This window comes from Rubrivirga litoralis, from assembly GCF_031846415.1.
GTDB lineage: Bacteria > Bacteroidota > Rhodothermia > Rhodothermales > Rubricoccaceae > Rubrivirga > Rubrivirga litoralis.
Genome location: NZ_JAVRHT010000029.1, coordinates 1 through 41,789 on the forward strand (window position 1 = coordinate 1; position 41,789 = coordinate 41,789).

Sequence of the window (41,789 nt, forward strand, 5' to 3'; positions counted from 1 at the left end):
TCATGCGCCTGCTCGTCGTCGGCGGCGGCCACGCCAGCCTCCCGCTGCTCGCCCACGCCCGTGAGCTTTGCGCCGAGGTCACGCTCCTTTCCGACCGGCCTGATCTGTGGTACTCGGGGATGACGCCCGAGTGGCTGGGCGGCGTCTACAGCCGCGCCGACGTGACGGTCCCGCTGGACCGGATCTGCGCCGACCAAGGCGTCCGGTTCGTCGAGGGCGCGGCCGTCGGCCTCGACCGCTCGGCGCGCGAGGTGACGACGGGCGGCGGCGAGCGCGTCCCGTACGACCTCGTCGCGTTCGACGTGGGCGCCGTGAACCCGGGCGACGCGGACGGCGCCATCCACACGAAGCCGCTCCACCGGGTCGAGGCGCTCGGCCGGTTCCTCGACGCCGCGGCGCAGGACCCGAGCGGCCCGCGGCGGCTGGTCGTCGTCGGGGGCGGGGCGGCGGGCGTCGAGACGGCCCTCAACGTGACGGCGCGGCCCGACCTCCCCGCCCTCCGCGTGGTCGTTCTGGAGCCGGGCGAGCGCCTGGTGTCGTCGCTGCCCGAGCGCGTGGGAGCGTGGGCGGCCTGCGTGCTCCGCGAGCGGGGCGCGGACGTCCGGCTCGGCGCGCGCGTCGAGCAATCGGACGCCGGCGGCGTGCGTCTGGCGAGAGGAGAGCGGATCGGCGCCGACGCCGTGCTGTGGGCGACGGGATCGGTCGGGCCGGACTGGCTGGGCGCCGCCGGGCTATCGGTGACGGACAAAGGCCTCGTGCGCGTCGGCCCGGGGCTCCGGTCGGTCGACGACGCCCGCGTGTTCGTGGCCGGCGACGCGGCGGCGGTCGCGGGGCACGAGGGGCTGGCGCGGATCGGGGTCCACGCCGTCAAGCAGGGGCCGACGCTCCGCGAGAACGTGGGCCGCGTGGCGCGGGCGCTCGGGCGGGGCGGGGCGCCCGACGCCGTCGACCTGGAGCCGTGGCGGCCGTACCCCGCCGCCCCGCTCGTGCTCTCGACCGGCGGCCGCGCGGCGTGGTACGCCGTCGGCCCGCTCGCCCTGAAGGGCGGCGCGTTCCTCCGCCTCAAGCACGGCGTCGACCGCCGGTGGATCGACCAGTACCGCGCGCCGGACACGTACCGCCACCGCTGGGACGACCGGGCGGCGATCGACGGACCCGTGGACTCGCTGCGGGGGGCGGGGCGGGGCTAGACTGCGGCATGGGCCGTCTGCCTCTCGCCGTCTTCTTGTTGGTCGCCGGGTGCGGCGTCGAGCCGCCCGAGCCGCCGGCCACCGCCCCGCCCCACGACGTCCGCCCCGCCCTGCGCGAGGGCCGGGCGGCGCCCGTCGTGTTCGACACGACCGAGCCGCCCGAGGTCGTGGTTCGCATCCCCGAGGTGCCGGACGCGCCGACGCCGCGGGGGCCGCAGCCGTCGCCCCGCCCGGAGCCGCCGCCGCCCGCCCCGCCCGGGGGCGGCCCGTCGGGGAGCTGCGACGTGCGGGCGACCGAGGGCTACTGCTTCGCCTACACCGGGGCGGGGTGGACGCCCCGCGCGGCGCGCGCCAACTGCGCCGGCGCGCCGGCCGCAGCGTTCGAGCCCGGCGCGTGCCCGCTCGCCGAGCGCATCGCGACGTGCGCCTTCCGGCGGCCGTCGGAGCCCGACCGCGAGATCCTCTACACGTACTACGCCCCGGCCGACCTCGTCCTCGTCGAGATCGCCTGCCCGGGCACGTTCACCGTCGTTGGGAGGGATTGAGGAATGGGCAGAGGGAAGCCGCCGCCCCGCCCGACGCGGCATGGGCGGGGTGGCGCCACTCCACGCATCCCTCCGTCGCTTATCCCTCTCCTCACAGCCCGACCACCAGCGCCACCCCGCCCGGCCCGGCCGTGATCGACGCCCCGTTGGCGAGGTCCACGAGCGCGCCGAGGCGGGCGCGCGTGCCCAGGTACGCGATCCCGTCGAGCACGAAGAGGCCGGCGCCCTGGATCACGAGCGCGATCCCGTGCCCACGCCACGCCGCCGGGTCCGCGACGCCGCGGCCCGAAACCGCCCACAGCGTCGCGCCGACGGCCGCGTAGCCCACGTTGAGGCCGAGGTTGACGAGGAGCACGTCGGCGTAGCCGTTCTCGGCCCCGAGCGCCGCCGCCCAGTCCGCCGCCGGGTCGCCCGCCCCGCCCGCGAGGCCGAAGGCGGCGATGCCCGTGTTGACGGCGCCCCACGCCGCCGACTGGAGCCCGAACGCGCGCCACCCCGCCGACGTCTCGGGGCTGGAGGCGAGCCAGAGCGCCGCCCCGCCCACGGCGTTCGCCACGCCCCACGCGCCGACGCGCCACAGGTGCGCCCGCTGCGCATCGCCCAGGTCGACCGAGAGCGCGCGGACCGCCGGTCCGTCTTGCGCGAGGGCGGGGTGGGCGGCGAGGCCCGTGAGCAGAACGGCGGCGAGGCCGAGAGCGAAACGGGCGGGGCGGGTAGACATGGCGCAGGTCGGGGGCGGGCGGGTTCAAAAGGCAGGGCGGCGGACCCGCAAGGTCGCGCCGGGGTTCACCGTTCCCCCTGTCCCGCCCCTGCCCTCTGGGGTCCGCCCTCCGGGTCTGCCCCGCGCCCTGCCGTGTTTGGACGCCTGTTCCTCCTGTTCCTCGTCGTCCCGATCCTCGACCTCGCGCTGCTCATCGCGGTCGGCGGGCGGATCGGCTTCTGGCCCACGTTCGGGATCGCGGTCGCGAGCGCGCTCCTGGGCTCGTGGCTGGCGCGGCGCGAGGGGGTCGCTGCGTGGCAGCGCGTCCAGCGGAAGATGACGGCGGGCGGGGTGCCGGGGCCGGAGCTCATCGACGGCCTCCTCATCCTGATCGCCGGCACGCTCCTCATCACGCCCGGCTTCCTGACCGACCTCGTCGGGCTCCTCGGCCTGTTCCCGCCCACGCGCGCCGTCCTCCGCCGCACCCTGCGGCGCCGGTTTGAGGCGGCCGTGCAACAGGGGGCGGTCCGCGTGGTGAGCGGCTCCTTTGGGAGCGCCTCGTTCGGGGGCGGGGCGGGCGCGCCGCCGTTCGGTCCGCACGCCGCCCCGCCCTTCGGACCGCACATCGGGCGGGGCGGCCCCGGCATCGAGGACGCCGAGGTCATCGACGATGGAGCCCCGCCGCAGGGGCAGTGAAGACGACCGGAAGCGGCTGGACCGCGTGAACGGGCGCGCGGCGCGTCCGTTGGGCCAGAGTGACCGCTCCCCCCTCTGCTCCCGCCCCGCCCGACGCCGCTCCGCTGGAGGTCGCTCCATCGGAGGCCGCCGCGCCGCCGGACTCGCTCCCCGCTGAGGACGCGTACGACGTCGACGCCGAGGGCCGCGACCGCCTGCGCGGCGTGCTCTGGATGCTGGCGAGCGCGCTCGGGTTCAGCATCATGAGCCTGTGCGTGAAGCTGGTCTCGGACAGCCTGCCCACGATGGAGCTCGTGTTCGCGCGCTCGGCGTTCATGGCCGTCCTCACGTTCACCGTCATCCGGCGCACCGGCGGGAAGGCGCTGGGCCGGGACCGGCGGACGCTGTTCCTCCGCGGCGCCGTCGGAGCGACGGCCCTCAGCCTGTTCTACTTCGGGATCGGCCGGCTCCCTCTCGGCGACGCCGTCACCATCCAGTACACGGCGCCCGTGTGGACGGCGCTGACGGCGGCGGTCCTGATCGGCGAGCGGCTCCGGCCCGTCGTGCTCCTCGGCGCGGTGCTGTCGCTGTGCGGCGTGGTCCTCGTGTCGCGGCCGTTGATCCTGTTCGGGAACGCCGCCGCCCCGCTCGACGGGCTGGGCGTGGCGGCCGTCGCGGGCGCCTCCGTGCTCTCGGGGCTGGCCTACACGTTCGTCCGCAAGCTCCGGCAGACGGACCAGCCGATGACCATCATCTTCTACCTCTCGTGGATCGGCATGGTCGGGTCGGCCCCGTTCGCGCTCGGCGGCTGGCCCATGCCGACGGGCTGGCAGTGGCCCCTGCTCCTGGCGATCGGGCTGGCCACGCACGTCGGCCAGGTCGGGCTGACGAAGGGGATGCAGCTCTTGGAGGCGGGGACGGCCTCGGCCATCGGCTACGTCCAGGTCGTGCTCGCGTTCGTCTGGGGCGTTGTCTTCCTGGGCGACAGCCTCGACCTGCTGAGCGTGGGCGGCGCGGCGCTCGTGGTGTCGAGCGTGTTCCTCGTCGTCGTCCTCGGCCGCCCGCGGCGGGCGGCCTGAGCGGGGCGGTTGACCGGGCGGGGCGGGACCGCCCCCGAAGGGCGCCGTCGCGTGCCTTGACCGCCGGGCGGGGCGGCGCGTAGGGTGGGCCGTCTCCCACCCCGCCCCATGCGCCTCGTTCTCCTCGCCGCCGCGCTCTCGTTCGTCACGCCGGCCCGTTCCCAAGAGGCCGTTCCCGATTCGGCGTGCACCTACGCGACCTGCGCGCTCCAGATCGACCAGAGGCTCCTGAGCTTCCGCCTGGTCCGCTCCGGGGAGCCCCTCCCGAATGGGGGGCCGCTCGGCCTCGGCCCCCCTCCAATCGCGGCGGCCGTGTCTGGTTCTCCGGCGGCCCTCATGCACGCTCGCGCCTACGAGCGGGACCTGCGGACGTCGGGCTGGCTCGTCAACGGCGCGACCGCGCTGTACTTCCTCGGGGCACTCGACCCATTCGACCTCCTCAGCGGCGGCGTGGAGGTGGGCATGGCGGCTGGGGCAGCCGGCCTCGCCGTCGTCTCAGTTCCCATCTCGTTCCGTGCCCGCCGTTCGCTGAACCGAGCGGTCGACACGTACAACGAGGAGCTGCGGAGGTAGCCGGACCGCGCAGAGCCGTCGGGCGGGGCGGTTGACGGGGCGGGGCGGCGGCGGTTTCTTCCCAGACCGTTCACCGACCGCGCCATGCCCGACGTCCTCACCGAGGCGGCCGCCCTCGGCCTCGCCACCGACCCCGAGCCTCGCGCCTTCGGCCCCCGCCCCGCCCCCGCGCTCTGTCCCAACTGCGGCGAGGCGCGGGCGGGGCGGTTCTGCGCCGGGTGCGGGCAGCGTGAGCTCGGCGGGCGGCTCACGCTGCGCGGCCTGTGGCGCGAGTTCTCGAGCCGCGTGTTCAACCTCGATCGTGGGCTGCTGCACACGGTCACGTCGCTGGCGCGCAGCCCGGGCTCGGTGCCGCGCGACTACGTCGAGGGGCGGCGGCGGACGTACACGAACCCGCTCAGCTTCTTCCTGCTCGCCACCGCTCTCAGCCTGCTCATGTACGGGCTGTACGACGACGCCCTACTAGACGTCTCGGCTTCCAGTTCGTTTGCCCAAGGCTACTCCGACGGTCACACCGCAGCGGGAGCGCCGGAGGACATCACCCCGCCCCGCGAGCCCGGCCACGAGATGACGCCGGAGGAAGCGGAGCGCGAGGCCCGCTTCGACGCGGCCTACGAGGAGCTCTTCGACGACGGAGGCCAGACTGCGGTCCGGGTCATGTACGAGGGGATGGTCCGGTTCAACACTCCACTCACGTTCCTCCTGGCCCTGTTCCTGGTGCCCCCACTTCGCCTCCTGTTTGGCTCCGAGAGGAACGTGGCGGAGGTCAGCGTCTTCGCTCTCTACGCCGTCGGGGCCGTGATCGCCCCGTTCTTCGTCCTCGGACTCGGGGCCGTGGGGTCCATCCTGTGGACGTTCGTCGCAGCGGGCATCTACGTCCTCCTCGTAGCGTGGGCGGCGATCTCGTTCTACCCGACCGCCCCGCCCCTGGGCTCCTTCTTCCGGGGCGGGGTGGCGATGACGGTAGCGTACGGGGCGTACTTCGTGGCGGTCTTGCTGTTCGGCGCCCTCTACTTCGCAACGCACTTCGTGCACACCGCCGGCGAGACGTGGGGGAGCCTGCTCGGCAGCATCTTCTCCTAGCCCACCGTCTCACCGGGCGGGGCGGCCTCCACCCCGCCCGCCGGCGGTCCGCCCGCGGCGTTCGTCGCCCGCCGGTCCGCCTCGTGCCGCAGCGCCGCCTCGTGGAAGGCGCCCTGCGTGATCAGGATGAGGACGACGCCCGCGATGATGGCCACGTCAGCGATGTTGCCGATCGGGAACAGGGCCACGTACTTGCCGCCCATGAAGGGGACGGCCTCGGGGATCACCCCGCGCCACACGTCGAGGTGGATAAAGTCCACGACGCACCCGTAGAGCAGCCGGCTCGATCCGGGCGGCGACGGCGCGCACTCGCCCCAGATCGACCCGTAGAACACGCGGTCGATCACGTTCCCGAACGCCCCGCCCAGCACCAGCGCCAGCGCCACGCGGTAGCCCGTCGGCGCCCAGCGGACGTGGCGGAGGTAGACGAAGATGAGGACCGTCGCGACGACCGAAAAGATCGTCAGGAACATCTTGCTCCCGACCGTCAGCCCGAACGCCATGCCGGGGTTCTCGGTGAACGTGAACCGGAACAGCCGGCCAACGACGGGGATCGAGTCGCCGTACGCCATCTGCGTTTTGACCACCACCTTCGTGATCTGGTCGAAGACGACGATCGCAAACGAGATCCAGAGGACGCGCATAGGGGCGGGGGGACTCGGGGCGCCCAACGCGGGCGGGGCGGCGGCGGTGCTCATGTGGGTGACGGGTTATGAGTGACGGGTGACGAGCCGGAAGGGGCCTCGCCCGTCACCCCGCCCCGGCCCGCCCGCGCTCGGGGCGGGATGGATGCGCCCGTCACTCATCACTCGTCACCCTGTACTCGGCGAACGCCGACCGTCAGCGTCTCGCCCCCGATCTCGACGTCGCGGACGAGGTCGCCGGCCGGCGCGTCGACGAGGGCCAGCGACGTGGCCAGCGTCTCGGCCTGGACCGGCCGAGCGAACGCGCCCGCGAGACCGCCTTGCCCCGCGAGACCGCCTTGCCCCACGAGACCGCCCGCCCCGCCCACGTGGGCGAGGAGCGCGGGCGGGGCGGCAAACTCGACGGCGATCCGGTCGGCCACGTCGAACCCGGCCTCTTTGCGGAGCCCCTGGACGCGGTTCACGAACTCGCGCGCGAAGCCCTCAGCGCGGAGCGCGTCGTCGAGCGCCGTGTCGAGCGCGACCGTCACCGCGAGCGTCCCGCCCCGCCCGTCGGCCGCCGTCTCCTGGCGGACGACGCGGCCCTCGACGCCCTCGGACGTCACCTCCAGATCGCCCGGCTCCAACGCGACCGCCCCGCTCGGGAGGTCGAGGGCGAGCGAGCCTGTGGACTCGTACGCGGCGATCTGATCATTTGTGAGGTCGCGGATCGCCGCGTTCGCCTCCTTCATCTGCTTGCCCAGGCGGCGCCCGAGCGCCTTGAAGTTGGGCTTCGCGCTTTTCTGGACCACGCCGCTGTCGCCCGCCGCCGTCTCCAGCCGCTTCACGTTGACCTCGTCGAGCACGACGTCCTCGACCGACCGCAGGACGTCCTCCTCTACCCCGCCCACGCCCGTCACCACGAGGACCGAGCCCAGCGGCTGGCGCACGTTGATGCCGGCCTCGTTCCGCAGGGCGAGCGTGGCCGTCGCGACGGCCCGCGCGAGCGCCATCCGCCCTTCCAGGCCGGCGTCGTGGAGGGCGGGGCGGGGCGCGGGGTAGTCCTGGAGGTGGACCGACGCCTCGTGGCCGAGCATGCCGTACAGCCACTCGGCCGTAAACGGGGCGATGGGTGCCATGAGCCGCGCGACGGACTCCAGGCACTCGAACAAGGTATCAAAAGCAGCCCTTTTTTCTTTGGGGAACTGCAGAATGTAACCCTCCTCTACTCCACCGAGCAAGTGATCAATAGCCGCAAAGGCAGATTGATTTGACTCGACCACTGCAGGATCTTTACCATCCTGCTGCATATGTCTAATCATATTAGCAGAAGTACCCTTTTCCCAGAACCGGCGGCGGCTCCGTCGGAGGTACCAGTTCGATAGGTCGTCGACGAACGCTTCGATGGCACGGGCCGCGCGCGTCGGGTGGTAGGCGTCGAGGGCCTCGACCGCCTCGGCCGCCGTCGACTGGAGGCGGCTGAGGACCCAGCGGTCGAGCTCGGTCCGCTCCGCGGCGGGCACGGTCTGGGCGGGGGGGTAGGCGTAGCCGTCGACGGCGGCGTACGTCTCGAAAAAGCGGTACGTGTTGACGAGCGTCCCGAACAGCTTCCGCCGCGTCTCCTCGACGGCCGCGTCCGAGTACCGGAGGTTCTCCCAGGGCGGGGAGGCCGCCATCATGGACCACCGGATCGGGTCGACGCCGTGGCGATCAATCGCCGCGAACGGCTCGACGGCGTTGCCCTTCGACTTCGACATCTTCTCGCCCTCGGCGTCGAGGACGAGCCCGTTCACGACGACGTTCTTGTACGCGACCCGGTCGTCGACGATCGCCGCGATCGCGTGGAGCGTGTAGAACCACCCCCGCGTCTGGTCGACGCCCTCAGCGATAAAGTCGGCGGGAACGTTGGCCTCGAACCGCTCGACGTTCTCGAACGGGTAATGCCACTGCGCGTAGGGCATGGCGCCCGAGTCGAACCACACGTCGACGAGGTCGGGCACGCGGCGCATGGTCCCGCCCCGCCCGTCGGGCCAGGTGATGGCGTCGACGTAGGGCCGGTGGAGGTCGATCGTGCCCAGGTCCGGGTTGATGGCTTCGGGCGGAAACTCCCCGCCGACCTTCTCGCGGAGCTCCTCGATGGAGCCGACGACCTCCTTCTGCTCCGGGTCGCGGTCGCTGACCCAGATCGGGAGCGGGGTGCCCCAGTAGCGGCTGCGGCTGAGCGCCCAGTCGACGTTGTTTTCGAGCCACCCGCCGAACCGCCCCGCCCCGATCCCCTCGGGCTGCCAGTTGATGGTCTCGTTCAGCGCCACCATCCGGTCCTTGACGGCCGTCGTCTGGACGAACCAGCTTTCGACCGGGTACTGCATGAGCGGCGTCCCCTTGCGCCAGTCGTGCGGGTAGTTGTGGACGTAGGAGTCCTCGCGGAAGAGCAGGCCGCGGTCGCGCAGGTCGCGCAGGATGGGCCGGTCGGCGTCCTTGAACCACATGCCGCCGACGAGCGGGAAGCCCTCCCGGAAGCGGCCGTCGGGCTCGACCGGGTTGAGGACGGGGAGCCCCTCCTTCTGGCCCGTCGCCCAGTCGTCCATGCCGAACGCGGGCGCCGTGTGGACGATGCCCGTTCCGTCGTCCACGGTCACGTAGTCGGCGGCGACGACGCGCCACACGTCGCCGGGCGCGTCGTCGTCCTGGAGCGCGTCGGCGAGGCCGTAGAGGTGGCGGACCTCGGCGTGGTTGTACGGCGGGACGTACTCGAGGCCGACGAGCTCGGCGCCCGTCTTGCGGTCCACGATCTCGGGGTCCTCGACCTTCAGCTTGCCCAGGAGCTTCTCGGCGATCCACACCTTCTCCTCGCCCGGCTGGTCGTCCGGCCCGGCCTCCGCCACGAGGCGCACCTTGACGTACTCCGTCTTGGGGGCCACGGCGAGCGCCGCGTTCGAGGGCAGCGTCCACGGCGTCGTGGTCCACGCCAGCAGCGACGTGTCAGGCTCGTCCACGAGCGGGAAGCGGACTGTGACGCTCACGTCCTGGACCTCTTTGTACCCCAGCGACACCTCGTGCGACGACAGCACGGTCCCGTTCGCCGGGCTGTACCACTGGATCTTGTGGCCCTCGTAGAGCAGCCCCTTGCCCCAGATCCGCTGGAGCAGGTTCCAGACCGACTCGACGTAGTCGTTCTGGAACGTGACGTAGGGGTGCTCCAGGTCCACCCAGTAGCCCATGCGGCGCGTGAGGTCGTCCCAGAGGTCCTTGTACCGGAGGACGCTCCGGCGGCAGGCCGCGTTGTAGGCGGCGATCCCGTAGTCCTCGACCGCGTGGCGGCCCTCCAGCCCCAGCTCCCGCTCGACCTCGATCTCGACCGGGAGCCCGTGCGTGTCCCACCCCGCCTTGCGGTCGACCCGGAAGCCGCGCATGGTCTTGTAGCGGCAGAACAGGTCCTTGATGGTCCGCGCCATCACGTGGTGGATGCCCGGCTTGCCGTTGGCCGTCGGCGGCCCCTCGTAGAACACGAAGTGCGGGGCGCCCTCGCGGGCGGCGAGCGACTGCGCGAACGTGTCGTCGGCCTCCCAGCGGGCGAGCACGTCGCGCTCGACGGAGACCTGGTCGAAGCGCTCGACCTCGGGGTAGCGGGGCATGGGCGGGGTGGGGCAGTGGGTCGGTGGGTCAGTGCGTCAGGCGGCGTCCCGCCCACTGCCCACCGCCTCCCGATGCGAGGCTCAACGGGGCGGGGCGGTCCCGCCGAAGCTAGCCCGCCGCCCCGCCCGCGGCGTTGAAGCGCGGCCGGATTCGCCGCCCCGCCCTCGCGCCGCGCCGCTTGTGGGGGCGGGGTGGCTAGACCTCGACCCCGTGGTACAGGCCGTCCAGCGCGAGGTCGACGCCGAGCGACGGGAGCCGGACCGCCCCGCCCGTGACCGGCGCCGGGACGGCCCACACCCCGTTCGTTTTGGCAGCGACCTCGGCCCAGCGTCGCGTGGAGTCGACCCAGACGACGGTGTGGATGGACGGGACCTCGCGGTAAAGAGCGAACTTTTCTCCCCGATCGTAGACGGCCGTACGGTCGGAGAGCACTTCGACGACGACCGCCGGATTGAGGAGCACGCGCCGGGTCTCGTCGCGCAACGCTGGCGGGCCGAAGACCACGCTCGCGTCGGCGTAGACGTAGCGTGCGTCGTGGATTTGGAGCCGCATCCCACTCGACAGGACGTACCTGCCGCTCCGGTCGACCTCGTTCCCTAAGAATGCGATGCAGTTGGAGACGACGAGGTGGTGGTCGGAGGACTCAGCTGGAAGCCGGTGCACCTTGCCAGCCGCATACTCGTGGCGGACGTCCTGCGTCTCCTCCCAATCGAAGTACTCCTCCGGCGTGAACGTGAGGGCTCGGGCGGTGGAGACGGGCATGGGCCAGTGGGCGGGGTGGTTCAAGAGTAGAGGATCCGCCCCGCCCCCGCCACCCCGCCCGCGCGCCTGGGCGGGGCGGCTACGCCAGCGTCGCGACCACGTCGCCGAGGATCTGCGTCAGCCTCGGTTCGGCCTCGGCGGCGGCGGCCAGGATGTCGGCGAGGACGACGGGCTCCAGGGCGTCGGGGAAGCACTCGTCGGTGACGACCGAGACGGCCAGCACGCGCATCCCGGCGTGGCGGGCTACGATGACCTCGGGCGTCGTGCTCATGCCGACCACGTCGGCGCCGGCCTGCCGCAGGAAGCGGTACTCGGCCCGCGTCTCCAGGTTGGGGCCGAGGACCGACGCGTAGACGCCCTCTCGGAGACGGACGCCCCGCTCCAAGGCGGCGTCGGCGGCAGCCTGCCTGAGCGCGGGGTCGTACGGCTCCGACATGTCCGGGAACCGCGGCCCCCACGCGTCCACGTTCGCGCCCGTGAGCGGGTTCGACCCCTGGAGGTGGATGTGGTCGGTCACCAGCATGAGGTCGCCGCGGCGGTAGAGCGGGTTCATGCCGCCGGCCGCGTTCGAGATCAGGAGCGTCTCGATGCCCAGCGCGGCGAAAACGCGAACGGGCAGCGTGACCTGCCACGGGGTGTACCCCTCGTAGAGGTGGAACCGCCCCTGCATCGCGAGCACGTCGACGCCGCGGAGCCGCCCCGCCAGGAACCGCCCGCTGTGGCTCTCGACCGTCGGCGCAGGCACGTGCGGGACGTCCTCGTAGGGCACCGTCTCGCGGACCTCGATCTCGTCGGCGAGGGCGCCCAGCCCGGTCCCCAGGATGATCCCGACGCGGGCCGCGTCGCCGGCGCGGTCGCGGAGCACGTCGGCGGCCTCCTGGACCTGGGCGCGGGCGGTGTCGGGGTCGGGCGTCATGGGCGGGGTGGGGCTGGGGGAGCGCGAAAGATCGCACCGCCCCGCCCGCCCCGCTCAGTCGAGGTCGTCGAGGATGCGGCGGATCCGCTCGCGCTCGGCGTCCGACGCGGCCGCCCCGCGCTCCTCGCCAGTCACGAGCGAGCGGAGGTCCCACCCGCCGACGACCAGGGGCGGGGCGGCGGGCGCGCTGTCGGGCGCGCTCGGCTCGGCGTCGCCCGCCCCGCCCAGCTCGTCTCCGGCCGCCCCGCCCTCGGCGGCCTCGGCATCGTCCGCCCCGCCCGCAGGCGCGTCGCCAGGTGCGTCCTCGGTGGCCGGCGCGGGAGACGGGTCCTGGGGCTCGTCCGGCATCGCGCGCGCCCACAGCGGGACGTAGCCGCTCTCGTCCGAGACGTCGGCCGGCGCGGGAGACGGCTCGGCGGTCGCCTCAGAGACGTCGGCGGGCGGGGCGGGCGTCTCAGGCAGAGTGGACTCCTCCAGCAGAGGAACGCTCGCGGGCGGGGCGGGAGCCTCCGGCACGGCGACGGCCTCGGGCAGAGCGGGGGCCGCGGAGACGTCGGGCGGGGCGGGGGCTGCGAGCTGGGGGTACCCGGCGGGGGCCTCGCCCTGGAACTGCGCGAGCACGTCGAGCTCGGAGAGCAGGAAGCCGCGGAGCCGGGCGGCCACCTCGGTCTGCCGCGACGAGAGCTGGACGAGGTCCTGGCGGAGCTCGTGCCGCTCGCGCTCGGCGTCCTGCACGATGGCCCGCGCGCGCAGCTCGGCCTGCTCGACGATCAGCGAGGCCCGCTCTTTTGCCGCCGCCTCGGCCCGCCGCGCCGACTCCTTCGCCGACTCCAGCGCCTCCTGGAGCGCGAGCTCGACGCGCTCGTAGTGGGTCAGCTTCGTCTCCATCTGGTCCGTCCGCTCGCGGCTCTGGCGGATCTGGTCGAGGAGCCCCTCGTGGTGCTCCGAGACCTGCTTGAGGAACGCGTCGACCTCGGCGGGCTCGTAGCCCCGGAACGCTTTCGTGAACTGCTGCCGTCGGATGTCGAGGGGCGTGAGGGTCATGGTCGGGCAGGCGCGGCGGAGGCGGGGCGGCGGGGGCAGTCGGCGACCGGGTGGGCCGCGTCGCTCGCGGGCGGGGCGGGGCGCCGTTGCGCGGAGGACGCGGGATCGTCGGTCCACCACGTCGAACGGCCTACAGGGCCGGGCGATCCGGCGGAGCGGGAGACCAAACGGCGCGGCGAGCCCCACGGCGCCAAACTACGGACGCGCCACGCGAGCCCCCAACAGTGGCTAGCGCGGCCCGAACAGCGCCGTCCCCACGCGGACGTGCGTGGCGCCCTCCTCGACGGCCACCTCGAAGTCGCCGCTCATCCCCATCGAGAGGACCGAGAGCGGCCCCGCCCCGCCCGCGGGCGCATACGCCTCGAACAGGTCGCGGAGCCGCCGGAACGCCGGGCGGACAATCCGGTCGAGGTCGCGGTCGTCTTCGGCGATGGCCGCCATGCCCATGAGGCCGACCGGGCGGAGGTGGTCCTGCTCGGCCGCGTACGCCAGCAGGTCGTGGGCCGCGTCGGGCTCGACGCCGCCCTTGGCCTCCTCGTCCGACACGTTGACCTGGACCAAGACCGGGAGCACGCGGCCCGCCTGCTCAGCCCGCCGCTCGAGCGCATCAGCCAGGCGGACCGAGTCGAGCGCGTGGAACAGGTCGGCGCGGGCGGCAGCGTCGCGGGCCTTGTTGCGCTGGAGCGAGCCGATCAGGTGCCACCGGACCGCCCCGCCCTCGGCCTCGCCCGGGACCGCGTCGGACTTCTCGACCAGCTCGCCTACCCGGTTCTCGCCCAGGTCCGTGAGCCCGGCCGCGACGGCGGCGCGGACGGTGTCCAGGCTGCGCGTCTTGGTCACGGCCACGAGCGTGACGTCGGCCGCGTCCCGCCCCGCCCGGTCGGCGGCGGCGGCGATGCGGTCGCGCACGCGGGCGGCGTTCTCGGCGATCGGGGCGGCGGGCGGGGCGGCAGCAGGCATGTCCCGAGTCGTACCCGACCGGCGGGCCAGAGATCCGTGCGCGCCCCGCCGCGGACCGCGTGGGGCGGGGTGGAATCGTCACGACGGCGTTCCTTTTTTCCAGCCTACTCCCAGGCCAATCGGCCTGGGCGGGGCGGCTGAGCGCTCTGCGGGGCCGTGGCCCGGTCTTGGCAGGAGGAGAGGCCTATTCCACCCCGCCCCCCATGATCTCGTCCCCCGCGCTCGCCCAGGCCCGCGCCGCCTGGCTCTCCGGCGACGGCGCCGCCTGGACCCGCTACACCGCCTGCCTCCGCGACCTCGCCGCCCCGCCCGCCGAGACGCCGGCCGCCCCGGGCCGCCTCGCCCGCCGCGAGCGGACCGCCCGCCGCACGCGCCGGCCCGGCCGCGTCGCCCGCGCCTAAGAGAGTCGGCGACCGACAGTCGGGGCCGAATCCGTAGTGTTGAGGACAACCCCCTCCCCTACGCCATGCCCGCCCACGACATCGACTACCGCCTGATCGGCGACGACCTCCAGATCGTCGAGGTCGAGCTCGACCCTGGCGAGACCGTCCGCGCCGAAGCCGGCGCCATGCTCTACATGGAAGCCGGCGTCCAGATGGACACGGGCACGGGCGGCGGGTTTATGAAGGGGCTCAAGCGCCGGATCACGGGCGAGAGCTTCTTTATCACCTCGTTCACGAACGCCGGGCGGGGCGGCTCGCAAACCGACGGGACGGCGCGCGTCGCGTTCAGCGCGCCCTACCCCGGCAAGGTTATCCCGCTCGACCTGGGCGCGCTCGGCGGCCGGTTCCTGTGCCAGAAGGACACGTTCCTCTGCGCGGCGTCGGGGATCGAGATCGAGGTCGCGTTCACGAAGAAGATGGGGGCCGGCTTGTTCGGCGGCGAGGGCTTCATCCTCCAGCGCCTCGAAGGCGACGGCCTCGCGTTCTGCCACGCGGGCGGCACCGTCATCGAGCGCGACCTCGCCCCCGGCGAGACGCTCCGCGTGGACACCGGCTGCCTCGTCGCCTTTGCGCCGTCGGTCGACTACGACATCGAGTTCCAGGGCGGCTTCAAGAACGCGCTCTTCGGCGGCGAGGGCCTGTTCCTGGCCCGCCTCGAAGGGCCGGGCCGCGTCTACCTCCAGAGCCTCCCGTTCTCGCGCCTCGCCGACCGCATCGTGGCGGCCAGCCGCGCCTACGGCCGCCAGGGCGAGACGAGCCGGGGCGGGGCGGGCGCGCTCGGGGCGCTCGGAGGCCTGGCCGCCGGCGGCCTCCTGGGCGGTCTCCTGGGGGAGGACTCGTAGTCGGTGGGCCAGTGGGTCAGTAGGTCGGCGAGTCAGCAAAAGCGCCCGCCCCGCCCGTGCGGCACCGGGGGCGGGGCGGCGCCTTGCTCCGGCACCGCCCGCAGCGCCGCCCGGCCCGGCTCCGGCCGCCCCGCCCCGTCGAGGCCACTGATCCCCTACGGACTCACTGGTCCTCTACTGCCCCACTGATTCCCACCGACCTACTGGCCCGCCACCTCCTCGAACAGCGCGTCGAAGCGGGGCGCCTGGAGCGGCCACGCGAGGTCGGCCGGGATCTCACGCAAGACCGGCGTGGGGAGCCGCTGTGCCTCGCCGCCGAGGACCGCGCGGAGCGTCTCGAACAGGCCCTCCTCGCCCTCGTAGAGGACCGGCGCGTGGAGGAGCGGCCGGTGCAGCCGCTCCGGCACCAGCTCGGGGTACGTCAGGCGGTCGGGCAGGAGCGGGTGGCAGCCGCAGTGGATGGCCTCGAGCGTCGAGAGGTCGAAAAACTCGTGGACCGACGTGGACACGACGACGTCGGAGCGCCAGAGGAGCGCGGCGTAGTCGGCGAACGACTCGGCGTAGCCGTAGTGGAGCACGCGCTCGGCGTAGCGCCGGAAGCCGGCCTCGAACGCCGCCGGCTGCTCGGCGAACGTCTTGCCGGCCAGGACCAGCCGGAACCGCGCGCCCGCGTCGTCGAGCCGGTTCATCACGCGGAAAAAGGCGGCCGGGTCCTTGTCATACTCCCAGCGGTGGTTCCACAGCACGACCGGCAGGCCGGGCTGGCCCTCGCCGACCTGCCGTTCGCGCGCCCGCTGCGCCTCGGCGGCGGGGCGGGCCGCGTCGAGGCCGGCGAGGTCGAGGCCCGGGTGCAGCACGCCGCTCTTGGCCCGGAGCCCGGGGAGCGCGCCGACGTGCGTGTAGTCCGGGAACCGCCGGAGCAGGTCGGGGAGCACGCGGAAAAAGTCGTCGCGGTGGAACGCCGAGTTGAACACGACCCGGTCGGCCGCCAGCGCCGAGAGGTAGTTGACCGACGCGTAGGCGTCGTCGCGGACCTCGCCCTCGTCCAGCGGGTACGTCAGCCGGTCCTCGTGGAGGTAGAGGACGACGGGCGTCGCGGCCAACCGATCGCGCGTGAGCGCGAGGAACGCCGGCAGGTGGACCATGTCGGACGCCACGACGAGGTCGGGCCGCCAGCCCTCGTCCAGGACCTCGCCGGCCTTCTCGGCGAGCGTGACCGCCCCGCCCTGGACCCGCCACGTCCAGTAACGCGGGGCCATCGTGACGGCGCGGACCTCGTGGGCGCTGTGGGCTACGAGGCCGTCGAGGAAGCGCCGGCGCGAGCCGCCGTACCACGGTTCGAGAAACAGGACGTTCACGGGGCGGGGCGGCTCCTGAGGGCGGGGCGGCGGCCCCTGGGGCGGGGCGCGCGCGTCACGCCGGGTCGAGCCCGGCGGCCTCCTCGTCGGTCGACGGGCGCACGATGGCGAGGCGCCGGACCTGCAGGGCCTCGCGGAGCACGGCGTCGCGGACCTCGACGGCCGAGACCACCTTTTCGTCGCCCGCGTCGAGGTGGACGGTCCGCCCTTGGAGCTGGAGGTCGATGGGGTCCTCGGACACGTTCTTGATGATCATCCCGCGGCGTTCGGGCATGGGGTCGGGGTTGTGAGGGGAGAGGGCGGCCAAGATATTCCCCAGACGCCGCCCCGCCCCTCGGGGCCGCCCCGCCCTGCTCCCCGCGCGCCGATGCCCTTTTCCCTCCGCTCCCTGATCGGCGACATCGGGGCCGGCCTCGCCGGGCTCCTCTACCCCGCCCTCTGCCTCGGCTGCGAGCGGCGGCTCGCCGCGGACGGGCCGCCGGCCGCGCTGTGCGCGTCGTGCCTCCGCGGCCTGCCGCGGCCCGAGCCCGACGCGGCGCGCGCCCTTCTCGGCGCGGCGCCGGTCGAGGCGGCCGTCGCGCTGTGGGCGTTCGACGCGGGCGGGGCGGTCCAGCGGGTCCAGCACGCGCTGAAGTACGGCGGGCGGCCGAGCCTGGGCGTCCCGCTCGGCCGCCTCCTCGGCCGTGCCCTCCGAGCCGGCGGGGCAGGCGGGGCGGACCTCGTCGTGCCCGTCCCCCTCTCGCCGACCCGCCTGCTGGAGCGGGGCTACAACCAGGCCGCCGCGCTCGCCGACGGCGTCGCCGACGCGCTCGGCGCCGAGGTGGCGCCGGACCTCCTCGCGCGGACGCGCGCCACGCAGCGGCAGGCGACGCTCGCCCGCCCCGCCCGCGTGGCCAACGTCGAGGGCGCGTTCGCCCTCCGCGCCGGAGCCGACGTGGCCGGCCGCCGCGTCCTCCTCGTCGACGACGTCCTCACGACGGGCGCCACGGCGGCGGCGGCGGCCCGGACGCTCGCCGAGGGCGGGGCGGCGGTGTCGGTCGGCGCGCTCGCGCTGGCGTAGCGGCGGCGAGCGGCGAGCGGAAGATGACCTCCCCGTCCTCGCCACGGGCGGGGCGGTCGCGCCATGGGCGGGGCGGTCGCGCCATGGGCGGGGCGGTCGCGCCAGGGCGGGGCGGAGGGTTCCAGGACCGCCCCGCCCCGCCCGCATCGGACACGGCAAGCCGTGTCCCTACGAATGCCCGCCGCCAGGCAGGGCGGAACTTTTCCCCTCGCCTCTTCCCTCTTCCCTCTTCCCTCTTCCCTCTTCCCTCTTCCCTCTTCCCTCTTCCCTCTTCCCTCTTCCCTCTTCCCTCCCATGCTCCTCCTGCTCAGCAACTCCACCTCCCCCGGCCAGCCGTACCTCGCCCACGCCCGCGACTGGATCGCCGACGCCGTAGGCGGACCGCAAACCGGCGGGGCGGGGCGGATCGCGTTCGTGCCCTACGCCGCCGTCACCTTCAGCTACGACGACTACACGCGGCGCGTGGCGGACGCGCTCGACGGGCTCGGCCTGGAGATCGAGGGCGTCCACACCTCGGACCGCCCCGCCCAGGCCGTCGCGGACGCCGACGCCGTGTTCGTGGGCGGGGGCAACACATTCCACCTGCTCCGCTCGTGCTACGAGCACGGGCTCGTCGACGCCATCCGCGCGCGTGTCGGCGCCGGGGCGCCCTACGTCGGGTGGAGCGCCGGGGCCAACCTCGCGTGCCCGACGATCCGCACGACGAACGACATGCCCGTCGTCGAGCCGCCGTCGTTCGAGGCGCTCGGGCTCGTCCCGGTCCAGATCAACCCGCACTACACGGACGCCCACCCCACGGGCCACCAGGGCGAGACGCGGGCGCAGCGGCTGGCCGAGTTCGTGGCCGCCAACCCCGACGCGCCGGTCGTCGGCCTGCCCGAAGGCACGGCGCTCCGCGTCGACGGCGCCCGCGTCGAGGTCCTGGGCGGACCGCAAACCGGCGGGGCGGACGCGCGCGTGTTCGACGCCGCCTCGCCGGAGGGCCGCCGGGCGGAACCGGGCGAGGTCGCGGCGCTCGTCGCCGGCACCGCCCCGCCCGCCTGACCGCCCCGCCCGCCGCTACCCGCCCGCCGCCCGCTGCGCGAACGCGAGGACGAGCCGCGCGTGGGCCGCCACCATCTCGACCACGCCGAGGTCCGCGAGGCGGGCGTCGGGCGTCGTCGGGAGCTTGGGCGGCGAGACGCGGCCCATCCACAGCGGCAGCTTCTCCCCGAGCACGCTCGGCCCCGGGAACCGGCCCGGCGGGAGGTGCGCGCCGTAGAACGCCGCTTTCCGTTCGAGCCGCGCGTACACGCTCTGGTCCGGCTCGACGTCGCCCTCCGCCCCGCCCGCCACGTACTCGGCGCCCAGGAGGAAGTCGTGGTAGAGGAACGGGAGCTCGGCGAGCGCCGGCCCGGCCGCTTCGAGGGCGGGGCGGTTCTGGCGGAGCCCGACCTCGGCGGCCCGCGCCGTGACGGTCGCCAGGAGCGTGAGCGTCTCCTCGGCCACTAGGCCGGGGTCGGCCTGGTCCGTGAGGGCGGGGAGGGCGCGGCGGACGACGTCCTGCGTGGTCGAGAGCGCGGCGGGCGCCGCGAACGCGACGACCCGGGCGGCGAGGGCGGCGGTCCGCCCGGAATCCGTCGGGGGCTCAGCCATCTACGACAGGTCCTGGCCCGCCCGGCCCTCCGCCCCGCCGATCGTCGTCCGCATCTGGGTGTCGGCCTCGATGTTGCGGAGGTTGTAGTAGTCCATGATGCCGAGGTTGCCGGCCCGGAACGCCTCGGCCATCGCCTGCGGGATCTCGGCCTCGGCGCGGATGAGGTTGGCCCGCTCTTCCTGCTCGGCGGCGACGGCCGCCGCGCGGCGCTCCTCGGCCTTGGCGCGCGCGACGCGGAGGTCGGCCTCGGCCTGGTCGGTCTGGAGCTTGGCCCCGATGTTCTCGCCCACGTCCACGTCGGCGATGTCGATGGAGAGGATCTCGAAGGCGGTCCCCGAGTCGAGCCCCTTCGCGAGCACGGTCTTCGAGATGTTGTCGGGGTTCTCGAGCACCACGAGGTGCGTGTTCGACGAGCCGATCGTGGACACGATGCCCTCGCCGACGCGCGCGATGATGGTCTCCTCGCCCGCCCCGCCCACGAGCCGCTCGATGTTGGCGCGGACGGTCACGCGGGCCAGCGCCCGCACCTGGATGCCGTCCTTGGCGATCGCCGCGATCGACGGCGTCTCGATGACCTTGGGGTTGACCGACACCTGGACGGCCTCGAACACGTCGCGGCCGGCGAGGTCGATGGCCGTCGCGCGCTCGAACGTGAGCGGGATGTTGGCCTTGTCGGCCGAGATCAGCGCCTGGACCACCTTCTGCACGTGCCCGCCGGCGAGGTAGTGGGCCTCCAGCTGCGGCGGCTCGACGGGGATGCCCGCCTTGTGCGCCGTGATGAGCGGGTTCACAATGTGGGACGGCGGCACGTTGCGCAGCCGCATCCCGACGAGGTCGCGGAACAGGCTCAGCTTGACGCCGGAGAACACGGCCGTCAGCCACAGCCGGACCGGGATGAAGTACAGCAGGACGATCGCCAGCAGGACGACGCCCAAGATCACGACGAGGCTGCCGACGCCGAGGAGCTCTTCCATGGTGTTCGCGTGTGGGCGTCCCTGTACGGGGGCGGGGCGGCGGCGTTTCGCCCACCCCGACGCGCTACGTGCTCTGCGAAGCCGCTACTGCCGGGCGGGGCGGCCCAGGCTGAACGAGACGTCCCCCTCCTGGACACGCGAAGCAGAGCCTGCCCCGGACGCCGATCCGGGGGCGCAGGAGGGGCTAGGGGTGGTGGACGAGGCCGAGCACGAACCTGCCGATAGGAGCTTGACGCAGCGCTAAGCCTGCCTCGTAACCGCTGATTCATGCATCGCGCCCCGCCCCGCCCGCGCGCCCTCTGCGGGGGCGGGGTGGTTCGGGTGGGGTACCAACCTTCAAAGCTGGTACCGGGCGACGCTCGCCCCATGCGCGGCCTGACGGCCCTCCGCCTTGTCGCCGACAGGCCCTTGCCGATTCGGCCACCCCGCCCCGGAGTCCGCTACAGGGCTCCCGCTGCGGGAAGAGGGCAGACCGGTCCGATCAGGCGCGGCCGTAGACGGTCGGGAACGCGCGGTGGGCGTCGGCGCGGGCGTGGACCGAGCGGACGTCCTGCTCGCGCCGGGCCTCGGCGTCGGCGGCGTCGACGAGCGCCTCCTGCACGAGCTCCCGGAGCCAGTCCTGGTTTTCGCGGAGGACCTCGGCGAGGGCCGCCTTGAGGTCGTCGTTGCTAGGCGTATCAGTGCAGGTCATCCGTGGTCGTGATGTGGTGGGACGGAGGGCGAGGAAACTACGCGGTGCCGACGGCACGCGGAGGCCACGACCGCGTGCCCCGCCCCGCCCTCGGCAGGCGGGGCGGGCGGGGCGATCTACGCGTCGGGCTGGTCCCGCGAGGGGGCGGCGTCCTCGTCGTCCACGAACTGCTGGTAGTGGGCATAGCGCTCCAGGATGATCGAGACGTAGTGGACCGGCTCCAGGCCGCGCGCATAGCCGTTGCGGACCTCGGGCCGGTTGTACACGGCGGGGTTCGACTTCTGGAGGAGCCAGTACGCCACGTCCTCCCACACAGCGGGGTCGCCGCCCTCGGCCGCGGCCAGGCGCTGCGCGTCGAAGATGTGGCCCGGGCCAGCGTTGTAGCTGGCGAGGATGAACTTGAGCCGCTCCTCGGGGTCGGGCACCCGCTCGACCCAGTACTCGTCTTCGAGCCACTTGAGGTAGCGGGCGGCGGCCTCCACGTTCTGCTCGGGGTCGTACGGGTCGGCCAGGCCGAGGTCGCGGGCGGTCCCGGGCATGATCTGGAGGAGCCCCATGGCGCCGGCCCACGACTGCGCGCGGGGCTTGAACCGGCTCTCCTGGTACATCTGGCTCCCGAGCAGCCGCCAGTCCCACCCGACCGTCGGGGCGTACCGCTTGAGGAGCTCGTCGTAGTCGCTCAGCACGCCGGTCTCGGCCGTGAGGAAGCCGGTCTCGATCCGCTCGCGGTAACCGCGGCGGTCGACGAAGTACTTCCGGTAGAGCGAGTTCCAGCGGCCGGTGTCGCGGTTGGCGAGGATCCACTCGTTGAGCGCCCGCTCCAGCGTCGGGGCGTTGTCGCGGACGGCCCACGCCACGTCGTGCGGGGCGCCGATCTCGGGCGTGACCAGGAGGTTGTCGTAGTACCCCTCCTCGAGCTCGGCCACGTTCTCCTGCGCCACCGTCAGCTCGATGTTCCCGATCGCCACCTGGCGGATCAGGGACTCGGTCGTGGTGTCGACCTCGACGACCTCGATGTCGCCCGAGATTCGGTCCTCGAGCTCGACGAGCCGGTCGGCATAGGGGTGGTCCTCGGGGAGGTACACGTCGCTGCCCGCGAGGTCGGCCGGACGGCGGACGAGCCGGGCGCGGATCGTGAGCGGCTGGAGCGAGGCGTCGCCGGGGTCCATCGCCTCGGCGATCTGCTGGGGCGTCTCCTCGCCCGCGGCCTGCGCCACGCCGGCCGAGTCGAGCGGGGCCTCCTGCTGGACCACGACGGCGCTCGTCTCGTAAAGGGCCGCCGTGAACCCGAACGCCGACGTGTCCTGCTCGACCGGGATGAGCCGCCCCGCCGCGATGTCGCCCCGCCCGGCGTTGAGGTAGTACAAGAGGCTGTCCTGGGGGACCACCTCGATCCGGAACACGACGTCCTGTTCTTCGGCAAAGTCCCGGAGCAGCTCGTACTCGAATCCGAACGGCTGGCCCCGGTACAGGAAGTAGCTCGTCGAGGTGTAGGCCGTGAGAGCCACGAGCGTGTCCCGCTCGATGATGGCCCCGAGGTCGCGCTTGATGGGGTCGGGGACGACGATGCTCGGGTTCGCAGTGACGAGCACGGACGCGGCCACGAGGCCGCCGACGATGAGGAGGGCGAGGACAGCGAACGAACGCTTAAGCTTCATGAGGGAGAGTCCGGGAGTCAGCCCGTCGTACGGGCGGGGCGGTGAGGCGGGTCCTGGAGGAGCCGCGGGACTGGGGACGGGGCGCCGCTACGGCCCGTCGCTCAGCACGTCGACGAGCGCCGCGATCATCCGCGTCTGCTCGGCGAGGTGGCCCCGCTGAGCCTCGACGTTGACGTAGGCCGTGCCCTCGCGGGCGGCCCAGACCGAGAGCGAGCCGTCGTCGGTCGCCGCGTCGTTGTCCTGGAGCACGGCGTTGAACCCGGCGTCCACGAGGAGGTCGTAGAGGTCGCGGTCGGTGACGAAGAAGAAGTCGTCGGGGTCCGTCCCGTCGTGGACGGTGACGGCCGCGGCGTCGGCCTCGTACTCGCCGCCCCGCCCGTACGACGCGGCCGAGTAGCCGTCCGCCGTGTTGTCGTGGAGCGTGACGACGACGGCCGGGGGGACGGCCGCGTAGAGCGCGAGCACGCGGTCGGCGAACGCCTCCAGCGCCTCCCGCCCCGCCCGGTCGTCCTCGGAAAGAGCGGCGAGCGTGCGGGCGCGGCCGGCCGCCGTGAACATCCGGTTGGGGTCGGCGGTGTAGGTCCGGCCGCCGGTCGTGAATGTCACGTTCCGCTCGCCCGAGTGGACGAGCTCGACCACGCGCCCGCCCCGCTCGCGGAGCACGGCGAGCGCCGCCTCGACCGACGTGCCCTCGTCGTCGTGGAGGTTGAGGGCGTTGAGCGGGAACGTCTCGAACCCCGGCGACCCGAGCGGGTCCGGGATCGGCGCCGTCCACACGCGGACCGTCACGACGTCGTCCCCGAGCGGCACGGCCTCCTCGGCCACGCGCAGCGAGTCCGTTGTGGGCGGGGCGGGGCGGACGATCGCGGAGTCGGCCCGCCGCCCGTGTCCCTCGGCGGGCGAGGCCGGCTGGGCGCACGCGGCGACGGCGACGAGCGGGACGGCAAAAACGGCGAGGCGCATGGGCGGGGCGGAGCAGGCGGGCTCGGTCCAACGCGGCCAGAGCAAGACGCGTGCCCACCCCGCCCCCGACGCTCGGGCGGGGCGGCCGGCGCGCGGCCGAGCGGGGTGGGGGCACGGAGCCACCCCGCCCGAGCGACCGGACCGCGGGCGGGGCGGCGCCTCCTCCCCCACCCCGCCCTACGCCTCCTCCGTCGCCGGGGCCGCCGCGCGGGCGGCGGCGAGGACGGCGTCGAGGAACGCCTCGGGGTCGCCGTCCGGCGCCCAGCGGACGTGGCGCGCGGCGTCGTCGTGGAGCCGCATCCAGCTCGCCAGCATCCGCATCTCGTCCACGTCGGGGCGGAGGTGCGACTCGGGCGGGGCGAGGCCGGGGTCGAACGTCTCGGCGAGCGCCGCCGCGAGGTCGGCCGTCTCGTCCGGGCCGGGGTCGCGGGGCAGGTCCACGCGGCCGGCGAGGCGGCCGTGGCGGATGAGGAACAGCTGCACGCCGCCCGCCGCCTGCGCGGGGGCCGGCAGGCCGTCGTAGCCCGGGGCGAGCGGCTCGACGAGGACCGCGTCGTGCTCGTGGACCGCGCTCGCGACCGTCCGCTGGCGGCCCAGCGTCCGCTCCAGCCGGCGGAGCTGGTCGCGGTACCACCCCGCCGCCTCGTACTCGCGCGCCGCCGCCGCCTCGCGCATGGCCTCCTCGACCATGTCGACGGCCTCGGTGTCCTGGCCCGTCAGGAACGCGCGCACGCGCTCGACCTCCAGGCCGTACTCGTCGGCGCCCGCCCCGCCCGCGCACGGCGCGCCGCACCGGCCCATCTGGTGGTACAGGCACTCGCGGCCGAGCTCGAACACGGGGTCGTCGCACTCGCGGAGCCGGAACAGCCGCGAGATCAGCTCGACGACCTCCTCGGCCTGCCCGCGCCGCCCGAGCGGGCCGTAGTACTCGGCCCCGTCGTGGGCGATGCGCGGGGTCCATGAGAGGGTCGGGTAGGCGTGCGTCGTGTCGAGCCGGAGGAACGGGTAGTCGCGGTACTTCCGCTGCGCCCGGTTGTAGACGGGCAGGTGGTTCTTGATCAGCTTCGACTCTTCGAGGAGCGCCGCCAGTTCGGTCCCCGTCTCGCGCCACGTCACGTCGCGCACGTCGCGGACGAGCTTGCGCGTCTTGGGGTCGTGGGCCTCGACGCTCGTGAAGTAGCTCCGCACGCGGTTGCGGAGCGACTTCGCCTTGCCCACGTAGACCACCCGGCCCCGCCCGTCGCGCATAAAGTAGACGCCGGGGCGGTCGGGGAGCCGCGGGAGCGTCTCTTCGCGGATCGCCTTGAGGTGCGACGGCTCGCGCCGCGTGTCCTTGTACCGCCGCCGCTGGAAGGCGAGCACGTCCTCGGCGGTCTCGGCCCCGAACTCGATCTTGAGCCGGTCGATCAGGATGACCAGCAGCTCGGCCGTGGCGACGGCGTCGCCCAGCGCGCGGTGCCGGCCCTGGACGTCGATCCCGAAGTGCTGCGTGAGCTTCGAGAGCCCCTTCGACGGCAGCGACGACAGGAGGCGCCGGGCAAGGCGGAGCGTGTCGAGGCTGGGGTTCTGGAGCGGCGGCAGCCCGGCCTCGGCGAGCGCCACGTCGAGGAAGCGGGCGTCGAACGGGAGGTTGTGGGCGACCAGCACGGCGTCGCCCAGGAAGTCGAGGAACCGGGGCATGACCTCGGTCGCCGTCGGCTGCCCGTAGACCATGCCCGTCGAGATGCCCGTCAGCCGCGTGATCCGCGCCGGCACGTGGCGCCCCGGGTCGACGAGCTCCTGGAACGTGTCGACCACCTCCCCGCCCACGAGCCGCGCCGCGCCGACCTCGATGATCCGGTCGTCGCCCGCCCGGGACCCGGTGGTCTCGGTGTCGACGATGACGAAGGGCGTGCGGTCGAGGGTCATGGCGCGTGGAAGGTCGCACAAGGTGCGGGCCGCCCCGTGACGCCGGCGCGTCACACGGGGCGGGGCGGCTCCGGGCGAAGCCGCGCCGGGCGGGGTGGCGGCTCCGGCTCCTCCGCCGACGCCCTGCCCCCGCCCCGCCCTTACGCTCGCCCGGCCGGCGCGCCTAGAGCAACGTGCAGGTAGGCAGGGTACTCGGTACGAGGTACGCGAGCGCCGAGACCAGATCGGGCCGTACCTCGTACCTGGTACCCCGTACCCACCCGAGGGGCGCTCTAGGCGCCCGCCCCGCCCTCGGCAGCGAGCGGGGCGGGGCGGGGCGGCCCGTCGGGGGGCGGGGCGCGGAACAGGTCGGCCGAGTGGGCAAACTGGTCCGCCGAGCCCACCATGACGAGGCGGTCGCCGGGCTCGACGCGGAACTCGCCGGCCGGGCTCCCGACCGTCTCGCGGCCGCGGCGGACGGCCATGACGGTCAGCCCGTGGTCCTGGCGCAGCCGGAGCTCGGCCAGCGTCCGCCCCGCCGCCGGGGCGCCGTCGCGGACGGCGACCGCGCGCGTGTGGAGGCCCTCCTCGTCGAGCCCCTGGAGCACCATGAGGTGCGCCTCCTGGATGGAGCCGCGGAGCACGCCGTAGTCGTCCTGGCGCACGAGGGCAGCTTGGCGCTCGATCTCGTCGCGGGGCACGAGGTAGGCGCCCAGGACGTGCGTGAACAGGCGGACCGTCGTCTCCATCTCCTCGGGGACCACCACGTCGGCGCCGGCCCGCGTGAGCGGCTCGACGTCGGCCACGAACCGGGTCCGCGCGAGGATCTGGAGCGTCGGGTTGAGGTGACGGGCGACGGCCGTGATCCGGCGCGTGGCGTCGCCGTCGTTGATGGCGACGACGAGGAGCTTGGCCCGCTCGACGCCCAGCCCGCGGAGGATGGGCTCGCGCGAGGCGTCGCCGTAGACGGTCACCGCGCCGTCGGCGTGGGCCTCGCGGAGGCTCCGCGGGTTGAGGTCGCTCACGGCGTACGGGATGCCACTCTCGCCCAGCACGCGGGCCAGCCGCCGCCCCGCCAGCCCGTACCCCACGACGACCGTGTGGTCCTGGAGGTCGACACCGTGCCCGTGGCCCGCCCCGCCCCCGCCGTTCGGGCCGCCCGCCCCGCCCACGCCGGCGGCCGTCTCGACGCGGCGGCCGAGGGCCGACAGCCGCGGCCCGAGCGCGACGAGCCCCGGCGTGGCCAGCATGAGCACGACGGTGACGGCGATGAGGATCTGGTCGCCCGAGGCGACGCCGCCCGGGAGCAGCCCGACATCCGCGCCGGCGAGCGCGAGCACGAACGAGAACTCGCCGATCTGGGCCAGCGCGAGCCCGACGGCGAGGGCCACGCCTAGCGGCGAGCCCAGGAGCCGCGCGCTGAACGCCGCGACCGCCGCCTTCGCCACCAGGACGACCGCCGCGACGGCCGCCACGAGCCCCAGGTTCGCCCACAGGAACGCCGGGTCCAGGAGCATCCCGACCGACAGGAAGAAGGCCGCCGTGAACAGGGTCTGGAGCGGGAGGATCTCGCTCAGCGCGTGCTCGGCGTAGTCGCTCTCGCTCACCAAGAGCCCGGCCAAAAACGCTCCGATCGCCAGGCTCACGCCCGCCAGCGACACCGCCCACGCCGTCCCCAGGCAGACCGCCGCGACGGCTAGCAGGAACAGCTCGGTCCGCCGCGTCTCGGCCACGCGCTCCAGGAGCGCCGGCACCACGCGCCGCGCGCCGACGAGGACGGCCGCGATCACGAGGGCCGCCTTCCCCAAGGCCCACGCCACGTCGAGCGCCGACCCGCCCTCGCCCGCGAGCGCCGGGATCAGGAGGACCATCACGACGATGACGAGGTCCTGGAACAGGATCATCGCCAGCACCACGCGGCCGACCGGCGTGTCCGTCTCGGCCCGCTCGCCGAGCACCTTCAGCACGATCGCCGTCGACGAGAGCGAGACGAGAAAACCCGTGAACACGGCCGGCCCGACGCCCACGTCCAGCAGCAGCAGTCCGCCCGTGACCGCCCCGATCGTGAGCGCCACCTGGAGCCCGCCGCCGAGGAAGATGGGCCGCGCGAGCCGGGCCATCTGGGCCAGCGAGAATTCGACGCCGATCGAGAACAGGAGGATGATGACGCCGACCTCGGCCAGCTGCGCCACGAGCTCCACGTCGCGGACGAGCCCCAGCGCCTCCGGCCCGATCACGACGCCGGCCAGCAGGAACCCCGCGATCGGGACCAGCCGGACCCGGTAGCACAGGTAGGCCACGACGACGCCGGCCGCGAACAGGGCGGCCAGCTCGCCGACGAACGGGAGCGGACCGGCGGCGAGGGGCGGGGCGGGCATGGGCACGGCGGCCGGTTCTGGGGGCGAGCCCTAGGGGCGGGGCGTCCCGGAGGCTAGCGCCGTCTGCCCCGCCCCGTGCGCGCGCACCGCAAAGAAACCGCCCCGCCCTCGGGCGAGAGCGGGGCGGAGAGCGGGCCGGGCGGGGCGGGGCGGCTACGGCGTGCTCGTCGCCTGCTGCTTGCGGAGCCGGTCGAACCGGACCTGCTGGTCGGTCCCCGGGCGCACGCTGTACGGGTCCTCGGGGAGCTCGACGCGGACGAGCTCGGGGCGGCCGTCGACGTCGCGGAAGCGCTCGGGCGTCCCGTTCGGGGCCTCACCGAGGACGAGGACCGTCGTGCCCTGCTCGATCACGCGGCCGCCGCGGCTGCCCATCGCGTCCTCGGCCTCGCCGGTCGTCGTCGTCCAGCCGTCGGCCCAGTCGTAGATCCACTTGGCGTCGGCCGTCATGAGGCGGACGCACCCGTGGCTGGCCGCGCCCGACGTGGGCAGCGCGTAGTACTGGTGGATGTGGATGCCGCGGCGGTCGTGGAAGTTGAACACCCACCGCATGTCCCACGACTCGCCCGGCGGCGAGAGCGTCGAGACGCGGTGGAGCTCCTTCCAGTTGAAGTTGAACCGGCCCGACGGCGTCTCCGTCCCCTCGGCCCCGGTCGAGACGAGCCCCCAGCGGGCGAGCCGGCCGTTCTCGTAGCCGGCCCACGCCTGCGTCGTCTTGTCGATGACGAACAGCTTGTCGAAGTCGCGGGCGCCCTCGTAGACGCGCGGGAACGGGCTGTAGGCGCGGGGGTCGAGGTCGAAGTGGTCCGGGATGACGATCGTGTCGCCGGTGTCGAGCGTCTCGAGGAAGACCCCGTTGAGGAACGTGGTCATGCCCAGCTTTTCCCGCCCCGCCCGGGCGTCGCCGTCGCCGACCATCTCGTAGAGGCCGTGGCGAGCGAGGATCGAGTTCCCGATCGAGTCGCTGAGCGTGTAGTACCGGAACGTGACCTCGGGGATGTCTTCGAGGTCGCTCCGGTGGGCGTAGAGGAGCTCGGCCAGCCGGTCCTGGTTGAACAGCTGGCGCTCGGACTGGGCCGACGCCGGGCCGGTCACGAGGGCGAGGGCTAGGAGGGCGAGGAGACGAAAACGCATGCGAACCGGGGGAAGGGCGGGCTCAGGGGGCGAGCCCACAGGGGCGGACCGGAAGAACGCTCCAGAACCGCGCCTATTTCCACCGCCCCGCCCACCAGAGCGCCGTTGGGAGCGGGGCGGCCCCATTCCTCATGAACATATCAGGTTTGGGCTGCGGGCAGCGTGCCCCACCCACGGCGCGGACGGGGCGGGGTGTCCGCATTGTGGTACGGCGCGTCTCCCCCCGAGGTGGATGCGGCGGCGCGGCGCCTTTGTCCGGCCGCCCCGCCCGCGTCGTTCACCACCCCGCCCGTGCCTGGGCGGGGCGGAACAAATCGGGCGCCACCCCGCCCGCGCGCTCCCAGTCCCCAGTCCTCACCCCGTCGCGACCCACCACAGGTAGCCCACGTAGGCCAGGAGCAGGACGGCCCCCTCCCACCGCTGCGTCTTGCCGCCCGTGAGCAGGAACGTCAGCGTGAGCAGCCCGAACCCGAGCATCACCACGAGCACGTCGACGCCCACGCCGACCGCCGCCATGGGCGCGGCGAGCGCGGCCGGGCCGAGCACGCTCAGCACGTTGTAGATGTTGGACCCGACGGCGTTGCCGAGCGCGATCTCGCCCTCGCCGCGGAGCGCGGCCACGACCGTCGTCGCCAGCTCCGGCAGGCTCGTCCCCAGCGCCACGATCGTGAGCCCGACCACGGCCTCGCTCACGCCCAGCGTCGTGGCGAGCTCGACGGCCCCGTCGAGGAGCAGGTCCGAGCCCCACACGAGCAGGGCGATGCCGCCGACGACGAACAGGACGTGCCGCTTAAAGCCGGCCTGCGTGTCGGCGAGCGCGGACTCGATCTCGGGCGGGAGCGCCTCGCGCTCGGCGCGGACCGAGCGGCGCGAGGCGGCAATCTTCAGGACCGTGTAAACGACGGCCCCGACCAGGAGCAGCCCGCCCTCCCACTGCTCCAGCGTCCCGTCGAGGAGGAAGGCCGAGAGCACGACCATCCCCCCCAGCATGACCGGCATGTCCTGCCGCGTCAGCCCGCGGTCGACGCGCATGGGGCTGAGCGCGGCCGAGAGCCCGACGATGAGGCCGAGGTTGGCCACGTTCGACCCGACCACGTTCCCGATCGCCACCCCGCCCCGCCCCGCCAGCGCGGCCTGCACGCTGACCACGAGCTCGGGGCTCGACGTGCCCACCGCGACGACCGTCAGCCCGACCACGAGCGGGGTGATCCCGAGCCGGAGCGCGAGCGCCGACGCCCCGCGCACGAGGCCCTCGGCGCCGGCCAGCAGCAGCACGACGCCGCCGGCCATCGAGAGCAGGCTTTGGGTGAGGGTCACGGGGGGAGCGGGGGACGCGCCGAAAAGGTACGGGCGGGGCGGCCCGTCTGGGACCCGCCGCGCCCGCCCGGCCGGCGGGCGCGGGGCGGGGTCCGAGAGCGCCTGCCGGGAGCGGGCGCATAGTTTCCCGGTGCGGGGACGCCCTCCGCCGCCGGCTGGTGACGGGTCCGGCCGCCCGCGGAACGCGCGCATAGCCCCCCTCCTGCGAATGCAGACGTTCGAGTACGCCCTCGCCTTCGCCGTCGTCTGCCTCGCGTCCTACCTCATCGGAGAGGGGTTCAAGCGGATCCGACTCCCGACGATCACGGGGTACCTCTTCGCCGGCGCGCTCGTTGGGTCGTTCGGGCTCGAGTTCCTGCCGTCGGCGGCGGCCGAGAGCCTCCGGTTCGTCGACGAGCTGTCGCTAGCGGTGATCGCGTTCGTGGCCGGCAGCGAGCTCTACCTCAAGGAGATCCGCCCGCGGCTGCGGCAGATCCTGTCCAGCGCCGGCGGCATCCTCGTCGCCACGTTCGCGCTCGTCAGCGTGGCCGTGTACGTCCTCACGGCGTTCCTGCCGTTTACGGCGGGGTGGCGGGGCCTAGCCTGCTAGGCGGTCGAGCGCGGCGGCGAACCGCTCGGCCGAGCCGGGGGCGTGCGGGAAGTAGAGCGACGGCTCGATCAGCTCCAGCTCGATCACCGCCAGCGCCCCGTCGGCCAGGCGGCCCGCGTCGACGCGGGCGTAGAGCAGCGGCTCGAGCCAGGGCACGGCGGCGAGCGCGGCGCGGGTGAGCGCGAGCAGGTCGTCGCCCGGCGAGACGGCCCGGATGCGGCCCCCGTGCTCCTCCTGAACTCGGAAGTCGCCCGCGGCCGGCGTCTTCAGGACCGCGTGGCTGACGTCGCCGCCGAACACGAACGCGGACGTCTCCCCCTCCTCCACCACCGAGCGCACGAACGGCTGGACCATGCACGGCCGGTCGGCCAGCGCGGACAGCGCCTCCGCCCAGGCGCGGGGCTCGGCCGCCAGCCGGAACGTGCCGTCGGCGTTGGCGCTCACCTGGGGCTCGACGACGACCTCGCCCCACCGGCGGACGGCGTCGGCCAGCGCGTCCCCGGTGAGCCCGTCGAGCCAGACCGTCGGGACGGCGGGGACGCCGGCGGCCTCCAGGTCGCGGAGGTAGGTTTTCTCGACGTTCCAGCGCATCACCGGCAGCGGGTTCTCCAGCCGCGTCTGGCGGCCGATGTCGGCGAGCACCTCGAAAAACTCGGCCGGCGCGTCCTGGTAGTCCCACCGCGACCGCACCACGACCACCCCGTAGAGGCTCCAGTCGGTGGGGCGGCGCCACGGCACCTCGTCGACCGTCCACCCGCGGGCCGCGAGCGGGGCGACGGCGTCGCGGTCGTAGACCGCGAAGTGGCTGGTGTGGTCCGTCGTCAGGAAGGCGCAGGTGGGCATTCGCTCGGGCGGTCTCGGGCCGCCGCGGCGGGGCTCGGCGCTGAGGGCGGGGCGGCCGTGGTGTCGGCCCTGGCCCGCGGTCTCTCCAGAGGAAGCTCGCGCCAGCCGGTGGTCCTGTGGACCCGCCCGCGCCGAACGCCGGACCCCGCCGCCCCGCCCGCGCAACGAGAAAGACCGCCCCGCCCCCAGGCACGGGCGGGGCGGCGGGCGCTCCGGGGGCGGGCTAGGCGCCCACCGCCTCCAGCGGGCGCTCCTCCTCGACCGTCGGCGGAGCGGCGGCGGCCCGCGAGAGGACCACGGCGCCGAGGGCGCCCGAGATCACCGAGGCCGCCAGGATGCCCGTCTTCGCGCTGTCCAGGAGCGGACCCGGCCCGAAGGCTAGGTTGGCGATGAAGATGGACATCGTGAACCCGATGCCGGTCAGGAAGCTGACCCCCAGCACGTGGCGCCACGTCACGCCCGTCGGCAGCGCCGCCAGCCCGGTCTTGACGGCCACGAACGCCATGCCCATGACGCCGATCGGCTTGCCGACCACGAGCCCGAGCATGACGCCCAGCGCCACGGTGTCGGTGACGAGGGCAGCGGCGTCGGCGCCGAGGGCCACGCCGGCGTTGGCGAGCGCGAAGACGGGCATGATGAAGAACGCCACGAACCCGTGGAGCCCGTGCTCCAGCCGCGCCAGCGGCGTCTCGACCTTCTGACACGCCACCTCGATGCTATGGACCGCCGCCGCCTGCTCGGGCGTCGGGTCCGTCGGTGAGCCCGCGATCCCCTCGCGGAACCGGGCCAGCAGGCCGGTCACGCGGTCGGCGAACTCGACCTCGTGGATCTTGCGGTTGGCCGGGATGGTCAGGGCCACGAGGACGCCCGCGATCGTCGCGTGGACGCCGGACTTCAGCATGAACACCCACGCCGCCACGCCGACGATCGCGTAGACCGCCGTCCGCTGGACGCCGAGCCGGTTCACGACCGCCAGCAGGCCGACGAGCGCCAGCGACCACAGCAGCGCCGAGACGTTGATCTGGGCCGTGTAGAACACGGCGATCACGATGACTGCGCCGAGGTCGTCGACGATGGCGACGGCCGTCAGGAACACCTTGAGCGCGAGCGGGGCTCGGCTCCCGAGCAGGGCCAGCACGCCGAGCGCGAACGCGATGTCGGTCGCCATCGGGATGCCCCACCCGTCGAGCCGGTCCGTGCCCAGGTTGGCGACCGTGTAGAGGACGGCCGGGACGACCATGCCGCCGAGCGCCGCGGCGATCGCGAGGGCCGCCTTCCTAGGCTCCGACAGCTCGCCGGCCAGGACCTCCCGCTTGATTTCGAGGCCGACGACGAAGAAGAAGATGGCCATCAGGCCGTCGTTGATCCAGAGCAGCAGCGGCTTCGAGATCTCGAACGCCCCGGCGCCCACAGTCACGTAGGTGCCCCACAGGTCGGCGTAGACCCCGGCGAACGGACTGTTGGCCCAGACCAGCGCCGCCGCCGCCGCCACGAGGAGCAGGACGCCGCCGGCGGCCTCGGTCTTGAAGAAGGTCTGGAACGGACGGAGGAGGGTCTGCATGACGGGGGGAGCGGCCACCGCACCGGAGTGCGACGGCAGAGGACTCGGGGGAGGCCGCCGGGACTCCGGCGGCGTGCGACAGGGCGGGGCGGGCGCGCCCCTACCGTTCTGAGACGGTCAGCAGGCCCAGCCACCGACGGCGCCCACAAACCGCACGGCCGCGCGTTCGCGCTGTGGAGATCGGGGTCTGGGTCGAGGGCATGAGGCGTCGAAGGAGCGCAGCGCTCTGAGCCACTTGCTACCCGTGAAGATCCGGTCTGTTGCTCTGTGAAGCCGGTTTCATCGGGCAGCCGAGCGTTAGTCGCCCCGCCCGTAGAAGGCGGGGGCGGGGCGGCGGGGTCGGTCACGGCGCGGGAACCGGCCGCCCCTCCCCCTACTCGCGCCAGCGGAGCCGGACGCGGACCGGCCGGTGGTCCGAGAACCCGACCGGGAACGTCTCGGCCTGTGTCACCACGAACGCCGGGTCCGCGAGCACGAAGTCGATGCGGACGAGCGGGCGGTCGGCCCGGTAGGTCCGGCCCCACACTAGGCCGCCGCCCTCCCGGAAGGCGTCGAGCCGCGACGGCCCCACGACGCCGCCCCCGAGCCCGGCGCGGCGGAGGCGCCAGTAGCTCCAGTTGTCGGCCGTCGAGTTAAAGTCGCCCACGACCACGACCGGGAGCGTCTCGGCCTCGATTCGCTCGGCGAGGTCGGTCACGTCGGCGCGGCGGCCGGCGTAGACCGCCCGGTACTGGCGGAGGTACGGGACCCAGGACCGCGGGGCGTCCCACCGCACCGCGTCGTCCTCCCACGGCTTGTCCTCGCCGAACGACCGCAGGTGGACGTTGTAGAGCACGGCCTCGCGGCCCTGCCACCGGAGCCGCGTGCGGAGGGCCACCGAGACGGCCGCGTCGCCGGGCGGCCCCACGTGGACAGGCTCCTGATCGAGGACCTCCACCCCGCCCCCGCGCCGGACGAACAGCGGGACGCTCGTGCCCACGCGCTTCCGCCCGGGGTACTGCACGAGCGAGCCGGGCACGGCGAGGTCGTAGGGGAGCCGGTCGAGGAGCGCCGAGACCTGGGCGGGGAGGACCGCCGCGTCGCCGGCGAACCGCTCGGGGAACACCCACGAGTCCTGGAGCGCGAGCACGTCGGGCCGAATGCGGCCGACGAAGGCGGCCATCGAGTCGCCCAGGACGTCGGCGCTCGGGCCGGTCTGCGGCACGTTGAACGAGGTCACCACGAGGTCGTCCGGGCTGGGCTCTGGGCCGGCGAACCGGCCGCTCGGGAGCGCCCGCGCCGCGACCGACCCGATCAGGACGAGGTGGACGAGCGCCCACCCCCACCGCCGCGCCGCCAGCGGCACGACCGTCAGCGCGACGAGCGCGAGCGTGGCATACGGGAGTACGACGGCCGCCAGCTGCGCCCACCAGAACGGGCGGGGCGGGAGCACCGCGGCGCCCAACCCGACGGCCACGGCGAGCGCCACGGGCGCGTCGACGACCGCGAAGAGCGCCCACGCAGTTCGGGCCAGCGGACCCCGCCGGCGGGGCGGGGCGGCGACCTCAGCCACGGCTGGCCCGGTCCAGGATCGTGCGCTCCTCGTCGGTCAGGCTGTCGTAGCCCTCGTCGAGGATCTTGTCGAGGATCTGGTCCACGCTCGGGGCCGGCGCCCGCCCGCCCGAGCTCGAGCGCCGGCCGCCCGAGGGGACGGGCGTCGGCCGCGCGAACGGGCTCCGCTTGGGGGCCTTCGCCGCCTTTGGGCGCCGGCGGCGGTCGAAGAGCGGGCGCGCCCACGCCGTCAGGTCGACGTCCCGCCCCGCCATGCGCGCGATGAGCACGCCCGTCAGCGCGGCGCCGAGGATGGCCATCCGCTCCGGCGAGAACGCGAGGCTGAGGACCACGAACCCGACGGCCACCCACTTCATCGGGACCACGCCGAGCAAGAACAGCCCGATCCCGCGGTCCGGGTGGAACGTGGCGTAGGCGCAGAGCACGGCTGTGACCGGGATCCAGAGCCCGTAGTAGACGCCGAACGGCGACACGACCGCCCCGCCCCCCGAGGCCGCGCCCACGGCGACGGCCACCGCCGCCCCGCCCAAGGCGCCCAGCACGTACGTCCCGAACAGCCGGTGCGGCCCGTAGCTCTCCTCGTAGTCCCGCCCCATCCAGCTGAGCCAGAGGAACCCGAACACGAACGAGATCAGCCCCAGGAAGCCCGGGTACAGGTTCGCGAACGCGAACGTGAGCGGCGTCCACGGCGTCCGCAGGAGGCCCTCTGGCGTGGCCGGGAGCGCGAGCACGGCCAGCAGCCCGCCCGCGCCGAAGATGCTCAGCACGACGAACAGCACGTAGGTCGCGATGTTGACCGTCAGCAGCAGCCGGAGCGCCGGCGGCAGGCCGGCGCGCCAGAGCTGGAACCGGAAGAGCGGGGAGGACGGGTCGGCCATGCCCTGGAGCAGGTGCGGGTGAGGGGCGCCGGGTGCGCGCCCACGGAGTTACGACGGAGGCGGAAAGATGGTACCTCGAACGGAGGCCGCCCCGTCCCTCAGGCGAGGCGCCGCGACGGCTTTACCGGGAGCCGCCCGCGCCAGTAAAGGATGAGGAGCGCCCCAGTGAGCATCCCGCCGAGGTGCGCAAAGTGGGCCACGCCCGCCTGCACGCCCGCGGACCCGGCGAACAGGCTGAACGCGGCGTACCCGAGCACGAACCACTTGGCCGGAATCGGAACGGGCAGGAACAACAGGAAGATCTTCTCCTCAGGGTACAACACGCCGAACGCCGCGAGCACGCCCAGCACCCCGCCCGACGCCCCGAGCGTGGGGACAGGGATGCCCCCGACGCCCGCCCAGAACGGCCACGACGCGACGACAAGCTGGAGCACGCTGGCCCCGAGCACGCACACGAGGTAGAACCAGAAAAACCGCGTCGACCCCAGCGTCCGCTCGACCACGGCCCCAAACATCCACAGCCCGAACAGGTTGAAGAAGATGTGGCCGAAGCCCCCGTGCATAAACGCGCTCGTCACGAGCTGCCACGGCTGGAACGTCCCGAACTGGACCACGCCGTCGCGGAACTGGACGGCCTCCGGCCCGCCCAGCGGCCACAGCATGAACAGCCGGTCGAACGTGTCGTAGATGGTTGCCGACCGGGCGTCCAACACCATCTGGGCCAGGAACACCAGCCCATTGATGATGAGCAGGTTCTTGACGACCGGCGGGAACAGGCCGAACGACGAGGGGGAGCGGTAGGCGTTCTGCACAGGGAGGAGTCGGGGGCGGGGCGGACCCAGACCGGAGGGGCGGGCGGGGCGGCATCGGGGACGGACGCGCGCGGGTCCTGCCCCGGGTCGCGGGGGCGTCTCGACCGCCCCGCCCGGGGTCGGCGCGCGGGGCGGGGCGGCAGAACGGGTCGCCGGGGCCGAAGTTGCACGGCCGCCCCGGCGGGTGCCACCCCGGCCGACCGCTCCGCCCGGGACACGCCGCAGTGCCCCCGTGGCGCCGCGCCGCGTCGAAGAATGGCGGGAGCGCAGACCACCCCGCCCCGCCCCCCGTTTGGCCGGCTCGCCCCCCAGACGCTTGCTCCTCCTCCTCTCCGACCTCCACCTCGGCCGCGGCACGCGCGACCAGACGCGCGCCGCCGAGCGCGACGCGGTCGCCCTGCTCCGGGCGCACGAGGGCGCGCTCGTCCCCGACGCCGGGGCCGCGGGCGGGGCGGCGCTCGTGCTCCTGGGCGACGTCTACGACCAGTTTATCGAGTACCGGCACCTCGTCCCCAAGGGCGCCGCCCGCCTCGTCGGGCTCCTCGCCGAGTGGGCCGACCGCGGGGCCGAGGTCGTCTACGTGGTCGGCAACCGGGACCCGTGGCACGTCGACTTTTTCGAGGGCGAGGTGGGCGCCCGCGTCGTCGACGCCTGGGAGACGCGGAGGGCGGGGCGGTCCCTGTATATTGCGCATGGAGACGGCCACGGCGCCCCCCGCGGCCCTTCTAGCCAGCTCACGCACCGCCTCCAGCCGCTCCTCCGCTCCCCCCGTATGGCGCGTTTCTACCGCATGGGCCTGCCCGGCGACGCCGGCTACGGCCTCGCGCGCTGGGTCGCCCAGCGGTTCGGGACCGACGGCACGCCGGACCCCGCCGTCGCCCGCCGCCTCTCGGCCGCCGCCCACGACCGGCTCCAGACGACGGGCGCCGACGTCGTCGCCTTTGGCCACTCGCACACGGCCGCCCTCGAAGCCGCCCCGCCCCGCCCGGACGCCGGCGGGCGGGGCGGCGTCTACCTCAACCCGGGCTACTGGTTCGGCGCCCGGACGTTCGCCACGCTCGACGCCGACGGCCCCGCCCTCTCCCGCTGGGCCGACGGCGCCGCCGTCCCCCTCGCCCGCCCCGCCCCGCTCGACGCGGCGCGCGCCCTCTAACGGCCCCGGCCCGACATGGACGACCCGACGTACACCGACGACGACCTCCAGGAGTTTTTCTCCTCGCCCGCCGCGCGCCGCGCCGGCCAGGACGCCCGACGCCCGGAGGGCGGGGCGGCCGCGGACGACGACGCCTGGCGGAGCGCTCCGCTGACGGGCGAGGACGCCGACCTCGGCACCTTTTTCGGCTCCCCCGACGCCCCGCGCGCCCGCCGCGGCGGGGCCTCGGGCGACGGCGCCGCGACGGCGCCGCCTCCCGGCCCGGCCGCCCCACCCCGCCCCACCGGCCCGGCCGCCGACCGCCGCCGCCGGACGACGCGGGCGCTGGCCGTCGTGTGCGGGCTCGTCGTGCTCGGCGCGCTGGGCGCCGTCGCCGTCGTCGCGTGGCTCTCGCAGGACCTCCCGTCGCTCGAGCAGATCGAGAACCCTCAGAACCTGCTCGCCACACAGGTCCTCACAGCCGACGGCCAGGAGCTGGCCAGGTACTACGACGGCGAGAACCGGACGTGGGTCTCGCTCGACCAGATGAGCCCCTACGTCCCGGCCGCCCTCATCGCGACGGAGGACCGCCGGTTCTACGACCACTGGGGCATGGACCTCTACGGGTTCGGCGCCGTCGTCGTCGACGCGCTCCGCGGCAACGGGCTCCGCGGCGCCTCGACGATCACCATGCAGCTGGCGCGGAACCTCTACCGCGACCAGGTCGAGTTCACGATCGGCGACCGCTCGGTCGTCCGCAAGGCGAAGGAGATCCTGACGGCCGTCCGCATCGAGCGGACCTACACCAAGGACGAGATCCTCGAGGCCTACCTCAACACGGTCCCGTTCCTGTACAACGCCTACGGCATCGAGGCGGCCGCCGAGACGTTCTTCTCGAAGCCGGCCGCCGCCCTCTCGCCCGCCGAGTCGGCCACGCTGGTCGGGATGCTGGCCGCCAACTCGTTCTACGACCCCGTCCGCAACCCCGAGAACAGCACGCGGCGGCGGAACGTGGTCCTGCTCAACATGCGGAACCAGGACGTCCTCGACCAGGCCGCCTACGGCGACGCACGCGCTGACCCGGTCGACGTGGCCGCCACGTTCAACCCGTACAGCCACGAGGACAACGTGGCCCCGCACTTTGCCGAGGTCCTCCGCCTGTGGTTCCGCGAGTGGGCCGTCGAGAACGGGCGCGACCCGTACCGCGACGGGCTCGTCATCCGCACGACCATCGACTCGGAGATGCAGGCGCTGGCGACGGCGGCGGTCCAGGAGCAGATGGACGGGCTCCAGGAGGTCGTCGGGCGGGGCTGGGGCTCGGCCTCGGACCCGTTCGGGCGCTGGTGGGGCCGCAACCGCCAGATCGTCGACGAGTACGTCCGCGGGACCGACCACTTCGCGCGGCTCCGGGCCGAGGGGCTCGACCCCGACGACGCCGTCGCCGAGCTCCGCCGCGACGGCGAGTTCATGGACTCGCTGAAGACGGCGCGGACCCAGCTCGAGGCCGGCCTCATCGCGATGGACCCGACGAGCGGCCGCGTCAAGGCGTGGGTGGGCGGCCGCGACTTTATCGCCAACAAGTTCGACCACGGCGGCCAAGCCCGGCGCCAGCCCGGCTCCACGTTCAAGCTCTTCGCCTACACGACGGCCTTCGACAACGGGTACTCGCCGCAGTCGCCGGTCCTCGACGGCCGGTTCGCCTGGGGCGACTGGCAGCCCCAGAACTCGGGCGGCAGCTACCGCGGGTGGACCACGCTCGCCGAGGGGCTCCAGCAGTCGCGGAACGTCGTGGCCGCCCGGGTCACGCAGCACTTCGGGCAGGCTGAGCTCGCGCGGACGGCGTACCAGATGGGGATCCGCACGCCGCTCGAGCTCCCGCCCCCGCTCATCGACTGCACGCACAACCGGACGCTCCGCCAGTTCGACGTGTCCTGCGAGGCCGGCCAGACGTTCGTGTCCGTCCCCCGCGAGCGGTGGGAACGGGAGTGCGAGCCGTTCGAGGCCCGGGCCAACGACTGCTACGCCCGCTCGATCGCGCTCGGGACCGCCGACGTGAGCCTGCTGGAGATGGTCACGGCCTACGCCACGATCGCCAACTACGGCGTCTACCACGGCCCGACGGTCGAGGAGGACCGCCCGGCCGACACGGCGGTCCCGCCCCACATCGTGCTCGCCGTCGACCGGATCGAGGACCGCTACGGGAACGTGATCGAGGACTTTACGCCGGTCGCCCGCGAGGTCCTCAACCCGTCGACGGCCTACACCGTCTACGACGCCATGCGCGCGGTCGTGACCGGCGGGACGGCGCGCGGCCTGACGTCGCGGTTCCCCGACATCCGCGGGCTCGACCTAGCCGGCAAGACCGGGACCACGCAGGAGAACGCCGACGGCTGGTTTATCGCCATGACGCCGCAGCTCGTCGTCGGGAGTTGGACCGGGTTCGACGACCGCCGGATCACCTACCCCAACACGGCCATCGGCCAGGGCGGGCGGACCGGGCTCCTCAACGTGGGCGCGTTCCTCGAACGGCTCCAGACCGAGGGAGACTCGACGGTCCGCCTGGACCCCGACATCGAGTTCGAGGAGCCGGCCGACTACCAGCCGCCGACGCGCCGCGGCCGGATCGGGACGTCGGGCTACCTCCCCGGCGGCTCGTCGCGGAGCCGCTCGCGGAGCCGCTCGTCGTCGGGCGGGGGCTCCCGGAACCAGACGGCGCCCTCGCCGGCCCGCGAGATCCTCGACCGGATGCAGGACCGCCCCGCCCCCGCCGAGCGCCCCGAGACCGGCGGCCGGATCGGGTGGTAGCGGGAGGGATGGGAGAGGGATAGGGGATGGAGGGATGGGCAACCAGGCGTCCGCCTCGGCCCGCAGGGGCGGGGCGGCGGGACCCACCCCGCCCGCCCATCCCTCTCCCATCTCGTATCCCTCCATCCCTCCCCATGAAAATCCTCCACTGCGCCGACATCCACCTGGGGTACGAGACGCACGGGCGGCTGGACCCGGCGACGGGCCTGAGCACGCGGCTCCTCGACTTCCGGCGCTCGTTCGACTTCATGGTCGAGCGGGCCGTGGCCGAGGAGGTCGACCTGTTCCTGTTCGCGGGCGACGCCTACCGCACGGCCGACCCCACGCCGACGCAGCAGAAGCAGTTTGCCGAGGCGCTCCGTCCGGTCGTCGACGCTGGCATCCCGGTCGTCATGGTGGTCGGCAACCACGACCACCCGGTCAGCTTCGGGAAGGCGTCGTCGGTCGACATCTTCGGCGTGCTCGGGGGCGACGTCGAGGTGTTCGCCGTGCCCACGTTCCGGGCCGAGGGGCACCCGGGCGGGGCGGTGCAGACGAAGGCCGGCCCGCTCCAGCTCGTCGCGCTCCCGTGGCCCATCCGCTCGAAGATCCTCTCGCGCGACGAGCACCGCGGCAAGACGCCGCTCGAGATCCGCGACCTCGTCGAGGGGCTCTACGCCGACTTTGTGGCGACGTGCGCGGCCGAGGCCGACCCGGCCGTCCCGCTCGTCGTCTGCGCCCACCTGACGGTCAAGGGCGCCGACCCGTCGGGGAGCGAGCGGGCCAGCCTGATCGCCCACGAGCCCATCCTGACGGCGGCCCAGCTGGCGCGGCCGAACGTGGACTACGTCGCGCTCGGGCACATCCACCGCTTTCAGGACCGGAACCGCGAGGCGTTCGAGCGGGGCGAGGGGCCGCCCGTCGTCTACTCGTCGTCCATCGAGCGCGTCTCGTTCAAGGAGGCCGACGACGAAAAAGGGTTCGTGCTCGTCGACATCGACGCGGGCGGGGTGGCGGGCCAGCGGACGGCGTACGAGTTCGTGCCCACGCCGGCCCGCCGGTTCGTCTCGGTCGACGCCGACGTCCGCGGCGCCGACGACCCGACGGCCGCGCTGCTGGCCCAGGTCGGCCGCCACGACATCGCCGGCGCCGTCGTCCGCGTCCGCTACCAGGTCGACGAGGACCAGGCGGGGGCGGTCGACGCCGGCGCCCTCCGCGCGGCGCTCGCCGACGCCGACGTCGTGGCCGCCATCGAGCGCGACGTGGACCCCGCCGAGCGCCGCCAGCGCACGGTCGTCCGCCGCGACACGTCGCTGAAGGACGCCGTCGAGCGCTACGTCGACCAGCACGAGGCGCTGGGCACGATCAAAGACGACCTCGTGGCCGCGGCCCTGGAGATCGAGCGCGAGGTGGACGAGGCGGCGTAGAGCGGAGAGAGCGGAGAGAGCGGAGAGAGCGGAGAGAGCGGAGAGAGCGGAGAGAGCAAGGTGCCCGCCCCACCCCGCTCACGCAACA

At 73.9% G+C, this 41,789-nt stretch carries 37 protein-coding genes; 14 read left to right on the forward strand and 23 right to left on the reverse strand.

The annotated features are described in order from the left end of the window. Both RM540_RS11985 and RM540_RS11990 read left to right on the forward strand, forming a co-directional pair. Positions 1-1,190 (forward strand): NAD(P)/FAD-dependent oxidoreductase (locus RM540_RS11985; RefSeq protein WP_311664375.1); only part of this gene is annotated, 1,190 nt, incomplete at its 5' end. Between the two features lie 8 nt (positions 1,191-1,198). After that, positions 1,199-1,735, forward strand: a complete 537-nt coding sequence (locus RM540_RS11990) for a hypothetical protein (RefSeq protein ID WP_311664377.1) — start codon at positions 1,199-1,201, stop codon at positions 1,733-1,735. Between the two features lie 91 nt (positions 1,736-1,826). Here RM540_RS11990 and RM540_RS11995 read toward each other — a convergent pair whose 3' ends face one another. Next, complete coding sequence (locus tag RM540_RS11995; RefSeq protein WP_311664378.1) at positions 1,827-2,456, reverse strand: DUF6992 family protein; 630 nt, start codon at positions 2,454-2,456, stop codon at positions 1,827-1,829. A gap of 132 nt (positions 2,457-2,588) precedes the next feature. Between RM540_RS11995 and RM540_RS12000 the strand changes: the two genes are divergently transcribed. The 4 genes from RM540_RS12000 to RM540_RS12015 all read left to right on the forward strand — a co-directional run bounded on the left by RM540_RS12000 (position 2,589) and on the right by RM540_RS12015 (position 5,845). Further along, positions 2,589-3,131 (forward strand): FxsA family protein, encoded by a 543-nt coding sequence (locus tag RM540_RS12000; RefSeq protein ID WP_311664380.1) that lies wholly within the window; start codon positions 2,589-2,591, stop codon positions 3,129-3,131. Between the two features lie 59 nt (positions 3,132-3,190). Next, a complete protein-coding gene (locus RM540_RS12005) occupies positions 3,191-4,189 on the forward strand; it encodes a DMT family transporter (RefSeq protein ID WP_311664382.1) in 999 nt (332 codons plus the stop codon). Positions 4,190-4,297: 108 nt separating this feature from the next. Continuing rightward, positions 4,298-4,762: a hypothetical protein gene (locus RM540_RS12010; RefSeq protein WP_311664384.1), complete on the forward strand. Its 465-nt coding sequence runs from the start codon at positions 4,298-4,300 to the stop codon at positions 4,760-4,762. 84 nt (positions 4,763-4,846) lie between these two features. Then, positions 4,847-5,845: a DUF3667 domain-containing protein gene (locus tag RM540_RS12015; protein WP_311664386.1), complete on the forward strand. Its 999-nt coding sequence runs from the start codon at positions 4,847-4,849 to the stop codon at positions 5,843-5,845. Here RM540_RS12015 and RM540_RS12020 read toward each other — a convergent pair. The 6 genes from RM540_RS12020 to RM540_RS12045 form a co-directional block, all read right to left on the reverse strand. Beyond that, entirely contained in the window at positions 5,842-6,489 is a 648-nt protein-coding gene (locus RM540_RS12020; RefSeq protein ID WP_311664388.1) for a signal peptidase II, read from the reverse strand. The two genes, RM540_RS12015 and RM540_RS12020, sit on opposite strands and share 4 nt — an antisense overlap. 161 nt (positions 6,490-6,650) lie before the next feature. Further along, complete coding sequence (ileS, locus tag RM540_RS12025; protein ID WP_311664390.1) at positions 6,651-10,103, reverse strand: isoleucine--tRNA ligase; 3,453 nt, start codon at positions 10,101-10,103, stop codon at positions 6,651-6,653. 196 nt (positions 10,104-10,299) lie between these two features. Then, on the reverse strand, positions 10,300-10,866 hold the full coding sequence (locus RM540_RS12030; RefSeq protein WP_311664392.1) for a Uma2 family endonuclease: 567 nt from the start codon (positions 10,864-10,866) through the stop codon (positions 10,300-10,302). Between the two features lie 79 nt (positions 10,867-10,945). Beyond that, positions 10,946-11,782 carry a purine-nucleoside phosphorylase gene (locus tag RM540_RS12035; protein ID WP_311664394.1) on the reverse strand — a complete coding sequence of 279 codons (837 nt, stop codon included), beginning with the start codon at positions 11,780-11,782 and terminating at the stop codon, positions 10,946-10,948. A gap of 54 nt (positions 11,783-11,836) precedes the next feature. Beyond that, positions 11,837-12,826 (reverse strand): DivIVA domain-containing protein, encoded by a 990-nt coding sequence (locus tag RM540_RS12040; protein WP_311664396.1) that lies wholly within the window; start codon positions 12,824-12,826, stop codon positions 11,837-11,839. Between the two features lie 228 nt (positions 12,827-13,054). Then, positions 13,055-13,786 carry a YggS family pyridoxal phosphate-dependent enzyme gene (locus tag RM540_RS12045; protein WP_311664398.1) on the reverse strand — a complete coding sequence of 244 codons (732 nt, stop codon included), beginning with the start codon at positions 13,784-13,786 and terminating at the stop codon, positions 13,055-13,057. A gap of 203 nt (positions 13,787-13,989) precedes the next feature. Between RM540_RS12045 and RM540_RS12050 the strand changes: the two genes are divergently transcribed. After that, positions 13,990-14,187 carry a hypothetical protein gene (locus RM540_RS12050; protein ID WP_311664400.1) on the forward strand — a complete coding sequence of 66 codons (198 nt, stop codon included), beginning with the start codon at positions 13,990-13,992 and terminating at the stop codon, positions 14,185-14,187. A 65-nt stretch (positions 14,188-14,252) separates the two neighbouring features. Then, on the forward strand, positions 14,253-15,071 hold the full coding sequence (locus RM540_RS12055) for a TIGR00266 family protein (RefSeq protein ID WP_311664402.1): 819 nt from the start codon (positions 14,253-14,255) through the stop codon (positions 15,069-15,071). 200 nt (positions 15,072-15,271) lie between these two features. Here the strand turns inward: RM540_RS12055 and RM540_RS12060 are convergent, their stop codons facing one another. Next, entirely contained in the window at positions 15,272-16,429 is a 1,158-nt protein-coding gene (locus RM540_RS12060; protein WP_311664404.1) for a tRNA-queuosine alpha-mannosyltransferase domain-containing protein, read from the reverse strand. A 55-nt stretch (positions 16,430-16,484) separates the two neighbouring features. Further along, positions 16,485-16,703 (reverse strand): hypothetical protein, encoded by a 219-nt coding sequence (locus RM540_RS12065; protein ID WP_311664406.1) that lies wholly within the window; start codon positions 16,701-16,703, stop codon positions 16,485-16,487. A 93-nt stretch (positions 16,704-16,796) separates the two neighbouring features. Between RM540_RS12065 and RM540_RS12070 the strand changes: the two genes are divergently transcribed. Together RM540_RS12070 and pepE are read left to right on the forward strand one after the other, a co-directional pair. Next, a complete protein-coding gene (locus RM540_RS12070; protein WP_311664408.1) occupies positions 16,797-17,489 on the forward strand; it encodes a ComF family protein in 693 nt (230 codons plus the stop codon). A gap of 294 nt (positions 17,490-17,783) precedes the next feature. Then, positions 17,784-18,533, forward strand: coding sequence for a dipeptidase PepE (pepE, locus tag RM540_RS12075; RefSeq protein WP_311664410.1), 750 nt, complete (start codon positions 17,784-17,786; stop codon positions 18,531-18,533). A 15-nt stretch (positions 18,534-18,548) separates the two neighbouring features. On the opposite strand, the gene RM540_RS12080 is transcribed toward pepE, so the two are convergent. From RM540_RS12080 to RM540_RS12120, 9 genes are all read right to left on the reverse strand, one after another. Next, positions 18,549-19,124 carry a hypothetical protein gene (locus RM540_RS12080; RefSeq protein WP_311664412.1) on the reverse strand — a complete coding sequence of 192 codons (576 nt, stop codon included), beginning with the start codon at positions 19,122-19,124 and terminating at the stop codon, positions 18,549-18,551. Continuing rightward, positions 19,125-20,099 carry a flotillin-like protein FloA gene (gene floA / locus RM540_RS12085; RefSeq protein WP_311664414.1) on the reverse strand — a complete coding sequence of 325 codons (975 nt, stop codon included), beginning with the start codon at positions 20,097-20,099 and terminating at the stop codon, positions 19,125-19,127. Positions 20,100-20,580: 481 nt separating this feature from the next. Further along, positions 20,581-20,790 carry a hypothetical protein gene (locus RM540_RS12090; protein ID WP_311664416.1) on the reverse strand — a complete coding sequence of 70 codons (210 nt, stop codon included), beginning with the start codon at positions 20,788-20,790 and terminating at the stop codon, positions 20,581-20,583. A 116-nt stretch (positions 20,791-20,906) separates the two neighbouring features. After that, positions 20,907-22,448, reverse strand: a complete 1,542-nt coding sequence (locus RM540_RS12095; RefSeq protein ID WP_311664418.1) for an MltF family protein — start codon at positions 22,446-22,448, stop codon at positions 20,907-20,909. A gap of 87 nt (positions 22,449-22,535) precedes the next feature. Beyond that, a complete protein-coding gene (locus RM540_RS12100) occupies positions 22,536-23,411 on the reverse strand; it encodes a hypothetical protein (RefSeq protein WP_311664420.1) in 876 nt (291 codons plus the stop codon). Positions 23,412-23,588: 177 nt separating this feature from the next. Next, positions 23,589-25,319 carry a DEDD exonuclease domain-containing protein gene (locus tag RM540_RS12105; protein ID WP_311664422.1) on the reverse strand — a complete coding sequence of 577 codons (1,731 nt, stop codon included), beginning with the start codon at positions 25,317-25,319 and terminating at the stop codon, positions 23,589-23,591. 272 nt (positions 25,320-25,591) lie between these two features. After that, positions 25,592-27,676 carry a monovalent cation:proton antiporter family protein gene (locus RM540_RS12110; protein WP_311664424.1) on the reverse strand — a complete coding sequence of 695 codons (2,085 nt, stop codon included), beginning with the start codon at positions 27,674-27,676 and terminating at the stop codon, positions 25,592-25,594. A gap of 153 nt (positions 27,677-27,829) precedes the next feature. After that, on the reverse strand, positions 27,830-28,807 hold the full coding sequence (locus RM540_RS12115) for a L,D-transpeptidase (protein ID WP_311664426.1): 978 nt from the start codon (positions 28,805-28,807) through the stop codon (positions 27,830-27,832). Positions 28,808-29,161: 354 nt separating this feature from the next. Continuing rightward, positions 29,162-30,124, reverse strand: a complete 963-nt coding sequence (locus RM540_RS12120) for a calcium/sodium antiporter (protein WP_311664428.1) — start codon at positions 30,122-30,124, stop codon at positions 29,162-29,164. 208 nt (positions 30,125-30,332) lie between these two features. On the opposite strand from RM540_RS12120, the gene RM540_RS12125 reads away from it, so the two are divergent. Next, positions 30,333-30,713 carry a cation:proton antiporter domain-containing protein gene (locus tag RM540_RS12125; RefSeq protein ID WP_311664430.1) on the forward strand — a complete coding sequence of 127 codons (381 nt, stop codon included), beginning with the start codon at positions 30,333-30,335 and terminating at the stop codon, positions 30,711-30,713. Here the strand turns inward: RM540_RS12125 and RM540_RS12130 are convergent. The 5 genes from RM540_RS12130 to RM540_RS12150 all read right to left on the reverse strand — a co-directional run bounded on the left by RM540_RS12130 (position 30,702) and on the right by RM540_RS12150 (position 36,358). Then, on the reverse strand, positions 30,702-31,556 hold the full coding sequence (locus tag RM540_RS12130) for an ATP-grasp domain-containing protein (RefSeq protein ID WP_311664432.1): 855 nt from the start codon (positions 31,554-31,556) through the stop codon (positions 30,702-30,704). The two genes, RM540_RS12125 and RM540_RS12130, sit on opposite strands and share 12 nt — an antisense overlap. Before the next feature lie 223 nt (positions 31,557-31,779). Beyond that, the gene (nhaA, locus tag RM540_RS12135; RefSeq protein ID WP_311664434.1) at positions 31,780-33,117 is read right to left on the reverse strand and encodes a Na+/H+ antiporter NhaA; all 1,338 of its coding nucleotides are present in this window, start codon (positions 33,115-33,117) and stop codon (positions 31,780-31,782) included. Positions 33,118-33,490: 373 nt separating this feature from the next. After that, positions 33,491-34,669 (reverse strand): endonuclease/exonuclease/phosphatase family protein, encoded by a 1,179-nt coding sequence (locus RM540_RS12140; RefSeq protein WP_311664436.1) that lies wholly within the window; start codon positions 34,667-34,669, stop codon positions 33,491-33,493. Then, a complete protein-coding gene (locus RM540_RS12145) occupies positions 34,662-35,546 on the reverse strand; it encodes a rhomboid family intramembrane serine protease (protein ID WP_311664438.1) in 885 nt (294 codons plus the stop codon). Before RM540_RS12145 ends, RM540_RS12140 begins: the two co-directional genes overlap by 8 nt. A gap of 98 nt (positions 35,547-35,644) precedes the next feature. Next, positions 35,645-36,358: a rhomboid family intramembrane serine protease gene (locus tag RM540_RS12150; protein WP_311664441.1), complete on the reverse strand. Its 714-nt coding sequence runs from the start codon at positions 36,356-36,358 to the stop codon at positions 35,645-35,647. A 316-nt stretch (positions 36,359-36,674) separates the two neighbouring features. Between RM540_RS12150 and RM540_RS12155 the strand changes: the two genes are divergently transcribed. From RM540_RS12155 to RM540_RS12165, 3 genes are all read left to right on the forward strand, one after another. Next, positions 36,675-37,511, forward strand: coding sequence for a UDP-2,3-diacylglucosamine diphosphatase (locus tag RM540_RS12155; RefSeq protein WP_311664443.1), 837 nt, complete (start codon positions 36,675-36,677; stop codon positions 37,509-37,511). Positions 37,512-37,526: 15 nt separating this feature from the next. After that, positions 37,527-40,295, forward strand: coding sequence for a penicillin-binding protein 1A (locus tag RM540_RS12160; protein ID WP_311664445.1), 2,769 nt, complete (start codon positions 37,527-37,529; stop codon positions 40,293-40,295). Positions 40,296-40,429: 134 nt separating this feature from the next. Then, positions 40,430-41,701 carry a metallophosphoesterase family protein gene (locus tag RM540_RS12165; RefSeq protein WP_311664448.1) on the forward strand — a complete coding sequence of 424 codons (1,272 nt, stop codon included), beginning with the start codon at positions 40,430-40,432 and terminating at the stop codon, positions 41,699-41,701. The last annotated feature ends 88 nt before the right edge of the window (positions 41,702-41,789 follow it).

Coding starts and splice junctions, on each gene's coding strand:
- RM540_RS12065 (WP_311664406.1), bottom strand. CDS start 16,703: ATGCCCGAACGCCGCGGGATGATCATCAAGAACGTGTCCGAGGACCCC.
- RM540_RS12095 (WP_311664418.1), bottom strand. CDS start 22,448: ATGAAGCTTAAGCGTTCGTTCGCTGTCCTCGCCCTCCTCATCGTCGGC.
- RM540_RS12125 (WP_311664430.1), top strand. CDS start 30,333: ATGCAGACGTTCGAGTACGCCCTCGCCTTCGCCGTCGTCTGCCTCGCG.
- RM540_RS11990 (WP_311664377.1), top strand. CDS start 1,199: ATGGGCCGTCTGCCTCTCGCCGTCTTCTTGTTGGTCGCCGGGTGCGGC.
- RM540_RS12035 (WP_311664394.1), bottom strand. CDS start 11,782: ATGACGCCCGACCCCGACACCGCCCGCGCCCAGGTCCAGGAGGCCGCC.
- RM540_RS12020 (WP_311664388.1), bottom strand. CDS start 6,489: ATGCGCGTCCTCTGGATCTCGTTTGCGATCGTCGTCTTCGACCAGATC.
- RM540_RS12165 (WP_311664448.1), top strand. CDS start 40,430: ATGAAAATCCTCCACTGCGCCGACATCCACCTGGGGTACGAGACGCAC.
- RM540_RS12130 (WP_311664432.1), bottom strand. CDS start 31,556: ATGCCCACCTGCGCCTTCCTGACGACGGACCACACCAGCCACTTCGCG.
- RM540_RS12105 (WP_311664422.1), bottom strand. CDS start 25,319: ATGACCCTCGACCGCACGCCCTTCGTCATCGTCGACACCGAGACCACC.
- RM540_RS12110 (WP_311664424.1), bottom strand. CDS start 27,676: ATGCCCGCCCCGCCCCTCGCCGCCGGTCCGCTCCCGTTCGTCGGCGAG.
- RM540_RS12070 (WP_311664408.1), top strand. CDS start 16,797: ATGCCCTTTTCCCTCCGCTCCCTGATCGGCGACATCGGGGCCGGCCTC.
- RM540_RS12045 (WP_311664398.1), bottom strand. CDS start 13,786: ATGCCTGCTGCCGCCCCGCCCGCCGCCCCGATCGCCGAGAACGCCGCC.
- RM540_RS12160 (WP_311664445.1), top strand. CDS start 37,527: ATGGACGACCCGACGTACACCGACGACGACCTCCAGGAGTTTTTCTCC.
- RM540_RS12115 (WP_311664426.1), bottom strand. CDS start 28,807: ATGCGTTTTCGTCTCCTCGCCCTCCTAGCCCTCGCCCTCGTGACCGGC.
- pepE (WP_311664410.1), top strand. CDS start 17,784: ATGCTCCTCCTGCTCAGCAACTCCACCTCCCCCGGCCAGCCGTACCTC.
- RM540_RS12050 (WP_311664400.1), top strand. CDS start 13,990: ATGATCTCGTCCCCCGCGCTCGCCCAGGCCCGCGCCGCCTGGCTCTCC.
- nhaA (WP_311664434.1), bottom strand. CDS start 33,117: ATGCAGACCCTCCTCCGTCCGTTCCAGACCTTCTTCAAGACCGAGGCC.
- RM540_RS12055 (WP_311664402.1), top strand. CDS start 14,253: ATGCCCGCCCACGACATCGACTACCGCCTGATCGGCGACGACCTCCAG.
- RM540_RS12100 (WP_311664420.1), bottom strand. CDS start 23,411: ATGCGCCTCGCCGTTTTTGCCGTCCCGCTCGTCGCCGTCGCCGCGTGC.
- RM540_RS12030 (WP_311664392.1), bottom strand. CDS start 10,866: ATGCCCGTCTCCACCGCCCGAGCCCTCACGTTCACGCCGGAGGAGTAC.
- RM540_RS12080 (WP_311664412.1), bottom strand. CDS start 19,124: ATGGCTGAGCCCCCGACGGATTCCGGGCGGACCGCCGCCCTCGCCGCC.
- RM540_RS11995 (WP_311664378.1), bottom strand. CDS start 2,456: ATGTCTACCCGCCCCGCCCGTTTCGCTCTCGGCCTCGCCGCCGTTCTG.
- RM540_RS12040 (WP_311664396.1), bottom strand. CDS start 12,826: ATGACCCTCACGCCCCTCGACATCCGACGGCAGCAGTTCACGAAAGCG.
- RM540_RS12145 (WP_311664438.1), bottom strand. CDS start 35,546: ATGGCCGACCCGTCCTCCCCGCTCTTCCGGTTCCAGCTCTGGCGCGCC.
- RM540_RS12015 (WP_311664386.1), top strand. CDS start 4,847: ATGCCCGACGTCCTCACCGAGGCGGCCGCCCTCGGCCTCGCCACCGAC.
- ileS (WP_311664390.1), bottom strand. CDS start 10,103: ATGCCCCGCTACCCCGAGGTCGAGCGCTTCGACCAGGTCTCCGTCGAG.
- floA (WP_311664414.1), bottom strand. CDS start 20,099: ATGGAAGAGCTCCTCGGCGTCGGCAGCCTCGTCGTGATCTTGGGCGTC.
- RM540_RS12010 (WP_311664384.1), top strand. CDS start 4,298: ATGCGCCTCGTTCTCCTCGCCGCCGCGCTCTCGTTCGTCACGCCGGCC.
- RM540_RS12090 (WP_311664416.1), bottom strand. CDS start 20,790: ATGACCTGCACTGATACGCCTAGCAACGACGACCTCAAGGCGGCCCTC.